55 protein-coding genes, 1 tRNA gene and 1 pseudogene (2 of these 57 cut by a window edge) are annotated in these 57,328 nt (G+C 55.0%); 24 read left to right on the forward strand and 33 right to left on the reverse strand.

Annotation, left to right across the window (positions count from 1 at the left end; all coding sequences use genetic code 11):
• The 4 genes from E8D52_15635 to accC form a co-directional block, all read right to left on the reverse strand.
• On the reverse strand, positions 1-143 hold the start of the coding sequence (locus tag E8D52_15635) for a thiol peroxidase (protein TKB65827.1). Its footprint begins 523 nt before the window's first position; only the first 143 of its 666 coding nucleotides appear in the window; the start codon lies at positions 141-143; the stop codon falls past the left edge of the window.
• 52 nt (positions 144-195) lie between these two features.
• Positions 196-1,170 (reverse strand): alpha/beta fold hydrolase, encoded by a 975-nt coding sequence (locus E8D52_15640; GenBank protein ID TKB65828.1) that lies wholly within the window; start codon positions 1,168-1,170, stop codon positions 196-198.
• Positions 1,171-1,384: 214 nt separating this feature from the next.
• A complete protein-coding gene (oadA, locus tag E8D52_15645; GenBank protein TKB65829.1) occupies positions 1,385-3,340 on the reverse strand; it encodes an oxaloacetate decarboxylase subunit alpha in 1,956 nt (651 codons plus the stop codon).
• 43 nt (positions 3,341-3,383) lie between these two features.
• Entirely contained in the window at positions 3,384-4,802 is a 1,419-nt protein-coding gene (gene accC / locus E8D52_15650; protein ID TKB65830.1) for an acetyl-CoA carboxylase biotin carboxylase subunit, read from the reverse strand.
• Positions 4,803-5,162: 360 nt separating this feature from the next.
• Here accC and E8D52_15655 point away from each other — a divergent pair, with 360 nt between their 5' ends.
• Positions 5,163-6,131 carry a hypothetical protein gene (locus E8D52_15655; protein TKB65831.1) on the forward strand — a complete coding sequence of 323 codons (969 nt, stop codon included), beginning with the start codon at positions 5,163-5,165 and terminating at the stop codon, positions 6,129-6,131.
• Between the two features lie 26 nt (positions 6,132-6,157).
• Here E8D52_15655 and E8D52_15660 read toward each other — a convergent pair whose 3' ends face one another.
• The 4 genes from E8D52_15660 to E8D52_15675 all read right to left on the reverse strand — a co-directional run bounded on the left by E8D52_15660 (position 6,158) and on the right by E8D52_15675 (position 7,717).
• Positions 6,158-6,475, reverse strand: a complete 318-nt coding sequence (locus tag E8D52_15660) for a hypothetical protein (GenBank protein ID TKB65832.1) — start codon at positions 6,473-6,475, stop codon at positions 6,158-6,160.
• Entirely contained in the window at positions 6,441-6,860 is a 420-nt protein-coding gene (locus E8D52_15665) for a hypothetical protein (protein ID TKB65833.1), read from the reverse strand. Before E8D52_15665 ends, E8D52_15660 begins: the two co-directional genes overlap by 35 nt.
• Positions 6,861-7,126: 266 nt before the next feature.
• Positions 7,127-7,426: an addiction module antidote protein, HigA family gene (gene higA / locus E8D52_15670; protein TKB65834.1), complete on the reverse strand. Its 300-nt coding sequence runs from the start codon at positions 7,424-7,426 to the stop codon at positions 7,127-7,129.
• A gap of 12 nt (positions 7,427-7,438) precedes the next feature.
• Positions 7,439-7,717 carry a plasmid maintenance system killer protein gene (locus E8D52_15675; protein ID TKB65835.1) on the reverse strand — a complete coding sequence of 93 codons (279 nt, stop codon included), beginning with the start codon at positions 7,715-7,717 and terminating at the stop codon, positions 7,439-7,441.
• A 140-nt stretch (positions 7,718-7,857) separates the two neighbouring features.
• Here E8D52_15675 and E8D52_15680 point away from each other — a divergent pair, with 140 nt between their 5' ends.
• Positions 7,858-8,289, forward strand: coding sequence for a hypothetical protein (locus tag E8D52_15680; protein ID TKB65836.1), 432 nt, complete (start codon positions 7,858-7,860; stop codon positions 8,287-8,289).
• Between the two features lie 214 nt (positions 8,290-8,503).
• On the opposite strand, the pseudogene E8D52_15685 reads toward E8D52_15680, so the two are convergent.
• Positions 8,504-9,630 (reverse strand): annotated as a pseudogene (locus E8D52_15685) (IS3 family transposase).
• Positions 9,631-9,954: 324 nt separating this feature from the next.
• Between E8D52_15685 and E8D52_15690 the strand changes: the two are divergent.
• Complete coding sequence (locus tag E8D52_15690) at positions 9,955-10,338, forward strand: hypothetical protein (protein TKB65837.1); 384 nt, start codon at positions 9,955-9,957, stop codon at positions 10,336-10,338.
• Here the strand turns inward: E8D52_15690 and E8D52_15695 are convergent.
• Positions 10,335-11,318: an IS30 family transposase gene (locus tag E8D52_15695; protein TKB65838.1), complete on the reverse strand. Its 984-nt coding sequence runs from the start codon at positions 11,316-11,318 to the stop codon at positions 10,335-10,337. The two genes, E8D52_15690 and E8D52_15695, sit on opposite strands and share 4 nt — an antisense overlap.
• A gap of 796 nt (positions 11,319-12,114) precedes the next feature.
• On the opposite strand from E8D52_15695, the gene E8D52_15700 reads away from it, so the two are divergent.
• From E8D52_15700 to E8D52_15725, 6 genes are all read left to right on the forward strand, one after another.
• The gene (locus E8D52_15700) at positions 12,115-14,262 is read left to right on the forward strand and encodes a type I secretion system permease/ATPase (GenBank protein ID TKB66360.1); all 2,148 of its coding nucleotides are present in this window, start codon (positions 12,115-12,117) and stop codon (positions 14,260-14,262) included.
• A 9-nt stretch (positions 14,263-14,271) separates the two neighbouring features.
• A complete protein-coding gene (locus tag E8D52_15705; GenBank protein ID TKB65839.1) occupies positions 14,272-15,666 on the forward strand; it encodes an HlyD family type I secretion periplasmic adaptor subunit in 1,395 nt (464 codons plus the stop codon).
• Between the two features lie 4 nt (positions 15,667-15,670).
• A complete protein-coding gene (locus E8D52_15710) occupies positions 15,671-17,026 on the forward strand; it encodes a TolC family protein (GenBank protein ID TKB65840.1) in 1,356 nt (451 codons plus the stop codon).
• A 162-nt stretch (positions 17,027-17,188) separates the two neighbouring features.
• On the forward strand, positions 17,189-19,441 hold the full coding sequence (malQ, locus tag E8D52_15715; protein ID TKB65841.1) for a 4-alpha-glucanotransferase: 2,253 nt from the start codon (positions 17,189-17,191) through the stop codon (positions 19,439-19,441).
• A 70-nt stretch (positions 19,442-19,511) separates the two neighbouring features.
• Positions 19,512-20,684 carry a hypothetical protein gene (locus E8D52_15720; protein TKB65842.1) on the forward strand — a complete coding sequence of 391 codons (1,173 nt, stop codon included), beginning with the start codon at positions 19,512-19,514 and terminating at the stop codon, positions 20,682-20,684.
• A complete protein-coding gene (locus E8D52_15725; protein ID TKB65843.1) occupies positions 20,684-22,096 on the forward strand; it encodes a sigma-54-dependent Fis family transcriptional regulator in 1,413 nt (470 codons plus the stop codon). The genes E8D52_15720 and E8D52_15725 overlap by 1 nt, the downstream gene beginning before the upstream one ends.
• On the opposite strand, the gene E8D52_15730 is transcribed toward E8D52_15725, so the two are convergent.
• The 7 genes from E8D52_15730 to E8D52_15760 all read right to left on the reverse strand — a co-directional run bounded on the left by E8D52_15730 (position 22,093) and on the right by E8D52_15760 (position 26,641).
• Positions 22,093-22,584: a hypothetical protein gene (locus E8D52_15730; protein ID TKB65844.1), complete on the reverse strand. Its 492-nt coding sequence runs from the start codon at positions 22,582-22,584 to the stop codon at positions 22,093-22,095. The two genes, E8D52_15725 and E8D52_15730, sit on opposite strands and share 4 nt — an antisense overlap.
• Positions 22,581-22,835 carry an Lrp/AsnC family transcriptional regulator gene (locus tag E8D52_15735; protein TKB65845.1) on the reverse strand — a complete coding sequence of 85 codons (255 nt, stop codon included), beginning with the start codon at positions 22,833-22,835 and terminating at the stop codon, positions 22,581-22,583. The genes E8D52_15730 and E8D52_15735 overlap by 4 nt, the downstream gene beginning before the upstream one ends.
• A 166-nt stretch (positions 22,836-23,001) precedes the next feature.
• Positions 23,002-24,411: a hypothetical protein gene (locus tag E8D52_15740; protein TKB65846.1), complete on the reverse strand. Its 1,410-nt coding sequence runs from the start codon at positions 24,409-24,411 to the stop codon at positions 23,002-23,004.
• A gap of 192 nt (positions 24,412-24,603) precedes the next feature.
• On the reverse strand, positions 24,604-24,963 hold the full coding sequence (locus E8D52_15745) for a four-helix bundle copper-binding protein (GenBank protein TKB66361.1): 360 nt from the start codon (positions 24,961-24,963) through the stop codon (positions 24,604-24,606).
• Between the two features lie 294 nt (positions 24,964-25,257).
• Positions 25,258-25,590, reverse strand: coding sequence for a hypothetical protein (locus E8D52_15750; GenBank protein TKB65847.1), 333 nt, complete (start codon positions 25,588-25,590; stop codon positions 25,258-25,260).
• Positions 25,591-25,807: 217 nt separating this feature from the next.
• The gene (locus E8D52_15755) at positions 25,808-26,152 is read right to left on the reverse strand and encodes a hypothetical protein (protein ID TKB65848.1); all 345 of its coding nucleotides are present in this window, start codon (positions 26,150-26,152) and stop codon (positions 25,808-25,810) included.
• 225 nt (positions 26,153-26,377) lie between these two features.
• A complete protein-coding gene (locus tag E8D52_15760) occupies positions 26,378-26,641 on the reverse strand; it encodes a hypothetical protein (GenBank protein ID TKB65849.1) in 264 nt (87 codons plus the stop codon).
• Between the two features lie 946 nt (positions 26,642-27,587).
• Between E8D52_15760 and E8D52_15765 the strand changes: the two genes are divergently transcribed.
• Both E8D52_15765 and E8D52_15770 read left to right on the forward strand, forming a co-directional pair.
• Entirely contained in the window at positions 27,588-27,788 is a 201-nt protein-coding gene (locus E8D52_15765) for a hypothetical protein (GenBank protein TKB65850.1), read from the forward strand.
• A 45-nt stretch (positions 27,789-27,833) separates the two neighbouring features.
• Positions 27,834-28,259 carry a hypothetical protein gene (locus E8D52_15770; protein ID TKB65851.1) on the forward strand — a complete coding sequence of 142 codons (426 nt, stop codon included), beginning with the start codon at positions 27,834-27,836 and terminating at the stop codon, positions 28,257-28,259.
• A 570-nt stretch (positions 28,260-28,829) separates the two neighbouring features.
• On the opposite strand, the gene E8D52_15775 is transcribed toward E8D52_15770, so the two are convergent.
• The 9 genes from E8D52_15775 to E8D52_15815 form a co-directional block, all read right to left on the reverse strand.
• Complete coding sequence (locus tag E8D52_15775) at positions 28,830-29,054, reverse strand: DUF2934 domain-containing protein (protein ID TKB65852.1); 225 nt, start codon at positions 29,052-29,054, stop codon at positions 28,830-28,832.
• 268 nt (positions 29,055-29,322) lie between these two features.
• Positions 29,323-29,610, reverse strand: coding sequence for an N-acetyltransferase (locus tag E8D52_15780; GenBank protein ID TKB65853.1), 288 nt, complete (start codon positions 29,608-29,610; stop codon positions 29,323-29,325).
• Positions 29,611-29,926: 316 nt separating this feature from the next.
• Positions 29,927-30,003 (reverse strand) — tRNA-Arg (locus E8D52_15785).
• Positions 30,004-32,967: 2,964 nt separating this feature from the next.
• Entirely contained in the window at positions 32,968-33,516 is a 549-nt protein-coding gene (gene lexA / locus E8D52_15790; GenBank protein ID TKB66362.1) for a repressor LexA, read from the reverse strand.
• A 503-nt stretch (positions 33,517-34,019) separates the two neighbouring features.
• The gene (modC, locus tag E8D52_15795; GenBank protein TKB65854.1) at positions 34,020-35,111 is read right to left on the reverse strand and encodes a molybdenum ABC transporter ATP-binding protein; all 1,092 of its coding nucleotides are present in this window, start codon (positions 35,109-35,111) and stop codon (positions 34,020-34,022) included.
• Entirely contained in the window at positions 35,108-35,782 is a 675-nt protein-coding gene (modB, locus tag E8D52_15800) for a molybdate ABC transporter permease subunit (protein ID TKB65855.1), read from the reverse strand. Before modB ends, modC begins: the two co-directional genes overlap by 4 nt.
• A gap of 24 nt (positions 35,783-35,806) precedes the next feature.
• Entirely contained in the window at positions 35,807-36,568 is a 762-nt protein-coding gene (gene modA / locus E8D52_15805; protein TKB65856.1) for a molybdate ABC transporter substrate-binding protein, read from the reverse strand.
• A 5-nt stretch (positions 36,569-36,573) separates the two neighbouring features.
• A complete protein-coding gene (locus E8D52_15810; protein ID TKB65857.1) occupies positions 36,574-38,118 on the reverse strand; it encodes a hypothetical protein in 1,545 nt (514 codons plus the stop codon).
• Between the two features lie 62 nt (positions 38,119-38,180).
• Positions 38,181-39,359, reverse strand: coding sequence for a helix-turn-helix domain-containing protein (locus tag E8D52_15815; GenBank protein ID TKB65858.1), 1,179 nt, complete (start codon positions 39,357-39,359; stop codon positions 38,181-38,183).
• Between the two features lie 237 nt (positions 39,360-39,596).
• Here E8D52_15815 and E8D52_15820 point away from each other — a divergent pair, with 237 nt between their 5' ends.
• From E8D52_15820 to E8D52_15840, 5 genes are all read left to right on the forward strand, one after another.
• The gene (locus tag E8D52_15820; protein ID TKB65859.1) at positions 39,597-39,767 is read left to right on the forward strand and encodes a DUF2292 domain-containing protein; all 171 of its coding nucleotides are present in this window, start codon (positions 39,597-39,599) and stop codon (positions 39,765-39,767) included.
• 164 nt (positions 39,768-39,931) lie between these two features.
• Positions 39,932-41,506 (forward strand): porin, encoded by a 1,575-nt coding sequence (locus E8D52_15825; protein ID TKB65860.1) that lies wholly within the window; start codon positions 39,932-39,934, stop codon positions 41,504-41,506.
• Between the two features lie 85 nt (positions 41,507-41,591).
• Positions 41,592-42,560: an ABC transporter substrate-binding protein gene (locus tag E8D52_15830; protein TKB65861.1), complete on the forward strand. Its 969-nt coding sequence runs from the start codon at positions 41,592-41,594 to the stop codon at positions 42,558-42,560.
• A gap of 1 nt (position 42,561) precedes the next feature.
• Positions 42,562-43,365, forward strand: a complete 804-nt coding sequence (locus tag E8D52_15835; GenBank protein TKB65862.1) for an ABC transporter ATP-binding protein — start codon at positions 42,562-42,564, stop codon at positions 43,363-43,365.
• A complete protein-coding gene (locus E8D52_15840) occupies positions 43,362-44,132 on the forward strand; it encodes an ABC transporter permease (protein ID TKB65863.1) in 771 nt (256 codons plus the stop codon). The genes E8D52_15835 and E8D52_15840 overlap by 4 nt, the downstream gene beginning before the upstream one ends.
• Before the next feature lie 132 nt (positions 44,133-44,264).
• Here E8D52_15840 and E8D52_15845 read toward each other — a convergent pair whose 3' ends face one another.
• The 4 genes from E8D52_15845 to E8D52_15860 form a co-directional block, all read right to left on the reverse strand.
• Positions 44,265-44,642, reverse strand: a complete 378-nt coding sequence (locus E8D52_15845) for a hypothetical protein (protein TKB65864.1) — start codon at positions 44,640-44,642, stop codon at positions 44,265-44,267.
• A 73-nt stretch (positions 44,643-44,715) separates the two neighbouring features.
• Complete coding sequence (locus E8D52_15850) at positions 44,716-45,282, reverse strand: hypothetical protein (protein TKB65865.1); 567 nt, start codon at positions 45,280-45,282, stop codon at positions 44,716-44,718.
• A complete protein-coding gene (locus E8D52_15855) occupies positions 45,191-46,144 on the reverse strand; it encodes a hypothetical protein (protein TKB65866.1) in 954 nt (317 codons plus the stop codon). Before E8D52_15855 ends, E8D52_15850 begins: the two co-directional genes overlap by 92 nt.
• Entirely contained in the window at positions 46,068-46,469 is a 402-nt protein-coding gene (locus E8D52_15860; protein ID TKB66363.1) for a zinc ribbon domain-containing protein, read from the reverse strand. The genes E8D52_15855 and E8D52_15860 overlap by 77 nt, the downstream gene beginning before the upstream one ends.
• A 333-nt stretch (positions 46,470-46,802) precedes the next feature.
• On the opposite strand from E8D52_15860, the gene E8D52_15865 reads away from it, so the two are divergent.
• From E8D52_15865 to E8D52_15875, 3 genes are read left to right on the forward strand one after another with little or no spacing between them, the layout of a single operon-like run.
• The gene (locus tag E8D52_15865) at positions 46,803-47,006 is read left to right on the forward strand and encodes a hypothetical protein (protein TKB65867.1); all 204 of its coding nucleotides are present in this window, start codon (positions 46,803-46,805) and stop codon (positions 47,004-47,006) included.
• Between the two features lie 29 nt (positions 47,007-47,035).
• Positions 47,036-47,914, forward strand: coding sequence for a DMT family transporter (locus E8D52_15870; protein ID TKB65868.1), 879 nt, complete (start codon positions 47,036-47,038; stop codon positions 47,912-47,914).
• A 23-nt stretch (positions 47,915-47,937) separates the two neighbouring features.
• On the forward strand, positions 47,938-48,408 hold the full coding sequence (locus E8D52_15875; GenBank protein TKB65869.1) for a hypothetical protein: 471 nt from the start codon (positions 47,938-47,940) through the stop codon (positions 48,406-48,408).
• On the opposite strand, the gene E8D52_15880 is transcribed toward E8D52_15875, so the two are convergent.
• On the reverse strand, positions 48,405-49,460 hold the full coding sequence (locus tag E8D52_15880) for an acyl-CoA desaturase (protein ID TKB65870.1): 1,056 nt from the start codon (positions 49,458-49,460) through the stop codon (positions 48,405-48,407). The genes E8D52_15875 and E8D52_15880 overlap by 4 nt on opposite strands.
• Positions 49,461-49,739: 279 nt before the next feature.
• Between E8D52_15880 and hemE the strand changes: the two genes are divergently transcribed.
• The 3 genes from hemE (at position 49,740) to hemG (ending at position 53,270) form a co-directional block, all read left to right on the forward strand.
• Entirely contained in the window at positions 49,740-50,765 is a 1,026-nt protein-coding gene (gene hemE, locus E8D52_15885) for a uroporphyrinogen decarboxylase (GenBank protein TKB65871.1), read from the forward strand.
• A gap of 79 nt (positions 50,766-50,844) precedes the next feature.
• Entirely contained in the window at positions 50,845-51,795 is a 951-nt protein-coding gene (locus E8D52_15890) for a ferrochelatase (GenBank protein ID TKB65872.1), read from the forward strand.
• On the forward strand, positions 51,771-53,270 hold the full coding sequence (hemG, locus tag E8D52_15895; protein ID TKB65873.1) for a protoporphyrinogen oxidase: 1,500 nt from the start codon (positions 51,771-51,773) through the stop codon (positions 53,268-53,270). Before E8D52_15890 ends, hemG begins: the two co-directional genes overlap by 25 nt.
• A 51-nt stretch (positions 53,271-53,321) precedes the next feature.
• Here the strand turns inward: hemG and E8D52_15900 are convergent, their stop codons facing one another.
• On the reverse strand, positions 53,322-54,140 hold the full coding sequence (locus E8D52_15900; GenBank protein TKB65874.1) for a hypothetical protein: 819 nt from the start codon (positions 54,138-54,140) through the stop codon (positions 53,322-53,324).
• A 400-nt stretch (positions 54,141-54,540) separates the two neighbouring features.
• Here E8D52_15900 and E8D52_15905 point away from each other — a divergent pair, with 400 nt between their 5' ends.
• Complete coding sequence (locus E8D52_15905) at positions 54,541-55,611, forward strand: hypothetical protein (protein ID TKB65875.1); 1,071 nt, start codon at positions 54,541-54,543, stop codon at positions 55,609-55,611.
• Between the two features lie 240 nt (positions 55,612-55,851).
• On the opposite strand, the gene E8D52_15910 is transcribed toward E8D52_15905, so the two are convergent.
• The gene (locus tag E8D52_15910; GenBank protein TKB65876.1) at positions 55,852-56,871 is read right to left on the reverse strand and encodes a sel1 repeat family protein; all 1,020 of its coding nucleotides are present in this window, start codon (positions 56,869-56,871) and stop codon (positions 55,852-55,854) included.
• Between the two features lie 313 nt (positions 56,872-57,184).
• On the opposite strand from E8D52_15910, the gene E8D52_15915 reads away from it, so the two are divergent.
• A protein-coding gene (locus E8D52_15915; GenBank protein TKB65877.1) for a hypothetical protein crosses the window boundary here: on the forward strand, positions 57,185-57,328 show its 5' portion. Its footprint extends 273 nt past the window's final position; 144 of the gene's 417 nt are visible here — the first part of the coding sequence; its start codon is at positions 57,185-57,187; the stop codon falls past the right edge of the window.

Raw genomic sequence — 57,328 nt, forward strand, 5'->3', positions numbered from 1 at the left:
CCGGCAACAGCAGTTCCATTTGCCACCGGCATATTCTTGTAGGAAAAGCCAGCGCCACTTGACCCTCCTATCGTTTGACATCCAACAAGGCCAAGCGAAAGGCACAGCGTGGTGCCAATGAAACCAGCATATCTCGTCTGCATCGTAGGCTCCTTTTTGAAGATAACGAGTGGGGATCCCACTCGACCCCTCTGTTCAGGGTGACGGTTGAATATACGCGATCATCGATCGGTTGACCAGGTCCGGCCGTTCCCATTGCGGCATGTGACCGGCCTTGGGAATTCTGACGAACGTGGATCTGCGAATGCGGTCGTGGAGCTCTTCACCCACAGCCAGAGGGAACACCCGATCGTGTTCACCCCAGATGATCATGGTTGGGTGCGTAATGCTGCTGAGGTGTGGGGCGAAATCGGTTTCCCAGGAAGGGAGGGCATTCCTGACGGCCATGATGGGCTTGATGATACCGGGGCGTCGGCGGTTCTGGTTGGTCCGTTCGATGACGGCCGGGGTGAGGAGGGTGTGGTCGTGGACGATTTCTTTCAGGACGGAATCGGTGACCAGCCCACCGAACAGCCAGTTGCCGAAGGAGACGAGCCAGGAAGGGGCTCGAGATTCCAGAGCTTGCTTGAACGACCGGCTGGTGAGCTTGGCCATGACCTGAGACGGGAGTCCGCTGATGAGCACGAGCTTATCGACACGGGTGGGGTGGGTCAAGGTCATGCCAATGGCCAACCCTGCGCCCATGGAATTGCCGACTAGCGTGGCGTGAGGAATCTGCAGGGCGTCCATGAATCCGATACAGAAGTCCAACATCTGATCCGGCAGGTACTCAATGTCCGGTTTATCGGACAACCCAGAGCCGGGAAGGTCGAGCGTCAGAGTGCGAAAATGTTGAGACAAGGCATGTTGCTGATGTTCCCATTGCCACATGGATCCGCCAAAGCCGTGGATGAGGATGACTGGCGGGCCAGTACCGACATCGAGATAGGCTATTCGTTGACCATGGACGAGAACGGTGTTGATGGGGATGCGTTCTATCGGGGTGCGTTCCAACGTTTCAAAATAGGGCGGGATCTGTGAGGGTGGAGCACAGGCGGTCATGAGCGACGATACAAGACAGAGGACAAGGATGTTGCAAAAGCCTGCCAGCGTCGTTCTCGCATCACTCAAGGCCTCAACGTACCAAACGCGTACGCTTCGGCCTTTCGCTCGCTGCGGCCTTGCTGGACGAGCTTGTTCATCATGCTCTAAGAGTCTGCGATGAGCCTTTAGCTTCGTGCAATGGATGTGCAATGCTCTCCATTGATAGTTTTGTCATAGCCTCTCGATATGCAGCACAAGCCCCCCAGGCTTGCGGTGGCATGAGGTCGAGCCGGTGGTGGGATTACTCCAGTTGGATGACGGTTTCATCCGTCTTCACATTGTCGCCCTCGGCAGTCAGGATCGCAACGACTTTCCCATCGATTGGCGCCGGCACCCGGCTTTCCATCTTCATCGCTTCAATGATCAACAGAGGATCGCCAGTCTTGACGTGATCATCAACGGCTACCAACACCTTGACGACCCGACCGGGCATCGGTGGAGCCACATCGCCTGGCTTCGACGGCCTCGGCCGTTTTGGCTTTCCTCCTGATCCTGTTTCCTGGGACTCAGGGACACCGGCGAGCACTTCCTGGATGGGTTCGAGCGACACTTCTTCGAGCTTATCGTTGACACGGATATAGTAGGGCTTGCGTCCATCGATCTTTCGACCGGAACCTGAGACCTTGACGTGATAGGTTTCGCCATGCACCGTGACGTTGAATTCGACGGGAGCCAAGTGCAGTTCGTGAGCGGTCGTTGGGCCTTTGGCTGATCCCAATTCGAGCGGCTCGGGTGTGAGCTCGCCTTTCTCGCGGGCTTCGAAAAAGTCTTGAGCGATTGCAGGAAACAGCACGAACGACAGCTGGTCCTCGATGGTCTGAGCCGAGTCTGGAAGCTCTTTTTTCGCCTCATCTAATTCCGGCTCCAGGCGATCAGCCGGCCTGGTTTTGATTGGCGTTTCATCGCCGGTGGCGCGTGCCATCACGTCGAGATCGACCTGTCCAGGAGCACGGCCATATAATCCCAAGAAATAGTTTTTCGTTTCGGTGGTGATGACTTTATATCGATCACCGGTCAACACATTGAGTGTCGCCTGCGTGCCGACGATTTGGCTGGTTGGGGTGACGAGTGGGGGATAGCCCATTTCCTTTCGCACACGCGGGACTTCGTCGAGGACTTCTTTCATCCGGTCCAGTGCGTTCTGCGCAGTGAGCTGTGCCGCCAGATTCGACAGCATCCCTCCTGGAATTTGTGACGTGAGAATCTCCGCATCGACACCAGTGAAGTCGCTTTCAAACTGGCGGTACTTGCGGCGAACCGTTCTGAAGTGTTCGGTGATCGGCTGGAACGATGCGAGCTCCAGTCCCGTGTCGTAGGGGGTATTCTGGAGCGATGCGACGACGGTTTCCGTTGCTGGGTGGGAGGTTCCCCCTGCCAGCGGAGAGATCGAGGTATCGAGCATGTCGAGGCCTCCGAGGATCGCCATCAACGAGGTCATGGACGCCATACCGGAGGTGTAATGCGAGTGAAGATGAAGGGGGACCTTGACGGCAGCCTTCAGCCGACGCACCAGATGGTAGGCGTCGAGAGGGGCCAAGAGTCCGGCCATGTCCTTGATACAAATCGTATCCGTCCCCAGATCTTCCAACTTCCTGGCCAGATCCACAAACCGGTTGATGCTATGGACCGGGCTGACCGTGTAACAGATGGTGGCTTCCGCATGTTTGCCGCAGGCTTTCACTTCGCTGACGGCCCGATCGAGATTCCGCACGTCGTTCAGGGCGTCGAAGATGCGGAAGACATCGATACCGTTCGTGGCCGACCGTTCGATGAACCGCTCCACCACGTCGTCGGCGTAATGGCGATAGCCGACCAGGTTTTGCCCGCGCAACAGCATTTGGAGCTTGGTGTTGGGCATCGCGGCCCGCAGGGCCCGGAGCCGTTCCCAGGGATCTTCTTTGAGGAAACGCAAGCAGGTGTCGAACGTGGCGCCGCCCCAGACTTCCAGCGACCAATAGCCGACCCCATCAAGTTTTTGTGCGATGGGCAGCATGTCTTCCGTGCGCATGCGCGTCGCTAGCAACGACTGATGGCCGTCCCGCAGCGCGACATCCGTGATCAGGACCGGTTTGCCGGCGGCCGGTGTGATCGTGAACTCGCTGGGGTGGGACGCGACGCTTTTTGAGGTCTTGATCGCCGGAGCGGACGATCTGGTCTTTTTCTTCGGTTTCTTCGTTGGTGGTCGTCTTTTCGCCATGATGGTTAATGCATCTCTTTGGGAAGCAGAGGGTTTGTTCGAATTAGAGTCCTTCGTAGGCGGCGATCGCGGCAGACAGCGCCAGTACCAGATCCTCCGGCTGCTCAAACTCGTGATACGAGTACAACTCAGGATGGGTGTCCAGATACGACGTGTCGAAACGACCCGCAATAAAGTCCGGTTCCTGCATAATCGCTTCCATGAAGGGAATCGTAGTTTTCACTCCACGGAGCACGTACTCTTCAAGGGACCGGCGCATACGGCTGACGGTTTCTTCCCAGGTGCGGCCCCGAACCGTCAACTTGGCCAGCAGCGCATCATAGTAGGGCGGGATCGTGTAATCCTTGTACACGGCGCCGTCGATGCGCACACCGATTCCACCGGGAGAGAGGTAGGCCGTGACCGTGCCCGTGCAGGGCAGGAAATTGTTTTTCGGGTCTTCCGCATTGATCCGGCACTGGATTGCGTGGCCCTGGAGGATCACGTCCTTTTGCTGGATGCTGAGCGGCAGGCCTGCCGCGCTCTTAATCTGATTCCGCACGATATCGATGGCTGTGATTTGCTCGGTCACCGTGTGCTCGACTTGAAGGCGCGGATTCATCTCAATAAAGTAGAATTTGCCCTCTTGATCGAGCAGAAACTCTACGGTGCCTGCGTTGTCGTAGTTCACCGCGCGCGCAATGGCGATGGCGGCGTTGCCCATCTCTTCCCTGAGTTCCTGGGTCAGAATCAACGAGGGGGCGATCTCAATCAGCTTTTGGTGTCGTCGCTGGATCGAACAGTCTCGTTCTCCAAGATGGATGATGTTTCCGTGCTTATCGCCCAGTATTTGGAACTCGATATGGTGCGGCCGCTCGATATACTTTTCGATGAAGACGCTGCCGTCGCCGAAGGAGGCCTGGGCCTCGCGTGCTGCAACCTCCATGTTCTCTCGCAGCTCATCGTCGGACCGGACCACGCGAAGCCCGCGACCGCCGCCGCCGGCGCTCGCCTTGATCATGACCGGATAGCCCGCCTTTTTTGTGAAGGCCAGGGCTTCTTTGACGGTGGTAATCGCCCCATCTGTACCTGGCACGATCGGCACGCCGGTGGATTCGGCCAGCTCGCGCGCCTTGACCTTGCTGCCCATTAGAGTAATGGCATGGGTAGAGGGGCCGATGAATGTGATGCCGGAGGCCTGGCAGAGTTCAGCGAACTCCGCATTTTCAGACAGAAACCCGTACCCAGGATGGACGGCATCGGCGCCGATCCGTCGGGCCAGGTCGACGATCTGCTTACTATCCAGAAATCCCTTCACCGGACCTGGGCCGACCAGGTAGGATTCGTCCGCCTTCTTGACGTAAATCCCGGTCGAATCTGCTTCGGAATAGATGGCAGCGGTGGCGATATTCAATTCGCGGCACGCGCGGATGATCCGCATGGCAATTTCACCGCGATTGGCGATTAAGATTTTCTTGAACATGTCTGAGCCTGTCAGCTCTCGCGTGGAAAGGAATGAGTTATAGAAAAACGAGTTCGTAAGCTAGCATAGGATTGAGAAGCCTGTCGAGAGACGCAGTGACAAATCAGTGAGTCTGAGTCATTCAGGCGAAGGGTTGATCGTTGTCGTCGTCGATAATTTACCGTAACTAATTTAGTCGCCAGCTTCGTCTGTGTCGTGTAGAATTCGCCCGTTTCCGGCATTCCAATATGCTGGGTGTGATCCTTCATATGACTGGTCGGAACCAGGCTAGATATCTGTAATGAAAGGTGGTCTCTGCCAATGAAGCGAGAGTTGTTATTAAGGTTGACAGCATGGTCTTGGCGACGAAGCGCGACGCAGATGAGTGGTGTGCTGCTGCTTATCGGAATCATCTCCACTCCGGCCTGGAGTGAAAACCCTGCCCCTTCAGTGCATTGGGGAAGTGCGGCATTCCCGGATCAGTATTCGACGTTGACGGGAGGACTGACCCTCAATCGGTTTACTCCGGTCGATGGGTTAGGCAACAAGTACGATTCTACGGTAGGCAACACACTCGGCTTCAACTTGATTACACTTAGCTGGACGCAACACTGGGGCGGGATCTTCCAAGGGTGGAGTACGAACCTCACGGCCGGGATCAGCCCGACTGCCGATGAGCCGAGCCAATACTTCCAGAATAAAGTCGTGCATCAACTTCGCCAACTCCCGTCGGTTCCGACCGTGGACGCTCGGAAAGAGACCGATGTGATGATCGATGGGTCGGTGACGCGGTGGTTCCCCCTCTTTCGTCCTAAAGTGATTTTTGCGGGTGCCGGGTTTTCAGTCGGCACGATTTATCAGCAAGGGTTTCTTCGCGCCGGGATTAGGCGGATGCCGATTACGCCAACCCTGTATCATAGTGACACGTGGGGCGATGTGAGCTTGCGGGCTTCCGTGCTGGGACGAATCAGCTATCAGGACAACGGGGCCGTGCTTCATGCCGTGAGAAGCACCGCAGGGTTGGTGCAGCCGGCCATCGCATTCGGTCAGTACCGGACAACCGAGTCGGGTGAAACCATTCCTACGTGGGAAATTGAGCTGGCGCTCATGTGGGACTCCGGGATTTTCGTGAATACCACGGGGCAAAGCCAGAAGCAGTTCGCCTGGTCGTTAGCCGCGTCCGCCGGGCCCGTGCGCTTCGAAACCTGGAATGACAGCATGGGCCATCTCTCAGAGCGAGACTATGGCCCCTCCTATGGCGTAGCCCTGACCCTTGATGTCCTGCGAGTCTGGAACATTATGCAAAACTTTCGAGCAAAGCCCGTTACGGACCCGCCAGTGGTGTCATAAACGAGTTCCTTAACGAAAAGATGGGGTCAGTTCTTGACGTTGCACGTGGCGAAGAGTTGAGTCTGCTGCGGGGAACGTGGTGCGGTTTCGATCGCCTTCTGAATGTTGGAGATGCGCGAAGGGGAGATGCGAAAGCGCCGCGCGACTGTCTGCCGTGGTTCATTCGCCGCGCGCCTCATCCAGTAGACGGCAGTCTGGTACGCGTTGCGGTGCGCACGAGTGAGAATGGCGTCCACGGGGGGAAGTCGATAGGTGGCGGCGACGTCGAGCCAGCCTGGCGCTTCTTGGATACCCGCAGTCGCTCGATCACTACGCCACGCCCACCCTCCGGCTTCTGCCACCATGTCCGGCTCGCACCGGATTCAACACGACATCGCGGCAGCGTTCCTGGAGGGAACACGCCTTTCCCACGAGTAGACGTTTGAACCGGCCTTGCCACTGGTGTCCCACGCGCTGATGGCAACGATTGAACCATTGGGTGTAGGTGCCATGGAGTCGGCGTAAGCCGCGACGAAGATTCGGCTCGGGCGTTTCAATCACCAGGTGATAGTGATTGCCCATCAAACAGTACACGGAGCAGCGCCAGTGCTGTTGCTGCCCCTCGCGACCGAGTACACGGATGAACTGGTGCCGATCGCCGTCCTCTAGGAAGATGAGTTGTTGGGCATTGCCGCAGGCGGTGATGCGGTAGAGAGCGCCAGGAAATTCGAGACGGAGTGGGCGAGCCATGAGACGAGACACTACGGCGCAGGCAGTGCAAAGTCAAAAACTGACCCCGCTTCTCCTCTAATCGCCTTGACCAGAGACAGATTTAGTAGTAGATCTAAAAAAGAAAGCAGAAAAAATTCACTTGCGAATATAGAGTTAGGCCCATCCGCCTGCGTAAGCAGGTGATACTGGACGATGACACCCACCCTGCAGTGAATGGAAATATATGTACAGGTCTGTCAACGACCGAGGCCTACGCTGTTAGCATCTGAAAAGCGCCACGCTTATTACACTAGACTCGATTCCATCTCCGGGAACCGCTTCACCTTAATGGCTCTGGCCGTCTTTTCCACAGCGGCCAGATCATAGGCCAGCTGCATACGCATCCAATGCTCCACCGTCGAGCCAAAGGCTTTCGAGACGCGAACTGCCATCTCCGGCGAGAGCGAGGTCCTGCCATTGATTACCCGTGAGAGGGTCTGGCGCGTGACGCCGAGGCGCTTGGCCGCATCGGTCAGGCTGAGGCCCGAGGCCTCAATGGAATGTTTAATCAGTTTTCCCGGATGAGCGGGTTGTTTCATCGGCATGTTACGTCTCCTTTAATGATAGTCCACCAAATTCACATCGAAGGCCTTTCCGTCTTCAAACCGGAAGATGATCCGGTGATTGCGTGAGACGAAGACGCTAAACCACCCCTTGCGGTCGCCGGTCAGCCGGTGCAAGCCAAAGCCGGTGATATCGAGCTCCCGGACAGTTTGTGCGGTATCCAGCACCGATAAGTAGAGTTCTGCTTTTCCGGCAATGTCCGAGCGTAGACCACTCCGGTCGCCGTGCTCATAGAGCCTTCTTAGGCCACGATGTTTGATCTTTTCGATCATTGCTTTATAGTAACACGTAACATGACATGTTACAAGTATCATGTGAACACGCTTTCGGCATGATGGTTGATTTTGTTCGAAAAAGGATGTCCTTCATGGGATCTTTACATGGGCGAACACATCGTGACAGGAGGAAAACCATGAAGACCTACAATCTTAAGACTGAGTACAATTGGCGTGGTGATGTGGCCGAACTTCTGGCAAAACACAGATATGGGGCAAAGAGAACGGAAGGTTATGATTTTCGTAAAGAGCCTGACCTTTCTCCGAAGGAGAATGCCTTACTAAAACGACTTTGGAAGAGTATTGACCTTTATAAGTGCGATGAATCAGGACAATTAGAAATCTATGAAGTTAAAGCGAAAACCTTCGGAGTCTCCAGAAGATCGGATATCACCAGTTCTTCTCTAGCCGCCTATCAACAAGCGCTTGCACAAAACATCAAAGTGCACTCTGTAACTGTAACATTCTACGACAACTGGGAGGTCTCCTTTGTCATCGAAGATTTCGATGCAACAAAATTCAGAGTAAATGATGGAGGACACTATAGGAGAGTCCTCTTATCAGCTTAGGAGTGCATTGGCACCAATGGGCACTGTCTGACATGTTTCAACAGACACAAAAGGTTCTGTGAAGATCTAAGCCAATCCATGAAGGCTTCCTGAAATCCCTCACATAGGCATCTCGTCCATCATTCTCACAATCGGGCAGTCCTGGCCGACAGAGGTGGCTCCGCTTGTTTGGACAGTCTCTGCCAATTCATAAGTGGCGCCTGGCGGTTTAGGCCTACACAGCGGAAGGCTGTGCAGGCTGGTTTTCCCAGTACAGGCGATCGGGCGTGCGTCCGTCAAGCGCGCGATGCGGCCTGAGTTGATTATAGAATTGGATGTAGCGTTCGAGCCCCTGTTGCGCGTGATGAACCGTCTCGTACGCGTGAAGATAGACCTCCTCGTACTTGAGGCTCCGCCAGAGGCGCTCCACAAACACATTATCCCGCCAACAGCCGCGACCATCCATGCTGATCTGGATACCCTGGTCTTTCAGTAAGTTCGTGAACTCCAGGCTGGTAAATTGGCAGCCCTGATCGGTGTTGAAAATCTCCGGGTGTCCATACTGCGTGATCGCCTCCCGCACCGCCTCGAGGCAGAAGTCCGTGGTCAGCGTATTGGAGAGTCGCCAGGCCAACACCCGGCGACTGGCCCAGTCCAGAATGGCAAACAGATACACGTTGCCCCGGCGCATCGGAATGTACGTGATATCGGCAGCCCAGACCTGATTGGGGCGTGTGATTGCCACGTCGCGCAGGAGATAAGGATAGATCCGGTGAGCCGGATGCCGCTGCGTGGTGCAGGGCTTGCGAGACAACGCCGTGATCCCCATGCGCCGCATGAGGCTGGCCACATGCCGCCGCCCGATGGTCTGGCCCTCTTGCCGCAAGAGATCACGGAGCATTCGGGCGCCCGCAAACGGATACTGCAGATGGAGTTCGTCAATCCGACGCATCAGGGCTAGCACCGTGTCGGAGACTGGCCTCGGTTGGTAGTAGGCCGTTGACCGAGACAGCCTGAGGAGCTGACACTGCCGGACGACGGGCAAGATATGCGTGGGATCAATCATCGCTTTGCGCTCAGCAAGTCCGCCTTGGTGAGCGCCCCTTCTAAAAAATCATTCTCCAGGGCCAATTGCCCGATCTTCGCGTGCAGGGTCTTGAGATCTGGTGTCTCTGATGGAGCCTTCGCCCCACCAAACACGTCTGCGGCTCGCGCCAGCAGTTGCTGCTTCCATTCGGTGATCTGCGTGGGGTGGACGCTGAATTGCTCGGCCAATTCGGCGAGCGTCTTGTCGCCTTTGACCGCAGCCAAGGCCACCTGCCCCTTGAAGGTCGCTCCATGATTCCGTCTCGTTCGTTTCACTGCCTCGCGCCTTTGGTTCACCACCACCTGGTGGCTTGCGTGAAGCCAGGCTCCCACTTAGCACACTGTCCGAATTTGCGGAGCCCCCTCTGACGACATCCACCGTGCCGTAGATGCCAAGGTAGCGGCAGGTACGGTAGCTGGGATGTTCGTAGGAGCCGGTGTAGATGTAACTGACGCGAAGATGCGGCGTTTGCTGCGGCAGGAAAAATAGCGAGGCCAGCGCGATAAACGGTGACAGCGGAAAAAGCTCAATCAATAAACGCAACCCCACCCGACCAGGGCCCTGGCTGTTCTCCATCCCAAATAAACGGAGACCATACTATGCGGCAACTCAGACGCAGCTTGATCTACATCATAGCTTTGTTTCTCTTTGTGCCGACGATTGCCTTTGCGGAGTCGTACGGTCTGGTGATGGGCAAGGCTGCAGCCGTGTGTCAGCACATGCTGAATCTCTTTAATGAGGATATGAAGAACTTTGGTGAATTGAAATACGATCAGCACGAAGAATTCACTTCCATCGATTGGACGCTCGCGCTCGACGACTTTTGTTGGCGTATCCACACGGCGCAGTTCGATATCGATAATGACGGGCATGAGGACGTCGTGCTGAAGCACGCAGCCTGTATCCGAGGCATTCTGAATGACAGTCTCTATATTTATGCCGAGGCCAGAAAAAAGGGGGACAGGGTGCATTCAAGATCCTAACGCAACAGGTGGTGAAATGCATGCGCGGGGCTGTGCCAGTTCAGAATTTTCCGTGGCCGATCGTTGAGCAGTGCCTGCACTCGCTTGATCTCGCCCCGTGACACCTTGTTAAAGTGGGTCCCGGCGGGAAAGAACTGCCGTAGGAGCCCGTTGGTGTTTTCGTTGGTGCCCCGTTCCCAGGGAGAGTGGGGATGCGCAAAGTAGACCGGCATCTGTGTCTGGGTGGTAAAGCGCCGATGGTCGCGCATCTCCTGTCCCTGGTCATACGTGAGAGACCGGCGGAGCGGCGGCGGCAGTGTCCGGATAGCCCGGACAAAGGCCTGTCGTACTGCGGTCGCATGCTTGGCCTTCAGCGGGACCAGTAGGGTAAACCGTGTCGTGCGTTTGACGAGCGTCCCGAGCGCCGAGGCATTGGCATGGCCGACGAGCAAGTCGCCTTCCCAATGGCCCGGCACGACACGCGCAGCTACTTCGGCTGGTCGGTCATCAATGCTGACCATCTCCTGGACGGCACGCGAGGAGAGCCGGACCTTGTGGGGCCGCCAAAAACGATGCCGCCGCCGGAGGTGCCGAGTGAGGGCGCGCTTGACGGTGTCGGGGGGTACCCCATAGAGATAGCCATAGATGGCTTCATGCGAAATCTGCATCGTGGGGTCTCTAGGATACTGCTGGCGCAAACTGTGGGCAATCTGTTCTGGCGACCAGCGTTGTGCCAGCCGGGCCAAGACCGCTCGGCGGAGTCGGAGGTCCGCCGCAAGCTTCGGGGGTTTCCGTGGCTGATGGGCCCACCGAGTCGCCCGTTGATGGGCTGGCACCGCGCGATAGGTCACCGGGCTGGTGCGGTGCCGAGTGAGTTCACGTGACCGCGTGCTGGGCGCGCGCTGCAGGACGTGAGCCGTTGCACGTACACTATACCCGGCGGCGAACATGCGACTGAGTTCTTCACGTTCCATAAAAGTCAATCGGTGATCGTGTCCCATGTACAACTCCTTCGTTCCTGGAATCTCCAGGATACAGGTGTTGCACTAAGACCTTGAACCCAAGCAGGCTACTTTTCTAGAGTTTTGCGGGGCCGTCTGTGTGGTCGATGAGGCGAATCCAAACCGGCGGTCTCTGCGAATCGGGCATGCCAGTTGGATGAGCTAAAGGGGGCCTGGCGATTCAGGCAGGTGCGGAGGGTTGTGAGTTCATGCTCAAAGAAAGGTTAATCGATCCAGTGAAGCGGATTGTCGGGGAGTGGAACAGGGGACGGATCGGTCAATGTGGGATCGTGAAGATTCGACCACGGACATTGTGTGACCGACTCCACGAGCTGGGCACGGATGGGGTTCCGCAGTACATAGGCAGGACGGTGAGCAAGTGGACGTCTTGCTGGATTCGCAAGCTTTTGAAGCATCCTTGCCAACCATGACTGGTGCCCCGGTAATGCCGATGGCACCGGCGGACATGAGCGGTGGGTAACCAATCGACTGACCGCTTCTCGCGAGTCTTCCAACTTCTGGCTCTCCACCATATGATCGAGGCCTGAGCCTGCAATGTGAAATTAGCTGGTGTTTCTCGCTTTCAGTTGCAACAGGTGCACGACCACCTTTCCTTCTTTGCCCGGCCACGCTCCTGCACCACCTCCACCACTTCCGTTGGACAGTCCCCCCTCTAAGAGAAGCCGGAACCGTTCCGATCCGTTGATACAATCGGCGCGCAGACCATGACGTAGCGACTTCATCTGGCAGAGGCGGAACAAGAGTGGCTCCTATGAACAATTCAGGGCCGCAACGGATGCATCACAGTTCCACTGCTTCCTTGAATGGATCGCCGGCAGATAGCGGCCTAATCTGTCTCCTCATCCTCGCCCGCTTTCATGATCTTCCCGCCGATGGGGCGCAGCTGCGGCATCAGTTTGCACAGTCCGGGCAAGCCCTCTCAGATACCGAGCTCCTCCGTGCGGCTAAACATCTCGGATTGAAGGCCGGTCTAGTCAGAACCATGTGGAGCAAACTCCAGGGGACACCGCTGCCTGCCATGGCAAAACGGACTGATGGTCGCTATGTCGTGCTGGCGAAGGTCGAAGCGGACAAGGTGTTGATCCAGGACCCAATCGAAGCCCGCCCGCTTGTGCTCTCCCGCGAACAGTTCGAAATGATGTGGACCGGAGAACTCTTGCTCTTTACCAAACGGGCCCAGGTCCGCCTGCAAGACCTGAAGTTCGATTTTACGTGGTTTATTCCTGCGATCGTCAAGTACAGGAAGTTCTTCGGCGAGGTGCTGGTGGCGTCGTTCTTCCTTCAGCTCTTTGCGCTATTAACCCCGCTCTTCACGCAAGTGGTTATCGATAAGGTGCTCGTCCATAAGGGTTTTACCACGCTTCATGTCTTGGCTGTCGGGATGATTACGCTGGCGGTCTTTGAAGCGATGTTAGGCGGGATCCGCACCTATCTCTTTGCCCATACGACGAACCGGATCGATGTGAGTCTTGGCGCGCAACTCTTCCGACACGTTCTGGCGCTTCCCTTGTCCTATTTTGAAGCGAGACGGATCGGTGATACGGTCGCACGTGTGCGCGAGTTGGAGCAGATCCGCCAATTCTTGACCAGCCATGCGGTCACTGTGGTGTTGGACGTGGTCTTCACCATGGTCTTCCTGGCGGTGATGTGGTTCTACAGTCCCACGCTCACGCTTGTGGTCATGGCCTCGCTTCCAATGTATGTGCTGCTGTCGATCGCCATTACTCCGGCGATCCGAGCGCGTTTGCATGAAAAGTTCAACCGAGGCGCCGAAAACCAGGCCTTTTTAGTCGAAGCGATCAGCGGGATCCAAACCGTGAAAGCCATGGCTGTCGAACCTCCGCTTGTGCGGAAGTGGGAGGAACAACTGGCCGGTTATGTCCGATCGAGTTTTCGAGCCACGAGCTTGATCATGGTGGCCGGCCAATCGGCTGCTTGTGTCCAAAAGGTGACCACTGTCGCCGTCTTGTGGGTCGGCGCCTATCGTGTGATTGAAGGCGATCTCAGTATCGGGCAGTTGATCGCGTTCAATATGCTGTCAGCGCAGGTAACAGGGCCCCTCTTAAGACTGGTCAATCTCTGGCAGGAATTTCAGCAAGTCGGGATTTCCGTCCAGCGGTTGGGCGATGTGCTCAATACGCAGCCTGAGCCTTCGTACAATCCGAATCGGACGACGCTTCCCCACGTGACTGGTCATGTGCGGTTTGATGAAGTCACCTTTCGCTATCGGCCTGACGGTCCGGAGATCCTTCGCAAGGTGTCGTTTGCCGTCACGCCCGGGCAAGTGATCGGCATCGTCGGGCGATCTGGATCTGGGAAAAGCACGATCGCGAAATTGTTGCAACGTCTCTATGTGCCGGAACGGGGGCGTCTGTTGGTCGACGGCGTTGATCTCGCCCAGGTCGATCCTGCCTGGCTGCGCAGGCAAGTGGGAGTCGTGCTGCAGGAAAATTTTCTATTCAACGGCTCGGTGCGGAGCAATATTGCCTTGACGGATCCAGGGTTGGGGATGGAACAGGTGATCCAGGCCGCGAAATTAGCTGGCGCCCATGAGTTCATCTTGGAATTGGGGGATGGGTATGACACCGTGATCGGAGAGCACGGATGTACGTTGTCGGGAGGGCAGCGTCAGCGAATCGCCATCGCACGGGCCTTGGTCGCGAGTCCCCGCATTCTGATCTTTGATGAGGCGACCAGCGCGCTGGACTACGAGTCCGAAGCGGTGATTCAGCAGAACATGGCGCAGATCAGCCAGGGGCGTACGGTCTTCATCATTGCGCATCGGCTGAGTACGGTACGGCCTGCCCATCGCATCTATGTCGTCGACAAGGGAGAGATTGTCGAGCAGGGGTCGCATGACGAGCTGCTTCGTATCGAAGGGTTTTATGCGCGGCTGCATGCGCATCAAGTCTGTACGGGGTAGAGGGGTACGATGATCTTCGGAGCATTCTCACGGCACTGGATAGTTTGGAAGGCGGCGTGGCAGGCCGAATCAAGCCAGCCGACCGGCGCTTCTGCTCATGGCGGGTGTGCCACAGAATTTCTGCCAGCGGTGTTGGAAATCCAGCAGGCACCGCCCTCGCCGATCGGCCGAGCGCTCCTCTGGACCATCTTGGCGGCTTTCACTACTGGAACGCTGTGGACCATGTTCGGTTGGATCGATATCGTGGCGACGGCACAGGGCAAGATCATCCCCAGCGGGTACTCGAAGATCATCCAGCCCTACGAAACAGGGGTCATTGCTTCTATTCAGGTCCAGGATGGACAAGCCGTGAAACAGGGCGATGTGCTGATCGAACTCGACTCGACGCTCAATCGCGCCGATCGTGACCGGGCATCCAATGAATATCGAGCGGCAAAAGTGGAAGCGGCGAGATTGCGGGCTCTGATCAAGGGGCAGTCTACGTTTGAGGCCTCTCCCGATGCAGAGAGAGCCTCTGTCTTGTTGCAACAACAGTTGTTGCGTGACCAGTTTGCCGAATACCAGGCCAAGATGGCGGCAGCGCAACATCTGATTGCTCAACGGCAGGCTGCCGTCGAGCAGACGCAAGAGAATATTCTCCGTTTGGAGGCCACGGTGCCGATGGAGACGGAACGCGCCGAGGCCTATAAGAAGCTGCTGGAGCATGAAGCCGTCACGAAGATGGACTTTCTCCAGGCCGAAGGGCAGCGCATCGATAAGGCGCAAGAGTTAGCCGGGCAAAAGAAGAAGGTCCAACAAGATCAGGCGGCGCTCGCCGAGGCTGAGAAGCATTATCGGGCCATGCAGTTGGAATTTCAGCAGAGCAAACAGGCGGAGCTGTCGGCTCTTGAAACGAAGGCGCTCTCGCTCGCGCAAGAAGTCACGAAGGCGGGCCAAAAGGCTGGTTTGCAGCGGCTTGTCGCGCCGATCAACGGCGTGGTGCAACAGCTAGCGGTGCATACCGTTGGCGGTGTGGTGACCCCAGCCCAGCAGCTGCTCCTCGTCGTGTCGCAAGACCATCCGGTTGAGGTCGAGGCGCAGGTCGAAAACAAGGATGTGGGATTTGTGAAGGAAGGGCAGCCAGTCGAGATGAAGGTTGAAACGTTTCCATTCACGTTGTATGGCACGATTCCCGGCTCTGTGCTAACCGTCTCCGACGATGCCGTTCCCATCGAAAAAGTCGGGCTGGTGTATCCAACGAGAGTCCGTATAGATCGGTCGACGATGCAGGTCGAAGGTAAACAGGTGAATCTTTCGCCTGGGATGGCTGTGACCGTCGAGATCAAGACTGGGCAGCGCCGCATTATCGAGTATTTGCTAAGTCCCTTGCTCAAGTCGATGAAGGAAAGTCTGAGGGAGCGGTGATCGGATGGTGAAATTATCTGCCCCTCTTAGGCTTTGTCTGCTGGCTGTCGGAGTTCTTGCTGCGAACTTTGTATGGGCTGATGCCTCAACCGGTGAATCGAGTGATGGCCTGTCTCAACCTTTTCCGCAACAGCCACTTCAGCTCACGTTGAAAGGGGCGTTGGCCGCAGCCGTTGATAACAATCTTGATGTGCTGTTGTACAAAGAACGAATTCAGGAGGCCAAGGGTCAGGTGCGAACCCAGTTGGGCGCCATGTTGCCCAATGTATCCGCCAATACGCGACAGACCAGGCAGACACAATTTCTCGGTACTATCGGGCTCTCGCCGGTGCGTACCGATCCCTTCAGCATTTTTGATACGCGGGTCACCGCCACGCAGAATCTGTTCAGCCTCAGCCTACTTCAGCGGTGGCGGGCCTCACGGGAATCACTCCAGATGACTGAGCAGGAAGCGGAAGCCAAGAAATTGGACACGATGGCCAGTGTGGCGCTTACCTATATGGAAGGGTTGAAGGCCACCGCCATGATCAAGATGCACGAGGCGAACCAAGAAATCATGAATGAGTTACTTGGCACTGTGAGACAGCGGCAACGGGGAGGGCTGGCCACAGGATTGGATATCGCACGGCTGGAAGCGCAGCTGGCTGCGGAGCGGCAACAGGGATCATCGGCGCGATATGACTTTGAGCATGCCAAACTGAGTCTCGTCAACCTGCTCGCACTGCCCACAGAAACTGCTCTCGTTCTGACCGATGAATGGCTGACAGAGATGTCAGATGTCTCGACGCCGCAGGGGGCGGTGGAAGCTGCATTGAGCCAACGGCCGGAGGTTCAGGCACAGCACACCCGTGTGAAAGCGTTGGAGCTGACCTATGCTTCCATCACGGGGGAGCGGTTGCCGTCGCTGGTGGCTCAGGGAGAGTATGGGCTCATTGGCAATCGTTGGAGCAACACGCTCGACACCTACAATATGGCCTTGATTCTCCAGATCCCGATCTTTGACGGAGCCCAGCGTGAGGGCCGTATCGCCCAAGCCAGAAGCCAGTGGCAGCAAGAATCGTTACGCATGAGATCGGTGCTCAACCACATCAAGATGGAAGTGCACGATGCGCTCGCCTCACTGGCAGCGGCCAAGGAACAAGTTGGCATTGCGCAGGCTGGGTTACAGATGGCGACGAAAGAACTGGATCTTGCGCGAGAACGGTACGCCGTTCTGAGTACCACCAGTCACTTTGAACTCACCAATGGGCTTTCGTCAGTAGCCCGTGCCAGAGGAAACCTCGTCACCGCACTCTTTCAGCTCAACGCCGCTCGGGTCAATCTCGCCCGCGCAACCGGCAGTCTCCATACACTGAGTTAGAAGCTGTTTGAGGCGTGAGTCAGCGTTGACCTGCCGTTGCCAGTTCGTGTGGTCTCGCCAGTTTAGCGACACCAGTATCGTTGATTTCCCCGCCGATCCCATCAACGGGTCCAGAGTCTGCATTGCCTTGACTTGATCCAGCCCTTCACTCACACTCCCGGTATGTACGATCAATCTGAAAGTGACCTCTTGCGGATGTTGGCCGATCGGGCAGGGATTGGTGCCGACTATTACGACATCGCGGGAACGCACCATGTGACGACGGATGAGACGCGCCGGGCCATTCTCGGTGCCATGAATCTGCGAGTTTCGAATCGCGCGGAACTCATTGCGGAGTTAGAGGCATGGGAGAACCGGTGGTGGCTCAGAGGCTGTGAACCCGTTCATGTGCTTCGGTTAGGACGAGATGCAGGGGCCTGGTCGTTGTATGTGCCGTGCGAGAGTTTAGACGATTCTGCGCTTTCCGTTAAGTGGGCACTCTGCGCGGAGAACGGAGCCACGCACTGTGAGCGAGCGGAGGGGCCTGGTCTCAAAGTTGAAGAGACCCGCATGATTCAGGGACGCCGATTTGTTCGTATCGCGTTGGCCTGTCCGCAAGACCTGCCGCTTGGCTATTACTCAGTCACCGCTTATGCAACAGGACGCGGTACGAATACGGAAGCCATGTTCCGTCTCATCGTCGCACCGGATCGTTGTTACATTCCCGATGAACTCCAGCAGGGTGTGCGGTGGTGGGGCGTTGCGTTGCAGCTCTACTCATTGCGGAGTCATCACAATTGGGGGGTCGGCGATTTTCGAGATCTGGGTGCCGTCATCGAATGGGCAGGAAAACGTCTGGGCGCTGCGGTGATTGGGTTGAACCCGCTCCATGCGCTTAAGAATGCCAAGCCCTATCACATGAGTCCCTATTCGCCCACCAGCCGGCTATTTTTAAACGACTTGTACATTGATGTAACCCAGGTTCCAGAGTGCTGGACGGGCCCGGATGTGCAACGCCGGCTTGCCGATCCCTCAGTCCGCTCGAGGATTGACGCGGCTCGTCGATGCGAGTTCGTGGATTATGACGCGGTGAGGTTGGTGAAACGCGAGGTGCTCGAACTGTGCTATCAGGTATTTGTGCGGGACAATTTTGAAGGGGTCGAACCGGAGTTGAGGCCCATGACGGATCGGGGGAGACACTTCCAGCACTTCACGGAGCGGGAAGGTAAATCCCTGGCGTACTATGCAGTGTTTCAAGCGCTGGAGGAAGAACGGCAGTCTGCCCAACAGGCTTCAGCTGTCTGGGAGGATTGGCCAGAATCCTATCGAACGCCAACGTCGGAGGCCGTGGAGGAGTTTCGGCGTCAGCGGATGTCGCGGGTGCGATTTTTCCAATATCTGCAATGGCTGGCCGCGGACCAGTTGCTTGCGGTGGTGAAGAAGACGCACGAGGCCGGTATGCCGATCGGCTTGTACCATGACTTTGCCCTGGGAAGCGATCGCTATGGCGCCGATGGGTGGTTGAATCAAGAGGTGCTGGCGTTCCAGGCCGACTGTGGTGCGCCTCCTGATGCATTTGCCCCTGAGGGACAGAATTGGGGATTTTCTCCACTTGATCCATTACGTCTGCGCGCGAGCGGCTACCAGTACTTTATCCAATTGCTCCGTAATAACCTCCGCTATGGGGGAGCGATACGGATCGATCATGTCATGGCGCTCTTTCGACTATTTTGGATTCCCCGTGGTCTTCCACCGGCGATGGGGACCTACGTGCATTACCGGGATGACGAACTCCTGGCGATCTTGGCGCTGGAGAGTGTGCGGGCGAAGGCGCTGGTGATTGGTGAAGATCTGGGCACCGTTCCCGATTGGGTGCGTGACCGACTTGGACCAGCCGGCGTCTTATCGTACCGTGTCTTCTATTTTGAGCGAGAACACTGGGGAGGGTGGAAACCCCCGACTCAGTATCCTGCGCAAGCACTCGCCGTTGTCACAACCCACGATCTTCCAACGTTGGTGGGGTATTGGGAAGGCGTGGATATCGACACTCGATCCACACTAGGACTCTTTCCTTCGGAGGACGCGCGGAACGCAATGTGGGCGGAACGGCATCGAGAAAAGGCAGGGATTCTCACGGCTTTGAAGTCTCAAGGACTCCTACCGGCTGGTGTATCGGAGGATCCTGCCCAAGTGCCGATCATGACGACTGAGTTGATGGAAGGTATTCATCAGTATCTGGCCCGTACCCCTGCGTGGATGGTCTTGGCCAACATCGATGATGTCATCGGCACCCGTGTGCAGGCCAATCTTCCAGGGACGGTAGACCAGCACCCAAATTGGTGTCGGAAGTTGAGTGTACCGGTGGAGGAGTTGGCCCAAGATTCACGATTTGAACGACTTGCGGCTCTGTTGCGTTTGACCCGCCCTCTTGTGTAAGTACTTCCGTGGAGAATTCCATACGTTCTCGATTCAGCGGCGATGATTCTCGGCCAGACGGAGCGAATCGATGATTGCCATGACGCATCGTGACCGCCTCGTGCTGGCCATCGCGGCTGCCTGCTTTCTTATCATCTTCATCATTGAAGAATTCGCCCCGGCCAACGTTGTCGGTGCGTATGGGTATGTGTTGCCGATCTTGTTGGTGACCACTCTTCGGAATCGAATGATCATGTTGGTGACGGTGCTGGCCTGTGTCATGGCGACCTATTCAGGGCTCCTCCAACCGACGAAGCCTGGCCGGTTTCAAGCCGCGGTCATCAATCGGAGTGTCGTTGTTGGCATTCTGCTGTCGGTGGCGTACTTGGGTGTGAGCTGGGAAGAGCGGAAGGGACGAGAGGAGGCGGCGAGGGCGGCGCTGGCCCGAGAAACCGAGAATTTGCTCAAAGCCAACACGCAACTGGTCCAGGCGAAAGATCAGCTGAATCGGTCGGAACGGTTGGCTGCGGTGGGACAGCTTGTGGCCTCCGTGGCGCACGAGGTGGGCACGCCGCTTCACTCAATCGCATGGCATGTCCAGGCTCTGGCCGAGGAGCCTGGTGTGACGCCGGAGATGAGGAAGCGGGTGACCATCATCGATGATCAGCTCACGCGGGTCGTTCGAATCATTCAGGATTTATTGTCTTCTACCAGGCCGCGCCAGCCTGAGTCGCACTGGCTTCCTGTGGAGGACGTGGTTGGCCCCTCGGCGGTCCTGATGGAACCGGCCTTCCATGAGAAAGGGATCACGTTGACAGTAGACATTCCAAAGGCCCTTCCGCTGGTGTGGGCGGACAAGGGGAAAATCCATCAAGTCTTGGTGAATGTCTTGGCCAATGCGCTTGCCGCAACCCCCGCCCAGGGAAAAGTCACCGTCATGGCAGGAAGTCGCGAGGCATCGTCAGCTGAACTGGACCGCGGTCGGCTGGTCGCAGAGGGTATGTCGTCGGTAGTGATTTCGATCGAGGTGCAGGACACAGGGTGTGGTATGCCGGAGGAAGACGCACAAAAAGCCTTTGAACCGTTTTTTACAACGAAGGCGGTTGGTAGGGGGACCGGCTTGGGGCTATTCTTGAGCCGCGAATCGGTCGTGGCTCATGGTGGTAGCTTGACGCTGTCGAGTGAGATTGGGCGTGGCACGACTGTGACAATGACCTTGCCAGCGATGCGAAGAGAACCTATTCATAGGAAAGAGGAGGCGTGATGCAACCAGCGACGATTTTGGTGGCCGACGACGATGCGGTTGCACGTGAGCTGTTGGCGGAAGCCCTCAGAAAGGAAGGGTATCACGTCGAGGCGTTCGCGAGTGGAGAAGCGGTCATTGCGCGTGGACGCCAGGGACGGGTCGATTTGGTGCTGACGGACATCCGCATGGGTGCGGTGGATGGGCTCACGGTCTTGCGGGAGTTCAAACGAGTGAGTCCGAACACGGCCGTGGTGGTGCTGACCGCATTCGGCTCTCTGGAGGGCGCGATCGAAGCGATCAAGCAAGGGGCGTACGATTATTTGGCGAAGCCGTTCAAGAAAGAGGACATCAAACTGGTAGTCAAACGGGGGTTGGATCACTGTCGATTGCTCCAAGAGAATGCGCGGTTCCGAGAGGAGTTGAAGAGCAAGGACGCGTGGTCTCCGTTAGTCGGGAGTAGCACGGCCATGTTGGAAGTGTATAAGTTGGTCGCGCGCGTGGCGGAGAGTAAAAGCACGGTCCTGCTCCAGGGGGAAAGCGGAACCGGCAAAGAGCTCATTGCTCGGGCTATTCATACGAACGGCCCCCGCCGGGATAAGCCATTCATCCCAGTCAATTGCGGTGCGTTGCCCGATACCTTGCTGGAGTCGGAAATGTTTGGACATGAAAAAGGGTCCTTCACGGGGGCAATCGGGACCAAGATCGGGCTCTTTGAATCAGCCACTGGAGGGACGCTATTTCTCGACGAGATCGGTGAGCTCGGACAGGCGTTACAAGTGAAGTTGTTACGGGTCATGCAGGATCAGGAGGTCCGCCGAGTCGGGAGCACCACATCCACCAGAGTGGATGTCCGGATCATCGCGGCAACGAATCGAGATCTTGAGCAGCTGGTGAAGGAGGGAAAGTTTCGGGACGACCTTTTCTACCGGTTGAAAGTCGTTCCGATCACGTTGCCGTCATTGGTCGACCGGCGGGAAGACATTCCGATGCTGGTGCATCACTTTTTACAAAAGTGCGCGGCAGGGACGCAGCACGCGGTGCGAGGAGTCCTGCCGGAAACGATGGCGCTCTTGACTCAATATCGATGGCCAGGCAACGTTCGAGAACTTGAAAATGCGATTGAACGCGCCGTATCGTTAAGCCACGGGCCTCTCCTGACGCCTGAAGACTTACCTGAGGTGATTCGCCAGCATGCAACCAATGACGCTGATGCACGACTCTCACAAGTCGATCAGCTTGATGAGGTGTCTCTGACCTTAGAAGAAGTGGAAAAGCGGCATTTGATTCGTGTGCTCAAGGAAACGAAGGGAAATAAGGTGAAAGCGGCAAAGATCCTTGGCATCGATAGGCGAACGCTCTACCGTATGGCAGAGCGTTTCGGCCTGGATCTTGGAGAAGAGACTGAAGGCGCGGAAAAAGAGCCTGTCTAAGGCTTCGATCCGTAAAAGGTCTCGGTCGTGTACGTGGTCTGTACGATCTTCAACTCGTTCTTAATCAAACGGACCTTATTTTCAGCACTTTGAGGACCTTGAGGTTGGGTGGGAACCCATCCATCGAACATCGTTTGCTTGCCTTCCGACGAGACTTGTAGCCGGAGACGAGAGCTCTGGTCAGTTTCCGCCGTCACAGCCGCTTGGGCACGGCTTCTGACCACACCAAACCGTCCTCTCACGAGCCAATCCCAGATACTGGGCTGCTCGTCTCTGTAGCCTGTCTGAAGCTGCGTTCCATCCTTCCAATCCACATTGTAGTTGTCGTCTGCCAACACTTTAGTCACAGCCGCTTTCACTCGGTCTGCCGATGCCGGCAATGTGACTTCAACGACTTCTGATGGTAATGGGGGTTGTGGAGGAACGCTGGAACAACCAAAGGCAAAAACGGTAAGAGCGACGATGGCGAGACTGTCCTTTCGGATCATTTTGTTCTGGCCTCCTTCAGCCGGTATACGAGGTGAGTATCGGTCTGTGTCACTCCTTCGATACGATGTATGCGACTCAAGACCAGTTGGGTCAACGCATCTTGGTCCACTATGTCAGCTATTGCGATGATGTCCGGCTTGCCCCAACAGGGATCAATCGTTTTGATCTCTTTAATTTCCCCCAGCGCGTTAACGACAGCAGCTGTTTGTCCAGGGAGAACATTGATGAGCACGTACGCCCGATCAGACATCCCTTGATCTCCCGGAGCTGGACCATGAATGGTATACGGAATGTCCCCGGAAGTGGGTTGCCTTATAGCAAAGTCATTCTGCCCTGTCAACCCGGGCTTGACTTTCATGGCCTTGGATGATGGTGCGATAGAAGGAATCCTCTTTAAGTTTGATTTCATCATGGTCTCACTTTGGCGCAACCAGCACTTCGATCCGGCAGTGCTCGCTCACGCTTGTTAGGGTGGTTTCCAGCCGTTTCGGACTCCCGATGCGGCCTTCCGGATCGTACATAAAGCAAAATACGGTTGTGCATCGCCCTTGCGCTCGATAATAGGCGGAGTCCGCTGCGACCTGATCGGCAAGTTCCTTCGTGGTCACTCCTGGTCCGGTCTTTTTTGCCACGATTGCGATCTGATCTCGATTGACCAGGAGCGTCGTTCTTGGCGCGCCTCCTGTGTAGGGTGGCGTCCATTCATCGGTCGCGACTTCGTCAAATTCCACCTTCAATAATGCGCACAAGAGGTCCTGTAGGTCATGATCGTCATCGACCTCAAGTGTCGGACGATAGTCTTTCCGAAGTCGGAGCTGGCGGGCTACGGAGTGGAAGCGAAGGCAGACTTTTCTGATGAGATTGAGTGGATCTTGGTCCAGTGTGGACTCGATCACATGAGCGATACTCAAGCCGATTGCCTGTTTGCCTGCCGGAGTATCTTGCGGAGCATGGATCAGACTTAGCGACAACTCTGGGGGCATCGATGGATTATTCGACATAGGGGGTGGGGGAGGAATGTGTGGTTGTGTTGGCGTTGAGGAAACGATCGGAGCGGCTATGGGCGATGGCACGACTTCTATTGGTCTCTCAATCGCTGATGGCGTGGACTGAGCTGCGGGTGCAGGAGGAGGGGAAGGGATGGGGGTGGCGACGGCGACGGAGAGAGGAGGTGGCTGGGGTATGACAGGCATGGGTGTCAGCGACGGTGTTGGAGATGGCGTAGGAGTCGGAGTCACGGTCGATGTTGGAATCGGGGTCGGTGCCGGCACGATGATCAGAGGCTCAGGTATGGGCGGCTGTGATTGAGGTGTGGGGAGCAGAGGAGCAATCGACGGTTCCACATGTGTTGTCATGGCCACAGCGACAGTCATCGGCGAGGGTGTCGGTTCCGTCACAGTGGGCTGGGGTGTAGCTGGGACCAGCACCATACGAGCTGTATTGCTGACGCTTGCCTCGGGTGATGGCTCTGGTTTTGGTGGAGGCTTGAGTCCCTGAAGGTCCAGCTTCCGGTCCTCCAAGGTGTGTATGAGGCCCTTAATGACAGCAAGGCTCTGGGCCACCTCGGCCTTATTCGCCGTACGAAGTTTGAAGTTGAGATAGGTTTGAAACTCCTGGGATCGCTCGCCGAACGCGTGACGCAAGCACTCGCGAAACTGCAGCTCGGCTTTGCTTTGCGCAGCATCACGATACGGAAAGCCTTCTTGACTGAGGTCATTGATCGCTGCCAATACTTCCTGAAGCTTGGCGATTCCGAGTGTGGCCTCTTCGATCGGATCGGTTTTTGATCGAGGCCGCTGATGTTCTACTGCGCGTGCTCGTGCCATGGTTGTGTGAAAAAAGTCTAACTGAGGGGGGAGAACCTGACAAGAAAACAGCACATTTTGACGGGGGATATGCCGTAATGGCCAGGGCTGCGTCCAGGGAAGATCGAATTGAACCACTCTGCATGGACCGGCCGCCAAGAATGGCGGCCGGGTGTGTACTTTCCGTATCAAGTTATTCCGTGATTCGACGTGCTACGCTGCCCCTTTCGATGCCATATGTTCACAAGATCCGGCGCAGCGACGGCACAACTCGGCGCATTGCTTGACCATCTGATCGTCTCCTCCTACCTGTTCGCAGCTCTTCGCGCAGAGCCGACAGATCTCAGAACAGAGGCTGCACGTGCGGTCGTGCAGCAAAGACTCCCGCGCCATGAAATCGGCGGTCGTCGTGCAGAGCTGTGCACAGTCCATCAATAACCGGATATGGTCAGGGGCTGCATGCCGACCTCCAAGTTTTAAACAATGATCGATCATGTGGATGCAGGTTACATGGCAGTCTTGGCAGAGCTGAATACAGCGTCGCATCTCCTCGCTCATGCGGTGGCCGTCCATGGTGGTCGCTTCGCCTGACCTGTGGAGAAGCGAAGAGTCCGGGAGTGCCTGAGGCTCTCGCATCGGACCATGGCCCGCATCGTGTGCGGCAGCCTCTACCCCTCGCGACATCATCAACGACACACCCGTAGTGAGTAGCGATGCACCGGTGGCCACAAATATTCTTCTGCTGATATCTGACATACGTCCCCCTTGTGTGCTCTCTGGTCCAGGTTGATCGCGTGGATCTAGAGAAAAGAAACTGTCAAGCGTTGCTTGCTAGCCTAGAGACAAATGCAAAACGGAGAGGGGGTATCAAATCCTCAGGATTGTTGTGTGGATCGAAAGATGGATGGGTGTATTGGCGTTACGTGGTGGGTTAGTGATTCGAACAAGCGGAACGAACGTATCAGGAAGAAGATGAACGGGCAACGCGCATTCCAGATGGAACGTATTGGCGGCGGAGTGAGATACAAACTGTGATTGCGGGCCTATGTCGAGAAACGCATCGCATGTTCCGCGTACGGGCTCCTCTGTCCCTGAGGAGCAGTCCATCGCACCTGTTTGTGGCAACGGCAGGACACAGGCATAGGCGTTGAAGGTGAGGACGACGAGCAGGACTGCCAAAAAGACAGAAATCCGTGCCATTCCTAGGATGCTACGCCTTGCTTGGGGTGCTGTCAATGCAGGTTTCTAATAGTTTGGCTATGGGGAAGTTCCCGGACACACGCCAGCCGGTCAGCGAAAGGTTCCACAGGATAGGGACGCCGTTGAGCATTCCAGAGGAAATAGGAGGCAGGGTATTGAACCGAGAAGGGACTCGAGAAGCGAATGGAGTAAGGGTATGCGGGGCCATGATCTTCCACTACTTGCCACCAGCTAGCCCGGGCTTGTCCCTGATTCCTGCCACGATGAGTTTTTGAAAGTAGACAGATTCAGCGGTTGTGGGTAATTGGGGCTCTGTAGAAGCTAGTGCGGAAGCTGGTGTTTCGATACCCAAGGTGCGAACTGAGTCTGTGTGTTTGCCGATGGTCAAGGAAAGGAGGAGCCCACCGAGCATTCCCCATGTGAGGACTCCGAATACGATAAGAATACACAAGGCCGGAATTGCAGCGATGGCCCACTTCACCATGAAAATGACCATCGAGAAGAATGGCATACGGATGTCTGTCACTACTACGGCTTGCTTATTCGTGTCATCTACCATCATCGCACCTCCATTGTGTCGCCAAGCTAGGCCGACCATGGGGAGGTGTCAAGGCTCTGGCGAGTAGCAAAGAGGCGTGTGGCTTTGCTCCAGCGTTGAATTTTCGAAGAAGGCTACGCCTATTCGGTTTGCGATATCAGGAAAAGGGGGAGAGGCTTGCGCGTAGTTCAACGGGGCGAGAGTCTAGCGGACCCAGTTGTGCTATGTGATGGAAATGTTGAAACACACTTACGCCGCCTTGCGGCTGTTGGCTAGGGCGAAGAGTTTGTCAGTGACTTCGATGTTTTCTTTGATCTTCTGAGCGAGGGCTGTGCCTTTTTCACTGAGCTGTAGCTTGACGATCTTCCTATTCGCATTGACCTGTGGTTTGCGTATCCATCCATTTCTCTGGAACGTTTGAACGGTCTTGACCGCTGAGAGGTTCTGAATGCAGAGCGCCGAAGCGATTTCAACCACCAGGCACTGAGGATGCCGGTCAAGATAGAGCAACATTCCTGCCTGGATAGGAGAGACGCCAAGAGGTTGCAAACGGTGACCGAAAAAGCCCTGAAGACGGAGAACAGTTTCTAGTGTTGAAGGTCTGCTTGTCTTGCCTTGAAACGGAGCCATAGGGAGAAGTATAGCTCAAGATGGTAGAAGCGAAAGGAATAAACACGAACATCGTAAAGTCTGTAGGCATTTTCTGTCCATATAAAACGCCATCCTTGTTCGTGAAGAATACGCCATGCTCGTTGTCGGTTCAATGAGTTGCGACGGTGGAACTATTTATCACGGGTTCTTATGCGGATCGGCGTAAGCCCCTCTTCTGGTAGCGGTCAGTCGGGTACGACTGCTTTGGGTCGGGATTCGCCTGTCAGGCATCGGGCAAGTACCAGCCAGAAGCGGACGTTCGGCGCCGAGATTGCGCCGCCGCAAAGTGGTTCTCAGCCCTGTCGCATGAACGTTCGCTATAACTGGGCCAATAGAACGGAAGTTGTCATATCCCGCCACACGCCTTCCTCCTATTGAGCAGACCTGGAACCGTGCCTCTCAGATGTCAGCCTCAGCGCTGAATCGCATCGGCGTCGTGCCTGCCACATCAACCTGTGATCCTGCCGCGCTCATGTTCACCTCAGCATACAGGAGTCCTTCCTACGAGGGGCCATGGAACGGACGGTGCGATACACCGCCATATGCTCAATGGTGATCAGGAACGAACGGCGCGGGACATGCTGAACCCACCCAACAGTCATGAAGCATGCCAACGTGCCCACGGGCTGTCAGTCAGTCACTGAGCATGCTCCCGCTACGCAACGTACGTGTTGTCTCCAGGGATCGTCAGCGCAGTACTTTAAAACGGTTAGAATCGCTGTGGCGCAATAGAACCGCTTCCGTTCCATTGCCCCTGGGACGACAGCTTGCCGATACGGTTGCAGAGCAGCTATGCTGACTCACTGGCATGACACGATCCGGCGTCCTATTTTATCCGTTCCATCTGTGCCACGAGCGCACCTTGCAGCGGCTGCTGGAGCGGTATCAGCAGGTGCATTTCCGGGACTATATGGCCATACAAATCAGTCTTTTCTGCGGGACAATGGCCTTTCCCGACCGTATGGGAGATGCCTTCCCCGACCTCCTGGCAAGCAAGCGACTGGTGTAGGGGTACAACGTCAGCGGACCGCTCAAGCCGGACACCTGTATCGCCGTGGATCGTGATCTCACAGATTCAACGTGGCGTGGGCTCTTTCATTGCGCACTGGTGGAGAATCGCCGATTCCAACGCGGCCTGTTCGAGGACACAGACATCACTGGGCGTCACAACGATGGCCCTGCCGAGCAGCCCTTGGTGGTTCGTCTGAAGGATGTTTCGTTCGAGACGACTCCCTTTTCGGTGGCCGGTATCCGTCAACTCAGCCGGCGACGGCTCATCGGCAGAGACGCGGATCTCTTCGACTATGGCCTTGCCCTCCTGAAAACCTCCGCCTCACTGGTGTATACCATACAACTGGCGACGGCTGAACAGCTGGCCGTTGCGACTGACTCACGTGCCCATTTCACCTTACTCACTCGGCTGATAGAACGAATGGGCGTCACGATCGAGAATGGGTTGATCGAACAAGGCCTATCGTAACCCGTACACTCAGGTCTGCGAGAATCTCCGCCCATGCCTGCCCCATCAACGCCCCACACAATTCCGGATGTCACTGAAGACATTGAGACCGGCAGCGGCAGCGGATTGGGGAGAAGCCGGGATAACGGACTATTCGATCAGATGAGGGCAACTGACGCCGTGTACTTCTGCTTTGGGTCGAGGCCGTGTGAAAACTCTTATGCAGTTCGATTTTGCATGATTTCAGGGGTCATCAGACCATTACCAGGCTCGAAATAATCGAATACAGGTCATTCTGAGAGGTCAATTTTCTTTGACGCCAATTCCTTTCCCGTTTTCACACGGCCTTGGTCGAAAGCGGTCGTTTGACGCCTGTGCCGGCGTTGTTCGTCACAGCGTATTACAGAGGGAACCCATGATAAGAACGAAACGAGAAGGACATGGGGATCTCGCAGGGTGGTCCAGTGTAGAAGGGCTGGACTGAATGGTGATATTAATCAGCGGGACGTTGTCAGAAGGCCTGGCAATGATGTGTCGGTCTTGCTCCTCACTGGCGGACCCACCACAATCTGGCAGGGCAGCATTGCGTGTTTACTGTGGTCCGAGGATTTCCTGCTCCGCCTGAAGCCAGTCATCAAGTGGACCTTGACGGATGCGCCGTTCGTAGTTCTCGAAGGCACGTTTGGCGATGCGTTCATAGAGTGTTGCTGACACAGAAGGAGGGGGAGCCTCTAGTGTCGTTCGACGGGCAGGTCTTTGGCGCGTTGTCTTTGGTTTGGTCGGGGTCTTCAGATTGATGGGCTTCTTCGATTTCACGAGTCCCTTCTCATATCATCCATCATGAATCAGATTGATGATGGCAAAGCTAGGCCATACCCGGGGAGATGTCAAGGCCAGACCGTTGCAGCCTGCGATGGATTCACTTCACGCAATGGTTGAAACGGCCTGTCAGGATTGCAGTATGTGATTGGATTCGCCTGATTGCCGAGGACGATGCGGTTGATGGGGTTGAAGGGATTGTTGGTAAGGCCCATTTAGATCGCGCCCTGCCGATCGGCCCGTTCAAGAAGGACGATGACTGGTACTAATCAGAGGAAACCAGATCGTGATAGTCGCTATGCCGCTGAAGCCAACTGGCAGCATAGCCGCAGATGGGAACCACCTTCAGTTGTTCTGTGCGCACAACATCCATGAGTTTCATCATAAACTGCCCGGCCGCACCCTTACCACGCAACTCCGGCGGCGCGAACACGTAGTCGATATACAGAGTGTTCGTATCCTTGCGGACATTGGCGTACACTATCTGGTGGTCGAACGGCATTTCATAGCGCTTTTCGGCCACATTATATGTGACGGGATTGTTGGCAGTCATGGCGTTCCAACTCCTGGTGAGGAATGATTTATAACATTGTTTGACGGGCCAGCCGGCATCATCGGTTGTGGGTCCCCTTCAATTGAGTAGCCCAAAAACTTCTTCCAAATTCCACACACAAGCGGATACGTCAGCTTCCATGGCTGGCGTTACTCGCAAGGGCTGATGAACCTTCGAAAAGTTATAGTACATAACGTCGATCGTCACGGTATGCGCTTGATTCTCCAGCTTCTTGCTGAAGGCATCAGCTAACCGAGTCGTGCGCCGTAGGCTCAGGGGAGGTTTAAGGATGGAACGAGCTAACTTATTGAAAAATTGGTGCCCCCGATACGAATTGAACGTACGACCCACGGTTTAGGAAACCGTTGCTCTATCCAACTGAGCTACGGGGGCATAACAGAACTGTAGCGTACTGACGGAAAGATTGGAAGGGGTGTGACAACCTTTTGGGGAACGATTCCCTAGGAGGCCTCTTTCAGCCGTGTGGGTAATAACCCCGTCCGGTCATTATCTGCGAGAACCTAAGAGCCTATGAGATCCTGTCAAATATGTGTGTCCATAGAATCAGACCTCGGACTGATCGGGTTTGTCGTGGGTTACACTTCCTGATCGCCTCATTCTCCCACCCTCATAGTATGGTGGCATCTGAGATGCCGTGCTTGCGATAGCGCTCTTAGAGGACCCATGCCCGCCTGGGTATCCTTAAAAACTTGTTCCTCTCTGTGCCGTTTCTTCGTCATGGCCCCTTTTCTATGGGGCCAATCTCAACAAAGGTGAATTTCCAAGCCAATGCTCTAGCAGAATGCTGAAAAAGTCCTCCAGTGGTGTTCCCTGCCTCACCCCTTCGCTCGCTACAGCCTTGCTGGCGGCCTTTTTGAGCATTCTGAGATGTCGCAGACCACAGTTTATTCTGTCACCGTGCAACGGTGCGCGAAGCAGAAGCTGAGTTTTTCAGCAGTCTGCTAGGTTGCAGAGGGAAGGTCACATGACCCTTCCCTGTAGATTTTTCAAATAAAATTTCTCAAGCTATTGATTACATGGATATCTTTATTCTTTTTTCAAGGGAAGGTTCATGCTAGTATCCGTGTGCTGCTTTCTTTCCGCTATGGAGTCTCTCCCGGCGCTAAGGAAAAAAGGGAGGTGATGTGGCCATCACCTCCCTTTTTTTTTGCTGCGCTGCGTCTTCCTTATCGTGATTTCAGCCTGCCGATCGTTTCATCCTCTGTTGCCGTATCCTTCATCTCATGAGGTGTCCTGCGTCGGCGTAATTGGTCGCATCTGGACATCTTCGCTGATTTCATCCCGATGGAGGGCCAATTAGTGAGGGGAGCTCTCCTCAATAACGTGGGTGCTCTCGGGTGGTCGAGTCAGTTGGAAGCGTTGCCGGGGAAGTGTTCGACGGATAACTACTTGTGTGATGTGGTGTAGGGCAGAGGAAAATCAAGGACGCGGGCATGGTGAGGAGGCGACGTGGCCGACGCCTCCTCACGGTGCGGCTACTTCTTCTTCTTGGCCGCTGCCTTCTTTACAGGCTTCTTCGCTGCTGCTTTCTTCGTTGCCATGAGTACTCCACCCCCCTTCGATTTCAAAAATTGTGATTGTGTATGTCTGGTATAGCAGAGTTTGAGCAATCAGTAAAATCCTCTCTACCCAAATTTGGTCCGGTCGGTGGAAAGAGGGGGCAACCCTTGCTCTGTGCATCCCTACTTTCTAGAGATTCAGGATGTGAATTCTTATCAGGGTGGCCTCTGTATGCTGCTCGATGGATCTTGAACAAGCTGTATGTGTGTTCTCAGTGACCGCACATGGGGACAAGTAGGGGAGACCTGCTGATGTTCTGACGTGACTCGTGGTCGTTGGAGTGAATCGAGGTGGTCAGCAGCCGTATAAAGTAGCAGTCGACTTTTCCAGCATCAAAGGGAAAAATCTGAAGGGCTCGGTGCAACCGCAATGGGAGCACTGACCTACTCCCTCCAATTCATACTTGTCAGGCGAGGGCCATGGGTTCGAGTCCCAGTCGGCTCACCCGTTCGGACTAGAGATAGAAATTTGAAAACGACCTTCATTCTCGTCAACTCTTCATCAGCCGACAGCAAGATTAGTGACGATTCACGACAATGCTGTTGCGATTGTGATTCGCAAGACCATCGCATGTCTGTTTTGAGTTGGAGCGACGAACTTCGATGTGTTATCAGTGTACAACTACCCGTGTAGCGGACGCGGACTACGTCCTGCAATAATCGCCACATCGTGGACTGACATCCCAAGAACTCATACGACGTATCATGGAGACAAAGTAATGCCCAAAGCCCGCAGCGCTGGCCAGTGTGATCGATGCGAAGCCCAAGATCGAGTCAGGATGACCTTTATGACGTGTAGCCGGTGCCGCCGGTATTTCTGCAGCTCGCATGGCACCGTGGAATTGGACCAATGTGAAGTGTGCCTTGAAGGTGGCGAAGAGATGGACTAGCCAATGCTCCCTCCATCGGATCGAACCGATGAACAGGTACTAAGAGGCTTTTCTGGCGATGTCTCCCTGTCCGGCATCCCACTGTGTCCGCAGGTATCTGGTCGCCACTGGCTGTAACCGACCGGCTAGTCATTACGAGACGCACTGCTCGCGCCAGTAAGACTGGCACTCCTGCTGCGTGAATTTCTCCAGCATGCCGGTTTCGGCCTCTGTCTCGCATTTTCTCCTTGAACTGTGCGGTGCCTCTTCTCCTGGCATGAGAGAGTCACCTTCATTTCGCACAAGGAGGAAATGTTCCCTGCGAAAGCGCTGTTTGATAAGGACGTATGTGCGAGTATCTGAGAGGCTTAGGAAACCGCTGGTTTATCTAACTGCGCTTACGGGGGCGTACCACAATTGTAACGCACTGGTGGGCAGATCGGAAGCGGAGGGACGACCCTTTTGGGAGCGATTTCCTACCCGCAGCATCCGCCGGCGAAGACTTGTCGTTGGCGGTGGGCATTCCAGCAAGCTGGGCAGCGTTGAACTGTGGAGCGCGTAAAGCCGTCGATCGATTTCATCAGCCGTTCGACGACTATGCCGCAATCAGAACAGGGACCTGTCCGCACTGATGGTGCGCTAGACTCTTGGACTGTCATGGCTCGCCAGCTTTGTATTCGAACGTATATGTCGATTGCAGACTGCTGACATGAACTGGCTTCCCTGTTTGGAGGGCAGTAAGCTTCGAAAACGCTCCACAAGCGAGCCTGCAGTGCTTCGGTGCAAGCCCCGCTGGATGCTCTGCAACCGGTTATCCAGTGCTGCCACCGTTCTTTCCAAATCCATCAACTGATCTTTTGTGAGAGCGTGTGACTCTGTCGCGAGCATCGTTTCCTCCCTTCAATTGGCTAGACGGTACAATGTCGGATGACACCAATGACAATTCCTTCGATCTGAAATTCATCCGATGGCCTGACCATGATCGGCTGCATCATCTCGTTGGCCGGGCGAAGTTCAATGTGGGCATCCTTCTTGATATACGTCTTGATCGTAGCCTCGCCATTGACCAAGGCGACGACGGTCTGTCCGTTTTTGGCCGTGCCTTGTTTGTGTACCACCACAAGGTCGCCGGGTAAAATGCCGTCGTCTTTCATCGATTCTCCCTTGACCTTTAAGGCGAACGTCTCTCCACTCCACAACATACTCGGAGGGATGTCCACGAGTTCCGATTGCGGCACTGGCTCGATTGGGGAGCCGGCTGCAACCAAACCGGCCATTGGAACGGTTGTCTTACGTCGTAACTGATTCAGTACGACTGAGACGACACCGGGAATCCGTCGCATGCCGGCCTCATAACGCGCTACAGACACCCGAGTCGTGTGTAGGGCCTCGGCTAGTTGTTGCTGCGTAAGGCCTAGTTCTTCTCGAATATGTTTGAGATCTTGTGATTTCATGATGTAGCCATTGGTAACATTCCTATACTCGCCTGTCAAGTGGATACTCAGGATATGTGTGAAACTCCTGTGTATAACTTTTTTACTGGAAAAGGATTGATCAGCTGGGAGAGGACAAACACGGTTGGAGCATTGAATCAGCGAGTTCCTTCATATTTTTTCTTGCAAATGGATCAAAGTCTACAAGATATAGGGCCATAGCTATCGCCAGCATACAATGCTTAAAAAATAGGCAAAGATGTTTTGCAAGGCGTATTTCTCAGGTTCACACATCGCGAGGAGAGTCGCGCACAGGTTTATCCACAGAAACTGGGGAGACCTGATCAGCTTGAAGTGGAAGATGGTTTATCGGCGTGGAATGAGATGCACCGAGCCCGTTTCGAAGGCAAGTCTGCACGTCACTGTCAATGAACAGCGCCATTCACTCAATGCAGATGATCATTATGACGAGAGCTGCGAATGTCCTAACAGAGGGACCCAGAGGTTTCTTGTCCGTGTCCAAGTCACTATTCCACCAACTCTTCGTTCATTGCCACCGCTTTGACATGGGCGAATACCCGTTGCCCTGGCTTCAGTCCCAAGGTCGCGAGCGATTTTCTGGTGATGTTCGCGATGAGTGGTGATCCAATGTCCAACAAGACGTCCACCGACGTCTGATTCAACTCTCGGACTTCAACGATCGTTGCTTCGAGAATATTCAACACACTGGTTGGGGAATCGGTTCGACCGACGACGAGGCTGACATCACTAGAGAGGATATGGACGCGCACAGCCTGCCCGATGGTAGCGGATTGTAGAGGAACAAACAGAGATTGTCCTATGAATGCCAACTGAGTGAGGCCGTACTCCGGGTCATGACCGGACACGCGGGCATCCAGAACCGCCCCCACGCGGTGTGTTCCGAAGCTCCCCCGAAAGTTCAGAGAGGTGAGTACCTCATTGAGCGCGCCGGTGCCTATGAGGTCGCCATCCTTTAACAGGACGACCCGGTCCGCAAGTTGGAGGATTTCACTGATCGCATGGCTGACATAGATCACCGGGATGGCCAACTCCTCATGAAGGTGACGGATGAACGGAAGGAGTTCTTGCTTGCGCTGAAGATCGAGGGAGGCGAGTGGTTCATCCAGCAATAGCAATTTTGGACTGGTCAGCAGCGCACGACCGATCGCGACCCGCTGTTGCTCACCGCCGGATAGTTTGTGAATGCGGCGTTCAAGAAGATGGCTGATTCCCAAAATATCAATGACCTGCTCGATTGCGATGCGACGTGCTGCAACCGGGATTCGCTTGTAGCCGTACAGAAGATTCGCGCGTACGTCGTAATGAGGAAACAAGCGTGGCTCTTGGAAGACATACCCGATCGGACGTTTGTAGAGCGGCAGGTAGCGCCCGAGGCATTCGTCCTGCCACACCTCTTCGCCGAACTGCATGAAGCCATGGGGTGCCCGTTCGAGTCCGGCGAGGCATCTCAAGAGGGTGGTCTTTCCCGACCCCGACGGTCCGAAGATGGCGGTGATACCCGACATGGGAACATCCAATTCGACATCCAGGTGAAAGGCCGGAAATCGCAGATCTAATCGTACGAGTAAACGACTCATGACACATGAATAGGAAATCGGCGATTTGTGATATACACGGCCAACAACACAAGAAACGAAAACGCCAACATGAAGGCAGAAATGGCATGGGCTTGGGCGTATTCCATAACTTCCACATGCTCGAAGATCGTCGTGGAGAGGACGCGCGTCTGCCCCGGGATCGATCCTCCAACCATGAGGACGACCCCGAACTCTCCCATCGTATGGGCAAAGCCGAGCACGATGGCGCTGATATATCCCCGTAGAGCGATCGGAGAGACCACCGTCAGAAAAGCATCCAACTTCGAAGCGCGAAGCGACCAGGCCGCTTCCAACGGAGCCTTGCCCACCGCTTCAAAGGCACTTTGCAATGGCTGTATCACAAACGGCATCGAATAAAAGACCGAGGCGATCACCAACCCGGTGAATGTGAACGCGAGTGAAAAATTGGCAAAACGGCCTAATGGTCCATGAGGACCCAGCGCGACGAGAATGTAGAATCCCAGGACGGTAGGAGGCAGGACAATGGGGAGCGCGACTGCGGCTTCGATGATCGGTCTCAATCGGGATCGGGTGTGGGCCAGCCACCACGCCAACGGCGTGCCCACGATCAGCAGGACGATCACGGTCGTCGTGGCTAGCCGCATGCTGACCCACAGTGCGCTCAGATCCAGGTCCGTCAAGGCTCCCATGTGCGCGTTCTCCGGGTTATCCCGCTACTTCAGTTCATACCCATAGCGTTCAATGATTCTCTTGGCTTGCGGACCACCAATGAACTCTATGAGAGCTTTTGCTGCGGGATTGTCCTTACCTTTCGTCAATAAAATCATATCCTGTTTGATCGGTTCGTGTAGATTGGTGGGAACATCCCAGCGACTGCCTTTTCCCTTAATCTTCGGGTTCAGCACCTGTGACAACGCGACAAACCCCAACTGCGCATTGCCGGATTCGATGAACCCCATCGTCTGACCGAGACTCTCCCCCATGACAATGTGAGGCTGTACGCTGTCCCAGAGTTCTAGCCTTTGCAGAGCTTGCATTGCCGCCACGCCGTATGGTGCGGTTTTGGGATTGGCCATGGCCAGCAGCTTGTATTGTTTCGACCGTAGCGGCTCCTCACCTTTGATCAGGCTCTCGTTCGGACTCCACAGCACCAGACGGCCGATGGCATAGGTGAAGCGGGAATCCTTGACGCCCAATCCCTCATCTTCCAAGAGCTTGGGGCGTTCCATATCGGCAGAGAAAAACACGTCAAAGGGTGCGCCGTTCTTGATTTGTGAATAGAAATTGCCGGACGACCCTCCCACCACCTGAAGCTGATGGCCAGTTGCGTGTTCAAACTCAATCGCGATTTCGCGGAACGGTGGCACAAAGTTGGCCGCGACGGCTACTAACGCTTGCTCGGCGAAAGCCGGTGTCACCGCCATACTCAAGGAAAGGCACAAGCACCATGTGAGTAGTCTCTGTTTCATGCTCATCCTTTCTAGATCCGGACTCGAATCGCCGCGTAAAAATAATCACTATCCTTGTTTCCACCACTGGGCATTTGAGCAAGGATGGCGGGGTTATTAAAGTACGAGCCTTTAAACCAATGGACATACCCGAAGTCAAAATCGAGGTTGGAGGTGACCGCCCATTGGGCGCGAAGCTCCACATCGTGTCCTAAGGAGGTGCCGGCATTTCCGGTCGTATCCTGTAAGCCGGTATTGCCGAAGAAGTCTTTGCTCTGCGCAAGATAGGAGACGCGATGCTTCACTTGCAGGATCAGGTTGGGGGCGGGTGTGACGATCAATCGCCACCCCGGTGACTGGAGATTCGTTCTGGAAAATGGCCCCCAGATGCCGGTCGGCCCAAACTCAAATCGGCGAGCGCCGAATAAGGTGTCGAATCCTTCATTCTGGCTGTCGCCCGGTTTGTGATCACCGCTGGCATAGTCGTAATGGATAACCAATCGTGGTGTCCAGGGAAGATTGAACGTATAGCCGAGATCGAGGTGCTGAAAATGGGCGAAGTGATCGGTGATGCCACGATGGCCAGTTTGCCAGGAAGTCTCAATCTCATAGTCCGGCTCTCCCGGTTTGGGGTCCTTATACAGGCGTCCTCCCGCAGTCGAGTAGGTACGATGAGTGGTCCCGTTCGGCACTCGCTGATCATTCAGGTTGAAATAATAGGCGTCAACCTGGAACCAGGGGAAATGCCGGCTCTCCAGATAGGTTCCCCAAAACAAGAGGTTGTGATATTGCTGATCCAGCCTCACGTCGTCCCGCACGACCGGTTGTGTTGCAAATGCCCGGATCCTCCACGTCTTGTCCTGCGCAATTTGCCAATGGAATCCGTCGAAGGAATTGGTGGTGTTACGGAAGTCATTCCGCGCAATCAGGCGACGTCGGCCGAAATCCATAGTCATGCGGCCGAAGTGAATATCGGTGCGAAGCCCGGTGCCGAAGACGTTGTTCACGGTTAAAGACCCGACTAATTGTAAGACATCGAATTCATTGACCGTGGTGGTATCACGAAAATCTCCAGGGTCTTTATCCATAAAGGAACGCGAATCTTGCCCCTCGAACAAAAGTCGCAACGGGCCGTCGCCGCCTAGGCCGATCCGAACGCGCGACCGCATGGCCACTTGCGCGTCCGTTCGGCCATTCCCGATGACTTGATTGGTCCGCCAGGGGTGGTCCGTCGACTCAAAACGGGTCCGATTTTCGAACCCGAGATCCAGCCAGTCCGGCAGACGGAGCAGGGACTTTTCATAATGAAGCCAATCGATTTCTTTTCGTTGATTGAGCACGGCATCTGCTGGTTCGATCCAATTTTTCCCGGTGCGATCCGTGCTTTTGAAATAGTCTTCGTCGGTGATCAGATGCTTGTCGTGAATGAGTTTCAGCACGGGGTCTTCCGTCTCTTTGAATTGCCATTTCCCATCTTTCTCAACGAGTTCGCCATATTCGACGGCTTTCGCCGCATCCATTCCCATCAGAATGAGCGGCATACTGAGGAAGACCAGCCATAACAATCTCTTCTGCATACACTTCCCTCTTGTTCCGGTTGTTATGTATGAATGTGTGTTTCAAACCTGGTGAGACGTGATCATGCGACACGCAATGCATGGATCTTTCCGGTTTCGCTGGTGTCGTATCCGCCAAGCGCTTCAATCTCGTTCCTGAATGGACGGCTGACCAGTGTTTCAAACAGATGTGTCAATGTTGGATGGGACTTGAGATACGCTTTCGGCACGACCAGGTCGTAGCGCGCTGCTTGCAGTGGCACAAAATCTAACTCGAAATATTGCGCAGCGGATCGAATCCCGATTCCGACATCTACTTGGCGTTCCGCTATCGCCCGAGCTACTTCGAAATGCGTCGATACAGTACGGTCATAGCCTTGGACTTGCGTCGGCTCTACTCCGGATGCTCGCAACCGTTGATCAAGTAGCAGTCTTGCTCCAGAGCCTTCTTCTCGATTGATCAGTATCACCATTGGTTCCGCAAGATCCGTGGCCGTGCGAATAGATTTTGGATTGCCCGGGCGAACGAGGAATCCTTCCTCCCATGTGGCGAACGTCACCACCTCATAGCCGGATCCCTTTAGTGAGCGTCTGAGAAACGGCACATTCGATTCTCCGCTGACGGGGTCGAGGAGATGTAGTCCCGCCACATGCACATCACCACGCTGTAAGGCGTGGAGTGCTGCCGTGCTTCCCATGGTCCAGCCCACGACGGTCGTCTGGTCTTTTTGTCGCCGTAAATGTTCACCGGCTAAAAAAATCGCCGGATCACATCCGGCCACGGAGATTTCCTGTTGGATCGCTTCTCGATTACGGGAGAGCTTCACACGGATGGTGTCGCCGGACCGCTTGCTGGACGTCTCGTCGACATAACCATCGGCAGGAACGGCAAAGGAGAATTGCTCGCCTAAGTCGGTGACGGGCCGCACGACCGTTCGCTTTCCAACGGTTGAAACCTTGACTCGAATCGGTTGGGTTCTCTCTGTTTGGGGGAGATGACCGATCAGAGTGCCTTCAATAAACTCTTCCGATGGGACAAGGCTGAATAGGTCTTCAACGCGACAATCTAGTACCGAAGCCAACCGGAGGGCAACGGCAGTTGTCGGCAAGTACAGATTCGATTCGATGGCCGACACGGCCTGCCGGGTGACGCCCGCTCGGGTTGCGAGTTCGCTTTGAGAAAAGCCTTTCTCCATTCGGCAGGATTTAAGACGATTGGAGAACTGCGCAGTATATTCAGGTTGACTGCTCCGAGTCCGCATGTCTGATGAATAGCAATAATACTTGTCATGTGTCAATAGTAATGTACTTATTCTTATGCGTTTGGATTGAAAATAAATTATCCGTAAAAGTAGTATGTTATTTGAATTATATATTAGAAATCTTAAAGTTTATATTGTTGACAAATAAACATTAGTTTAGATATAGAATAGTTATTCAATCACGATCGGAATGATAAAGATTAATCAGATTGCTCAAATAGGAAAGAGTTAAAGGTTATGTCCAGAGAAACTCAAGAGGCACCGTTCCCATACTCAGATCAGACAGTCGAGCAGGCGATCCTGCTCGCATTGAAAGGGATTCGGTTTGGGTCTGTCGAAATTATCGTCCACGACTCCAAAGTGGTGCAGATCGAACGGAAAGAGAAGACGCGGTTTAATCATCCTTAATCATGATGATCCAACATGACTAATCGACACTGTTTATAGAAAGAGAGGTCGCGCGGCAGATCGGCCATCCACACAACTGGAAGCCGACGCTGGAGCATTGAATACTCTAATCGGTGGATTGACCGGACAACCGGAGATGCCCCTCATGAAAAGGAGATTCTTAGATGAGGATGTCATGGTTGTTCGGGAGAGTGGCGATATTGGCGGGCATTTCTCTCGGATTCATAGGGTTGGCTACGGCACAAGAGGTGGGATCACCCGAGAAGTCGCTCGAACAGCGCTTTGAGGAGTTGGATCAGGAGGTACGTATTCTGAAGAGGAAGCGGGAACTGGACCAAGAAGTTGCAGAAGCCGCAAAAAAAGCAGTCCCGATTGCGAAGGTCGGCAGTTCCGGACTTTCAGTCGAGTCTGCCGATAGTGCGAACAGTATCAAGTTCCACGGTATTGTCCAAGTTGATCACCGGCTGTTTTTTGAAGGCGCCAACGATATCCGCAATCGTACGGATCAACGTGCCGGAAATCTCAACGAAGAGGGGTTCCATGACGCCAATAACTCATGGAGTCTACGCCGCGCCAGGCCGACGATCGAAGGGACATTGCTAGGGAAATATGACTTTCGCTTCATGACGGATTTCGCCGGCGGCACGGTGTCCATCTTCGATGCGTACCTGGATGCCCGACTTGATCCAGCCTTTAAAATTCGCGTCGGCAAATTCAAAAGCTTTGTTTCGTTGGAGCGTTTGCAGAGCGCGAGTGACATCAAGCTGATGGAAAGGAGCTATGTCTCGAATGCCATTCTGCCAAATCGGGATTTGGGCATCGCCGTGCATGGCGATATTCTTGACAACACAGTCAATTACGCATTCGGTCTGATGAATGGGGTGACGGATGGTGGGAACATCAGTACAGGTCCGCAGTTCAGTGGGCGCAAGGAATTTACCGGCAGGGTATTCCTCACACCATTCCGGAATCGTGAGTCTGTATTGCGAGGGCTCGGTCTAGGTATAGCGGCAACCTACACAAGCGTACGTGGTGAACGGAACCTCAATTTTACCGATACGACTTCAGCTGACGCGACAAGAAACGGCTTGCCTAACTATCTCACGGATGGCCAGAACGTCTTCTTTCGGTATAGCGGAGCGACCGTTGCTGACGGAGACCGCATACGCATTTCTCCACAAGCCTACTACTATATTGGACCGTTTGGCCTTCTGAGCGAATACGCGATCGTCAGGCAAGATGTCAGTCTCTCGACCGGTGGTCCTCCTCCCGGAGGTGGACCTGGTTCCAACACCGTGGTCACGCCTAATACTGGTAAAACGCTGCATCATCAAGCCTGGCACGTGACGGTGTCTTATATCCTCACCGGAGAAGACGCCTCGTTCCAAGGAGTGAAACCTAGGCACAGTTTTGATTTTGGCAATGGTTGGGGAGCTTGGGAGTTCGTGGGGCGATACAGCGAAATGCATCTCGATGACGACACGTTTAAAGACCCTACGGGTGCGTCATTTGTCGGAGGGTATGCCAATTTGTCGGAAAGCCCAAAATCCGCCCGTTCCTGGACGGTCGGTCTGAACTGGTATCTGAATCAAAATGTCAGAGCCGCAGTCAACTACTCGGAAACGAAATTTGACGGTGGCGCCGGTATCGGGACCGCTCCGATCAATGAAGCCGGAACCAATGTGCAAGACCGCCCTGATGAACGGGTTTTCCTCAGTCGGATACAGCTTGCGTTTTGAGGGAGACCGTAGTCTACGAATTAGAAGCCAAAATGGAGAAGTCCTGAGTGTTCTAACTCGAGAACTTTCGATTGTGAGGAGAATCATGAAACGATCGTATCTTGTTATTCTTGGAGTGTTTGCAATCTTCGCCACCGCGCAACTTGCTGTTGCCGGTGAAACAATTCGCATTGGCCATTTCCCAAACGTGACGCACGTGCAAGGTCTGGTCGCTCATCATCTCACACGTACAGGACATGGATGGTTCGAGGAGCGGCTGGGAAAAGATGTGAAGATTGAATGGTATGTCTATAATGCCGGTCCGAGTGCGATCGAGGCCATCTTAGCCGGTTCGATTGACCTGACGTATGTGGGGCCGAATCCAGCATTGAATGCGTACACGAAATCGAATGGAGAGGAGATTCGAATCATGGCTGGCGCTGCTGCGGGAGGCGCTGCATTAGTGGTGCAGCCGGATGCTGGCCTCAAACAACCTACAGATTTCCGTGGGAAAACCATCGCGACTCCGCAACTCGGCAACACCCAAGATATTGCCTGCCGAGCCTGGTTAGCCAATGGTGGATTGAAGATCACACAGACTGGTGGAGACGCCTTCATCGTCCCGACGCCGAACCCCGATCAAATCTCACTGTTTCAACAAAAAAAGCTCGATGCGGTCTGGACAGTCGAGCCCTGGGTGTCTCGCCTTGAACGTGAAGCCGGAGGCCAGGTGTTGCTCGAACAGTCGCAGGAAAGCGTCACGGTTCTCGTTTCAGGGGTGAAGTTCGTGAAAGCCAAGTCAGAATTGGTGCGAAAGTTTGTTCAGGCCCACCGGGAGCTCACTGAGTGGATACTTGCACATCCCGAGGAGGCTAAAAAGATGGTTCTGGAAGAGCTGTCGGTGGAAACACAGGCCAAGGTCTCGTCGGAGTTGATGGCCCAGGCGTGGAAACGTATCGCGCTGCGTTCCGACGTTTCTCTTGATGAGTTTCAACAGTTAGTGAGCAACGCGCAACGTGCGGGGTTCATGCGCACGACACCGGACTTGGCCAGGCTCATCGAAAGGCTTCCCTGACATGCCCAGCGTGGTTTCTTCTACGGATGCTGTTTCAACGAAACTCGTACTTGAACATGTCTCGAAGTGGTTTCGGACCAGTTCACTGCATGTTCAGGCGCTTGACGATGTGACCCTTCGCATTGCCGAAGGCGAGTTCGTGTGTTTGGTCGGCCCGAGCGGGTGCGGAAAATCTACACTCCTGAATATGATTGCCGGTCTTGAGCGACCCGATCACGGTGTGGTTCAGGCAAACGGACAGGCCATTACAGGACCGGGGCCACATCGTCTCATGATGTTCCAAGAAGCAGCTCTGTTTCCATGGTTGACGGTCTTGGGGAATGTTTTGTTCGGTCTGAAGCTGACTTCTGGCTTGAGTTCAGCAGCACGGCGCGAGAGGGCTGAGTATTTTTTGGAGCTCGTCGGCCTGAAGCGGTTCATGCATTCCAATGTTCATGAACTGTCCGGCGGCATGAAGCAGCGAGTTGCGCTGGCTCGATCGCTGGCACCGAACCCCAGTGTCCTCTTGATGGATGAGCCCTTTGCCGCACTGGATGCCTTAACCCGCGAACAGCTCTACGGTGACATCCAACGTATTTGGAGTCAGCATCGTAAGACCATTGTCTTCGTAACGCATAACGTGCGAGAAGCCGTGTGTCTCGGCGATCGAGTCATTCTGTTTTCACCGAATCCTGGACGAATCAGAGAAGAATTTTCCATTCCACTCCCTCGAGCCCGCGACATCAATAGCGTGGATCTAGCCCGCTATTCGATGGAGATCACTCGCGTCCTCAAGGGGTATGTGCAGACAGAGGTGACGGGATGATCGCACGATGGCTGGCTGCCTTGCTGTTTTTTGTGGCGCTCGTTGTGGCATGGCATTTGATAGTGGCCGCGAAGATTTGGTCGCCACTCCTGCTCCCATCTCCATGGAGTGTGTTCGAATACCTAGGATCTGCCGTTGAAGATGGAACCCTCTGGGAGGCCGCCCTTGTGACCGTTCGGCGGCTCCTGATCGGCTATGGACTGGGAATTGTTGTGGGGCTTCCGCTTGGTCTTCTCACCGCGTCTTCGCGATGGTGTCAGGACACGATCGGGGTCCTGGCCTTGGGGCTCCAAACACTTCCCAGCGTGTGCTGGGTCCCGCTCGCGCTACTCTGGTTCGGTCAAACGGAAGCAGCCATGCTCTTTGTGGTGGTGATGGGAACGTTGTGGTCCCTGATCATCGCCACGGATACCGGTGTGCGGACGATTCCTCCGATCTATACCCGCGCGGCCCGCAGTATGGGATCATCCGGGTTCCATACTTGGACCCATGTGGTCCTGCCGGCGGCTCTTCCCTTTCTTTTAAGCGGGATGAAACAAGGATGGGCCTTTGCCTGGCGATCGCTGATGGCAGCGGAAATCTATGTGACGATTCTCACCGGTTTCGGTCTCGGGCATCTGTTGCATTATGGACGAGAGCTGAATGCGATGGATCAGGTGATCGGCGTGATGCTGGTCATCGTCGTGATTGGACTGGCGGTCGACAAGACGCTGTTCGCTCCAGTGGAACGGTTTCTCCATCGTCGATGGGGGACAGCGCGCCGCTAGGCAAAGCCGATGATATTTTCAGTTGGAAAGGCCGTTGTTCGAGGTAAGCTCAGTTTTGCAGGTAAGCAGCAGGAAGGTCTATGGCCTTGTGGAACTGATTGTGTAGAGCATTTTCCGAGGGCATCGGTGCCATTACTCACTGTGGTGCGGGGCGGCTGATGCTGTGGTGGGCATGGCGGCCGAAATACATCCCTCTATAAACTCAACCTTGCATTGCCATGAGATAGTTGCCGCGTTGACGCGCGTGATGACATCCGCTGCGTTCGTGGTGCCGGTGGTAATGTCAACGAGGACATGGTTTGGGACACGTTTAAAGTAGATGCCGGTGACACCGGGAATTGCCTGCAAGACAGTCGTCATCTCAGTTTCCTTGCTGTCGCAGCCTGGTCCGCTGAGCGTCAGGGGAAGTCGTTCTTTGATGGGTGGGGTTGCCGCAGCTGGCAGGGACATGGAAAGGCCTGCCATAAGGAGTGCAACCGGGACGGCTCGTTGGCACCAGAAAGTTTGCATGAGATGCGCTCCCAGATGGACAATAGATTCTCTACTTATACGATACATGACGCGAGATAATATTGTCGAGTTGCTATCTGGCCTGTACCAAAAAGGCTTTCGAGCGGGCGTTCCCTCCGCTGGCCACGACGTCGATGAAGGACATGCCGGGCTGGATCTCCGGAACCGTCGCTTCGACGGTCGTGTCGTTCACAAACGTGTAGTCAATCTTGGTGGATCCGGCTGCACTGAATGCCACGCCGCGGAAGCAATCTCTGGTTCCAAAGTGCTCACCCTTAATCGTGATTATTTGTCCCGGCTTGGCTTCGTCCGGTTCCACACGTACGATCTTTGGTTTTCTACTGCTATCGCAGACGGGGTCCTTCGCGACTTTCTGTTCGTCGTGTCCCTTGATCGATTCTGTGTCGTGCAGCGTGTAGCCCGCTCCGTCGACGATCACTCCCTCTTCGGCAAGGGAGGGTAGGGGGAGGTAGGCGAGCCCACACAACGAGACCATCAGGAAGGGTATCAGGAAGTGGGGAGCCATCGTGACCTCCTTCGATGAAGAATTATTTCTTCGGCATCGGAACATACATGTCTCCGATAATCGTTTGTCCGAGAGGGGTGAGCGCAAATGTTGAAAAGGCCTCCACCAAGGCATTCGGTTCTTTTTTGGAAAGCAGCAGCAGCGGGCGACGAAGGCTGTAGCGGCCGTCTTTCACGGTTGGCACTTCCGGTTCAACCTTATCCATCGGCAGTAAGCGGACGGCGACGCCGTCTGAGACGGCCGAGAGGCCGGTACTCAACGAAATATAGGCAACTGCAGAGAGGGGTGGCAGGGTGCCAACGACGGTCTTCACGACAACCTCATCTCCGTCGAGGACTTTGGCGGACTCAGCGATTTTACCCGTAATTCCGAGTTGGGTTTCGAAGGTGTCCCGAACGTTCTGGTTGCGTGGCCTGTCGATCAGCAGAATCTTCGTCTCCGGTCCACCCAGTTCCGACCACTCCGTAATTTTTCCCGAAAAAATGTTGGCCACTTGCTGCTTCGTCACCTCTTTGGTGAAGTTCGATAAATGGACTAAAATGCCGATTCCATCCCACCCTATCTGAGTCGCCGCGAAAGCGGGATCTTCGGCCCCTGTGACGGCAATCTGGGCCTGGCCTGTTGTGACTAATTGCAACGGTTTCGAAGTTTCGTCCCACAGGATGTCGACATAGGCACGGGGATTGGCTTTTTCAAAGGCTCGAGCCAAGGCCTCGATGGTCCTTTGCTCCGGTCCGTTTCCGGCAATCACCAGGCTTCCAGCTGTTTGAGCGAAGATCTCGGCATGGGATACACAGAAGATCAGTCCGACGAGCAGCCCGGTTACGAACCGTCCCACGGTCATCGAGTCGCCTGTTCCCACAGGAGGTGACGACTGACTAGGCACTGGGAGTGGCGACTCAAGAAGTTGATCCTTCTGTCGGTGTGGGATCTGATTCTGAGGTGACGTTCGGCGGTGGCATAGTGCGCATGGCATTCAGCGGCGGCAACTTGGCGAAGCGCTGCATCCGTTCCTCGTTCATCGCCTTAGCTTTCAGCTCAGTAAAGCCTGGCTTGCGATCGCCGACGACATTAGACGTAAATGACGACATGAGTCGGGTTGCCTGGCGAGCCTGACAAAATGGGCATTCCGTGTCTTCGACCCTGGCATACACGGACTGAGTGGCTTCGAATTGTTTCTCGCACTGTCCACAACGGTACTCGTAGAGGGGCACGGAATTAGATCCTTTCTGTGTCTCTATTGTAGTGATCTCATATGGAACTCGGTCTTGGACTTGACAAGGTGACCTCTTCCAAGCGATCTTGACCGGCTCACAACGAGACGTTTATTCTAGCAACATAGGCAACCAAACTGCCAGCTTCATAAGGAGGGCTTCAATGTCAGTGTTGATTCGACGGTATAAAGGCAATAACGGGGTAATGCAAGAAGAGCGAATCGATGACGAGGATCGAATCGAGCGCTACATGAAGCTCTTCGAAAAAGACGATGTCAAGAAGTTGCAGACCGGTGTGAAGTGCTTCATCGAGAAGGATGAGTGGCAACTCCTCGCATGAACTGGTCATGGGTTAGGAGTAAGGCGTGATCCAGTTGTGGAAGTTCCGTACCACTCACCCTGTACCCCTCACCGGTTAACATGATCTACTGGGTTCACATTGCCCGCTCGATCGATCGTGTGACGCTCCATCGAGACCGGTGCTCGGAAGTACCGTCCGTCTCAACGTCCAGCGATTTCTGGGAAGGGGGATGGTTCGACTATCCCGATAAAGAGCGGGCACTCCGTGCCATGGAACAGGCTGGAGTCAACCGAGACCGGCTGTGTCCTCTGTGCAGACCGTAAAGATGTGCAATGGTGAACGGTTACTATGAATGCTGACCTGTTGGGTCCGTTCAACATTCATACGTGATCATTCAACATTGACTATGCCGCGACTTGCCCTTCTCCTGACCACCCTCATTTGGGGCGCCACCTTTCCCGCTACCAAGGCCGCGCTTGAACAGATCTCGCCACTTTCCTTCCTGTTGCTCAGATTCTTCCTGGGCACTCTACTGATCCTGTTATGGTTTGCAGTGAGTCGCCATCGACTGCATCACGATCGTGCTCTGCTGATGGCGAGTGCGCTCACCACGGTCTTCCTCTTTCTTGGCTACGTATTGCAAACGGTAGGACTTCAGCACACGACGGCGTCCAGTTCGGCCTTTCTGACGGCACTCTACGTAATTTTTGTCCCCTTGATCCTGATGCGGATCGACCGACGGGTGGTGTTCGCCACGGCAATTGCGTTGGTTGGACTCTGGTTGTTGGTGAAGCCGAGCACCTCTATGAACCTGGGTGATCTCATGACGATCGGGTGCGCCGCTGCCTTTGCGGGGCACATCATTTGTCTCGAACGGTTCACACGTCAATTCGACGCGCCATCATTGCTGGTGTGGCAGATGGTGGCGATGACGGTGCTGTTTCTCCCGGCTCCCTGGTGGGAGGAGGCCAGCGCAAGCGCTTTTTCACCAACGGCTGTCTTGCTGATTGGTCTTGGAGTGACCGGCGTACTTGCGACACTGGCTTTTGCTGTTCAGATGTGGGCACAGCAGCAGGTGCCGGCGCAGCAGGTGGCGCTATTGTTTGCGTCAGAACCGGCCTATGCGGCCTGGTTATCCTGGTACTTTCTGGGCGAGACGTTGGATACTCACGGGTGGATTGGGAGCGCGCTGATTGTGTTGGCGGTGGTGATCGGCGCGTTCGGTGGTTGATCGTGTGTATAAGGAGGAGTTGTATGGCGCAAAAATTTGGGAATGGACGGTGGGTTCGTGAAGGATTTTTAGATAACCGCGTTGAAGGGACGGTTGTGGGTCAGGTTGTCTTTGCCGTGATTGGGCCGGTGGATTTTTATTTGCGCGGCAATTTTAAGCCGGATATTGCGGGAGAGGTGATTCGATTCCGCAATAATCGGTTTGAAGATGACGATATGGCTGGACAGGTCATCGGCGACATGGCGAATCCGCAGGTTGGAACGGTGAATCTCATTTCGCTGGATCCACACCCCAATCTGGAGCCGCATCCTTATGTCGAGTGGTTTACGCTCAGAAAGGACCACTATCGTTTCGAGCTGAGCGCTGGTGAGGCGTGGGTGTTATCCGATGAGGAGCGAAAGGCAATTGATGGTGAAAGCCAACGAATTCGAAAGACCTTAGCTGATCACAGGTCTGATCAGCCAAGGTCTCATGACAGTGCCGACTTGGTCTAGCGAGGGGTCAGCTCAAGTTCAGGTTGAGGGTCTGGAAGCTCCGTGGCGTTCACGGCTGCGTCGATCTTCTTTTTGAGCACACTACGGTCTGAATCCTGCTTGGTTTTTCCTTCGCGTACATACTCTGGGACACCGCGGACATCCCAGACCAACCCCATCCACTCAAGCGCCTTGAGACAATAGTAGCTCATGTCGATTTCCCACCAGTAAAAGCCTTGTCTGGTGGAAGCCGGATAGTAGTGATGGTTGTTGTGCCAGCCTTCCCCCATCGTAATCATGGCCAGAAAGAAGTTATTTCGGCTGTCGTCGCCGGTGACATAGCGCTGTGACCCATACACATGGGAGAGGGAATTGATTGTGCAGGTCCCGTGAACCAATGCAACGGTCGAGATGAAAAATCCCCAAATCAGCATCTGAGGCCCATTCGTGCCGAGTTCTGGCGCGTAGGCTTCCAGCAATCGACCGAGACCGAACATCCCAAACCCCGCAATGGTCGGCATTAGAACATCAAACCGGTCGAGAAACCGCAGTTCCGGAAACTTCGCGAAATCAGCAATGCTTTTGAGGCGTGGCGCGTAAAACGTCTGCGACATGATCCAGCCCATATGCGACCAGAGAAATCCTCCCTGGCGCGGGGAATGCACATCCTCCGGTGTATCAGACGCGATGTGGTGATGGCGATGATGGCCGGCCCACCACAAGGGACCACGTTGCGCGCAGGTCCCTCCCAATAGGGCGAAGAGAAACTGGACGGTCCGGGAAGTCTTGAACGTGCGATGTGAGAAGTAGCGATGGTACCAGCCGGTGATGGCAAACATGCGAACGTAATAGAAGGCGACTGCAATAGCCACAGCAGTCCAACTCCAGCCTACCCAGATGACGCCCAGACACATCAGGTGTACGGCAAGGAAGGGAATACTGCGAATCCAGTCTACCTTGGGCGGCCCCTCTACTTTCGTGTGCTCAAGGCCCGCCCAGGAATCAAACCAGCGCAGAACGGAATACCAGGCATCTGGGGCTTTGGTTGAGTGAAGCGATTGCGCGTCGGACATACAATTCTCCTCGTAGGTCGGGGGATCGGCAACGTCACTGTGGTGAGAGACAGGGAGCCGGGGTCCCAATTAAGCTGATTGATCGTCTTGAATAGGTTAGAGAGTCATTATACAGAAGAGCGTCATGAAAGTGAAATCTGATTTTGCGTGGTTTCCGCCGGATTGATTGTACCGGACTGGCGATCGCTGTCTACTTATTTGGACAAGTCTTCAGAGAAAAGTGGACGTGCACGTGTCTGTTTGACAGCGCTCCTCGTGCCTCTCTAAAATACCTCCACTATGAATGAACGATTTCTCAAAGCCTGTCGCCGCGAACCTGTCGATTGCACACCTGTGTGGTTTATGCGCCAGGCCGGACGCTACATGTCCGAGTACCGGACGCTGCGTGCAAAACATTCCATTCTCGAGATGTGTAAGACGCCTGAGTTGGCCGCCCAAGTCACTCTTCAGCCTATCGATCGATTCCCGTTGGATGCGGCAATCATTTTCGCCGACATTCTGCTCCCGTTGGAACCGATGGGGCTCAACCTGGAATTTGCGGAGGGCGAAGGACCTGTCATCCACAATCCGGTTCGAGACCGAGCGGCTGTGGATCGACTGAAAGTCATCGACGGCGATGAACTCGACTATGTGGCCGAAGCGATTCGCCAAACGCGACGGGCTCTGAATGGGCGGGTGCCATTGATCGGCTTTGCCGGTGCGCCGTTCACGCTGGCGAGCTACGCTATTGAGGGCGGAGGGTCCCGCAACTATCTGCATACCAAACAGATGATGTATGGCGATCCCACAGCCTGGCATCGCCTCATGGACAAATTTGTGTCTGTGCTCACTGGATATCTCCGGCGACAGATCAAGGCGGGGGCTCAAGCGATTCAGCTTTTCGATAGTTGGGTCGGTTGTCTCTCGGCCGGTGATTATGCCGAATATGTGAAGCCGCACGTCCAGCGGATTTTCGATGGGCTCAAGCGGGAAGGGGTGCCGATGATTCATTTCGGCACCGGCACGACGGCCATTCTTGGGCAGATGCGCGAGGCAGGTGGCGATGTGATCGGGATCGACTGGCGAGTTCATCTGGACGAGGCCTGGTCGATGGTTGGGCATGATCGCGCCGTCCAGGGCAACCTGGACCCGCTCGTCCTGTTTGCGCCGCTCCACGAAATCGAACGCCGCGTAGAAGATATCTTGCGACGAGCCGGAGGACGTCCCGGGCACATTTTCAACCTCGGTCACGGTATCCTGCCTGCGACACCCGTCGACCATGTCGCTGCCACGATCGATATGGTGCACAAACTTAGTCAACGCTAACGCATTCAATCGATGTGCACAGAGGGCGGCAGCGGCCTCTGAATCGCATGGGACGGTTGTTGAATTCATAAGGACTGGCATGGCGACGACGGAGCATCCCACGGCAATTCTCCTCATGGCGATGGGTGGGCCCGATTGTCTGGAGAACGTTGAGCCGTTTTTGCTCGATGTTCGTGGTGGCCGACCGACGCCCCCTGAGTTGGTCGAAGAGATTCGTGAACGGTACCGAGCCACCGGTGGGAAATCGCCTGCTGTCGGTATTACCCACGAAGTGGCAAAGAAACTCGAACAACAGCTGAATAGTTCGAGGACTGGCCGATACCGAGTGTATGTCGGGTTGCGGCATTGGCATCCTTTTATTAAAGAAACGTACGCCGAGCTGCTGAAGTCTTCACCGGAACAGATCATCGGGGTGTGTATGGCCCCGCAACAGTCCTCACTGAGTACCGGTGCCTATCGGAAGAAGGTCGAAGAGGCTCGTGTTGGGTTGGAGGACGGTACCCCCGTCACGTATCTTAGGAGTTGGAACCAACATCCTAAATTGATTGAGGCTCTGGTTGAGAGCATCCAGCAAGAGCTTCAGAAGTTTCCTGCCGATGTGCGAGCAACCGTGCCGGTACTGTTTACCGCGCATAGTCTGCCAGAACGGATCGTGGCCATGAAGGATCCTTATCCTGACGAAGTCAAAGGCACGGTCGAGGCAGTCACGCAACATTTGGGGAATCGACCGACCTACTTTGCCTATCAAAGTCAGGGGCGATCGAGCGAACCATGGCTGGGACCCACCGTGGAATCGATGTTGGACAACATTCAGCTGGCGGGACACCGGTCTGTGCTGGTGGCGCCTATCGGATTTATCTGCGATCATGTGGAAACGCTTTACGATATCGACATCGAACTCAAACAGTTGGCGTTGAGCAGAGGCCTACACCTTGAGCGCATGCCCATGCTGAACGACTCTCTTCCACTCATCGAGACGTTGCGCGACGTCTTGGCTGCACACGAATCCTCGCTCCCTATTCAGTCGTGACTCGACCGCGTACAGTCGTGATCGTCGGTGGGGGCATTTCTGGCCTGGCCACCGCATTTTCACTCCAAGAGCAGGCGGCAAAGGCCGGTCTGACCCTCCGCTGCACGATCCTTGATTCCGGATCGTCCTGGGGAGGAAAGATCGTCACGCATCGAGTTGGCGAGATTGTGACGGAGACCGGACCGGATTCATTCCTGTCCCAAAAACAGGCCGGTCTGGATCTTTGTACGAAGCTTGGCCTTGCCGATCAGCTCATCAATACCAATCAGACGGGCAAGAAGGCCTGTGTCCTGCACAAAGGTCGCCTTCATGACCTACCTGAGGGCCTGTTGTCATTCGTCCCAAAACAATTGGGGTCGTTCCTTCACAGCGGACTATTGAGCTGGTCGGGGCTGGTTCGGATGGGACTTGAATTTGCCGTTCCACCTGGTTCCTCCAGAGAAGATGAGCCGTTAGCTGCGTTTCTTCGCCGCCGGTTCGGTGTTCAGGCATTTGAGCGAGTACTGGAGCCGCTCATGGCCGGGATCTACGCGGGGGACGCCGAGCACATGAGCCTAAGGGCTACGTTTCCACGGTTCTTCGAGCTTGAACAGCAGTACGGCAGCGTCGTTCGCGGCATGATGGCTGCCAAGAAAGCCGCCTCGTTGGTTTCGACTGCCCAACCAGGGCGTACGATGTTTGTTAGTTTAAAGAATGGCCTCAGCGATTTGGTCACGGCTCTGACGAGTCGATTGACTCAGCAGGGTGTGGAACTTCGAGTAGGGTGCCGAGTCGACGCGCTGAGAGTGAGGTCTCATGAATTAGGACGGTGGATGTACGACCTGATCCTGGAGGATGGATCGGCGCTTTCCGCGGATAGCGTGGTTCTTGCCACACCGGCATATGTCTCAGCGGAACTGGTGCGTCCATTGACACCGATCGCCGGTGGACTATTGGACATGATTCCCTATGCGTCGACTGCTACCATTGCGATGGCGTTTCCACGGACGCTGACGAGCGCCATCGAAGGATTTGGATTTATCATTCCGCGAACAGAGCAACGTGATTTGATTGCCGCAACCTGGACGTCGCTGAAGTGGTCCCATCGCGCTCCGGCGGATCAGCTGTTGGCGCGCTGCTATATCGGTGGCGTAGGCCGGGAAGACATTCTTCAGTTGGATGACGAGACGCTGGTAGCCAAAGTCAGAGAAGAACTCGCGGCGGTATGCGGCATCAGCGTGGAACCAACTTTCACGGAGGTGAATCGATGGTGGAAGGCGATGCCGCAGTACACAGTTGGTCACCTGGATCGATTGGCTCAGCTCGATGCAGCAGTGAGTCGCTATTCCGGGTTGATTCTCACAGGGGCCGGCTATCGCGGGGTTGGCATTCCAGACTGTATCCGTGATGGGGCGTTGGCGGCCGAACGCGTTGTGCAGGATCTTGTAGGTGGCAAGAGTCTATCTGGGCGATCCGCTATTAGTGAGGGTTCATGAGGAGGGGGAGAAAGGGAGAAACGGTCTCTCTTTGCAGTCGATCGAGGGCCTTTATGGAAGGATAATGGCCTGCTCAGGATACCCAAGTCCCTTCAGCGTTGTTTCCAGAGCATCGACCATCGGAGGGGGGCCGCAGAGGAAGATACAGGTGGCGGTATCGGCAGCAGGAAGGTGGTGTTGCAGAATTTCTGGTGTAACCCGTCCTATGCTGCCGGACCATTCAGGAGGGGGCTGCTCCAAGACGTGATGGCAATGAAAGTTGGGATGTTCTTGGACGTTTCGTTCCCACTCGTGTCGGAAGATGATGTCCGCTTCTGTTTTATTGGCAACGATCAGAAATAGCTCCGCATCGATGTTCTTGGTCAGAATCCAACGAATGATGGAGATCATCGGCGTAATGCCGGTGCCGCCGGCGACGAATCCTACGCGTGTGGCCATGCCATCCACCCAATGACCGCCAGTGTTCGGCCCGCTCATCAACACCGTCTCGCCGATCTGCTGATCATGAAGGTACTTGGAGACTGAACCAGCCTCATAGCGCTTGACCGTCAGGTCGAAGAATCCCGTCGTACCGGGCAGCGACGATGGTGTATAGGCCCGCTTCACTTGCTTGCCGTTGATCGTCGCATGGACGTACAGAAAGTCACCGGGCAACATGTCCAGCGTAGCGTCGGCTGGCAGCTCGAAACGGAAGGTCTTTGTATCGTGGGTATCGGTCTCGATGTGGGTCAGCTTGTACGGGCTAGGTGTTTTCGATTTGAGGCGTGTGATGGCATTCATAGTGACGCGCATCATATCGAGGTCAGATGGAGCGGTGCAACTGAACTCTTCCCGATACTTCCGCCTGCGCCTCTTGCATTTCTCGCTCATCTCGCCCCATACTTTCAATTCATGACATCTCCTCACTCGGGTCACTCAACACCCCTCAGGACACCGACGGCCAGATACTCGGGCATATGCCGGTGATCGACCGTCGTCCGATTCCAGAAGAACCGCGAGTTCATGCGATCTTTCAGATCTTCGCCGCGCGTGCAGAAGCCGAGAAGTGGAAAGTTTCGGGTGAACATGGTGCGGCGAAGCTGCTGGGCATCAATGCTTCTACCCTTTCCTCCCGTATGAGAGCGCTCAAGATTCTAAAACCTGCGGGGCACTTACCTCGGTGGAGACAGTCCGTTTCAGACAACGATGCAGGCGATTGTGGTGACAGCACGGGCAAAAGAAAGATACGGTGGGTAAATTTGAACGCTCGGAAGCAGAGAAAGGAGGACCCATGTACCTAGGAATATCTCGTCAACAGATAGCTTGCGCCGTGCTGACACTTTTCCTTGTGCCTACAGCGGGGTATGCGATGTCAGGCATGGAGATGCCGCATGGCGGACACGGAACATCAACGTCCTCTCTATCGAAGAGTCTAGGCGAACCCCTCAATACCTCAGAATCCGAAATCGAGATTACGTATAGTGCTGACGGAAATACCGCCATCTTCGTCTCCGGCCGCCAAGGGAGCGTCCCGTCACCCGGTGTTCCCTACAATTTAGACATCTGGATAGCTCATAAGGTAAATGGCACATGGCAAAGCCCGATTCATCTGGGACCAGGCATCGATCCCACGGTGGGGCCGAACATCAATACATCGGCATGGGAGCTGGAACCGAGCTTCTCGGATGACGGCAATGTCATTTATTTTACGCGATACGAGCAGCCGGGCAATCTCTCTACCGGTGACCTGTATGTGACGCAGAAAATCAACGGGGTCTGGCAACCGGCCAAGAATTGGAACGATGTCCCCGAACTGCCGCACCTCAATACGCCGACCGGCGAGGAACACTGCCCGATCATTGCGTCCGACAGTCTGATCTATTTCAACTACCAGCAGCCCGGAGTGACACAAGACAGCGACGTCTGGAAAGTTGAAAAGAAAGACGGTGTGTGGCAGAAGCCTGAGAGTCTAGGGCCACGCCTCAATTCGCCCTATCGGGACCATATGCACTGGACCGGCCTGTCGAAGGACGGGAAGAGTCTCATTATCACCAGTACGCGCCCGGACATGGGCTCGCGGGGCGGACATGATATGTGGATTTCCTACCAGAATCCCAATGGCGAATGGCAAGAGCCATTGAACCTCGGTGATACGATCAATACGGCCGGCGAAGATATGTGTTGGATCTTTACCCCGGATGGTAAGACGTTCACGGGTAGTTGGGGCCCTCGTGATTCCTACAACCACGACTTGATGTGGGTAAAGAAAGATGATGTTCCGCTGTTGAAAAACTTTGAGCCGATCGGACCACCGCCGAATCTGCTCGCCACCAGCAAAAAGAAATTCAACGATATAAAATAATTGGCGGACGCTGGAAGGCACCCATAGTAGGACAGGTCAACGGGTGCGCATTAGTGGATTCGAAGCGTAGCGGATTGGTGATGACGACTTGATCGCCGAATCACTCGGCAGCTTCGACGCTGCTGACCTTGAACGTCAAATCGAGCATGGAGTAGATTGCAAGTGACCCACCGGGCTTGACGTTCTGTTTCCCGGCGAGGTGAATGATGTGGTCTACGACCATAGGGTAGTCAGATTACTTCAGTTTTGCTGTTTGAGGTGTTTTGCCTGTTCTGGTGCTTTCGGATTGGGATTAGTATGAGGGTGCACTGCTAGTTTCGCGAGAACCGGCTGAGCTGCTGTAATCCTGTGTTCGACAGCCCGGGTCAACCACCGGCGAGCCTCATCCGTACTTCTTGTGACTCCGCGCCCGTAGGCGTACATCACCCCGAGAACGTACATCGCTTGTCCATTGCCGGTCTCCGCCAGGTGGTGGAGACCGGGAGAAGCTTTCTTGTACCAACTGACTGATTCTGGGGTCTGTCGCCCGCCATGCTGTGCATAATAACGTCCGAGACGATACTGGGCAAAGGCATCGCCCTGTTCCGCCAGGCGAGCGTCGATGTCTGACTCTTGAACAGGTCTTGAGGTCGATGAGCTTACTGTCGATTGTTTGTTAGCTGATGATGCAATATTGAGGTCAATGGGATGGTTGATTAGCTCGGAGGACTTGGGTGTTGAGTTTTGACTCTGATGGAGTTGTGGCGTGAGTCGATCGGCTACGTGAACATCGCGATTCTGGATATGTGCTGGTGTGGAGGCCGGCATATGTGATGCTATGTTTTCGTTAGTTGGAGATACCGCGCTGTGGTCAGCTGGGCGGTTGGCCGGCTCGGAGGATTGAGGCGTTAAGTCTTGGCTGTGTGTGCTGTGGGGCGTGTGCTGATCAGGATCAAGGGGAGGGGAAGGTGGAGGATTGTTAGATTCAGCCAGGCCTTCAGCCTGTGAGAGGGGCGTCAGGCTGAAGGCGTTCTGATTTGGTAACGGTTCCGTTGCTGATTGCGGTTGGCCACATTTTTCAGCCAGGCCATTCGAGCCTTCCTGTGCGACGCCTGGTTGACAGTTCGCCCTGTCGTCGGAGACCAGAGGCCATACGCCTAGTGTCGACGCACCCCAGACGAGCGCGACGATGAACAACGCACAAAGGAGCAGTCGGCGCCTCAAGATCGTGCGATCGCTGGGTGGCACTAGAACGAGTCCAGGATAGCCTTTCTTGGCCATGCCTTCTCCCGAGGGAATCCTTGGTCGGAGTATATCAGTGTGTCGGAACGCTGTCTCGCGCACTCTGGCAGGATGCTGAAAAAGTCCGCCAGCTTCGTTCTCGCATCGCTCAGAGGCTCAACGTACCGAAGCGTACGCCTCGCCTCTTCATTCGCTGCGGCCTTGCTGGACGTGCCTTTTTGAGCATCCTGCGTGACGCGTTTGTATCGTTTCGCTGTCCCCTCTATAGATAGCCTCTTGTCCTCTCTAACTTCAAGCTCTTATAGTACAGACGAGAGTGGGTGTCATTGCCACCGAGGAAAGCGAGAGAATCATGCCGTCAACTGATAACCCCTTTGCCATCGTAGACATCAACGGTCCGTTTCGTGAGCCGCGAGAGCAGGTCTTTTCCTACGACTATTCGATTCAACGATCCACCTGGGCGACGCCACATGGCGTACGCGTGAAGGTCTCAATA

Source organism: Nitrospira sp. (assembly GCA_005116745.1).
Lineage (GTDB): Bacteria > Nitrospirota > Nitrospiria > Nitrospirales > Nitrospiraceae > Nitrospira_D.

Bases quoted from the DNA above. Each gene is read 5' to 3' on its own strand.
- oadA (TKB65829.1), bottom strand. From the start codon at position 3,340: ATGGCGAAAAGACGACCACCAACGAAGAAACCGAAGAAAAAGACCAGA.
- accC (TKB65830.1), bottom strand. From the start codon at position 4,802: ATGTTCAAGAAAATCTTAATCGCCAATCGCGGTGAAATTGCCATGCGG.
- E8D52_15655 (TKB65831.1), top strand. From the start codon at position 5,163: ATGAGTGGTGTGCTGCTGCTTATCGGAATCATCTCCACTCCGGCCTGG.
- E8D52_15660 (TKB65832.1), bottom strand. From the start codon at position 6,475: ATGGTGGCAGAAGCCGGAGGGTGGGCGTGGCGTAGTGATCGAGCGACT.
- E8D52_15665 (TKB65833.1), bottom strand. From the start codon at position 6,860: ATGGCTCGCCCACTCCGTCTCGAATTTCCTGGCGCTCTCTACCGCATC.
- higA (TKB65834.1), bottom strand. From the start codon at position 7,426: ATGCCGATGAAACAACCCGCTCATCCGGGAAAACTGATTAAACATTCC.
- E8D52_15675 (TKB65835.1), bottom strand. From the start codon at position 7,717: ATGATCGAAAAGATCAAACATCGTGGCCTAAGAAGGCTCTATGAGCAC.
- E8D52_15680 (TKB65836.1), top strand. From the start codon at position 7,858: ATGAAGACCTACAATCTTAAGACTGAGTACAATTGGCGTGGTGATGTG.
- E8D52_15690 (TKB65837.1), top strand. From the start codon at position 9,955: ATGCGGCAACTCAGACGCAGCTTGATCTACATCATAGCTTTGTTTCTC.
- E8D52_15695 (TKB65838.1), bottom strand. From the start codon at position 11,318: ATGGGACACGATCACCGATTGACTTTTATGGAACGTGAAGAACTCAGT.
- E8D52_15700 (TKB66360.1), top strand. From the start codon at position 12,115: ATGCATCACAGTTCCACTGCTTCCTTGAATGGATCGCCGGCAGATAGC.
- E8D52_15705 (TKB65839.1), top strand. From the start codon at position 14,272: ATGATCTTCGGAGCATTCTCACGGCACTGGATAGTTTGGAAGGCGGCG.
- E8D52_15710 (TKB65840.1), top strand. From the start codon at position 15,671: ATGGTGAAATTATCTGCCCCTCTTAGGCTTTGTCTGCTGGCTGTCGGA.
- malQ (TKB65841.1), top strand. From the start codon at position 17,189: ATGTACGATCAATCTGAAAGTGACCTCTTGCGGATGTTGGCCGATCGG.
- E8D52_15720 (TKB65842.1), top strand. From the start codon at position 19,512: ATGATTGCCATGACGCATCGTGACCGCCTCGTGCTGGCCATCGCGGCT.
- E8D52_15725 (TKB65843.1), top strand. From the start codon at position 20,684: ATGCAACCAGCGACGATTTTGGTGGCCGACGACGATGCGGTTGCACGT.
- E8D52_15730 (TKB65844.1), bottom strand. From the start codon at position 22,584: ATGATCCGAAAGGACAGTCTCGCCATCGTCGCTCTTACCGTTTTTGCC.
- E8D52_15735 (TKB65845.1), bottom strand. From the start codon at position 22,835: ATGTCTGATCGGGCGTACGTGCTCATCAATGTTCTCCCTGGACAAACA.
- E8D52_15740 (TKB65846.1), bottom strand. From the start codon at position 24,411: ATGGCACGAGCACGCGCAGTAGAACATCAGCGGCCTCGATCAAAAACC.
- E8D52_15745 (TKB66361.1), bottom strand. From the start codon at position 24,963: ATGGACGGCCACCGCATGAGCGAGGAGATGCGACGCTGTATTCAGCTC.
- E8D52_15750 (TKB65847.1), bottom strand. From the start codon at position 25,590: ATGGCACGGATTTCTGTCTTTTTGGCAGTCCTGCTCGTCGTCCTCACC.
- E8D52_15755 (TKB65848.1), bottom strand. From the start codon at position 26,152: ATGATGGTAGATGACACGAATAAGCAAGCCGTAGTAGTGACAGACATC.
- E8D52_15760 (TKB65849.1), bottom strand. From the start codon at position 26,641: ATGTTGCTCTATCTTGACCGGCATCCTCAGTGCCTGGTGGTTGAAATC.
- E8D52_15765 (TKB65850.1), top strand. From the start codon at position 27,588: ATGACACGATCCGGCGTCCTATTTTATCCGTTCCATCTGTGCCACGAG.
- E8D52_15780 (TKB65853.1), bottom strand. From the start codon at position 29,610: ATGACTGCCAACAATCCCGTCACATATAATGTGGCCGAAAAGCGCTAT.
- modC (TKB65854.1), bottom strand. From the start codon at position 35,111: ATGAGTCGTTTACTCGTACGATTAGATCTGCGATTTCCGGCCTTTCAC.
- modB (TKB65855.1), bottom strand. From the start codon at position 35,782: ATGGGAGCCTTGACGGACCTGGATCTGAGCGCACTGTGGGTCAGCATG.
- modA (TKB65856.1), bottom strand. From the start codon at position 36,568: ATGAGCATGAAACAGAGACTACTCACATGGTGCTTGTGCCTTTCCTTG.
- E8D52_15810 (TKB65857.1), bottom strand. From the start codon at position 38,118: ATGCAGAAGAGATTGTTATGGCTGGTCTTCCTCAGTATGCCGCTCATT.
- E8D52_15815 (TKB65858.1), bottom strand. From the start codon at position 39,359: ATGCGGACTCGGAGCAGTCAACCTGAATATACTGCGCAGTTCTCCAAT.
- E8D52_15820 (TKB65859.1), top strand. From the start codon at position 39,597: ATGTCCAGAGAAACTCAAGAGGCACCGTTCCCATACTCAGATCAGACA.
- E8D52_15825 (TKB65860.1), top strand. From the start codon at position 39,932: ATGAGGATGTCATGGTTGTTCGGGAGAGTGGCGATATTGGCGGGCATT.
- E8D52_15830 (TKB65861.1), top strand. From the start codon at position 41,592: ATGAAACGATCGTATCTTGTTATTCTTGGAGTGTTTGCAATCTTCGCC.
- E8D52_15835 (TKB65862.1), top strand. From the start codon at position 42,562: ATGCCCAGCGTGGTTTCTTCTACGGATGCTGTTTCAACGAAACTCGTA.
- E8D52_15840 (TKB65863.1), top strand. From the start codon at position 43,362: ATGATCGCACGATGGCTGGCTGCCTTGCTGTTTTTTGTGGCGCTCGTT.
- E8D52_15845 (TKB65864.1), bottom strand. From the start codon at position 44,642: ATGCAAACTTTCTGGTGCCAACGAGCCGTCCCGGTTGCACTCCTTATG.
- E8D52_15850 (TKB65865.1), bottom strand. From the start codon at position 45,282: ATGCCTTGGTGGAGGCCTTTTCAACATTTGCGCTCACCCCTCTCGGAC.
- E8D52_15855 (TKB65866.1), bottom strand. From the start codon at position 46,144: ATGCCATGCGCACTATGCCACCGCCGAACGTCACCTCAGAATCAGATC.
- E8D52_15865 (TKB65867.1), top strand. From the start codon at position 46,803: ATGATCTACTGGGTTCACATTGCCCGCTCGATCGATCGTGTGACGCTC.
- E8D52_15870 (TKB65868.1), top strand. From the start codon at position 47,036: ATGCTGACCTGTTGGGTCCGTTCAACATTCATACGTGATCATTCAACA.
- E8D52_15875 (TKB65869.1), top strand. From the start codon at position 47,938: ATGGCGCAAAAATTTGGGAATGGACGGTGGGTTCGTGAAGGATTTTTA.
- E8D52_15880 (TKB65870.1), bottom strand. From the start codon at position 49,460: ATGTCCGACGCGCAATCGCTTCACTCAACCAAAGCCCCAGATGCCTGG.
- hemE (TKB65871.1), top strand. From the start codon at position 49,740: ATGAATGAACGATTTCTCAAAGCCTGTCGCCGCGAACCTGTCGATTGC.
- E8D52_15890 (TKB65872.1), top strand. From the start codon at position 50,845: ATGGCGACGACGGAGCATCCCACGGCAATTCTCCTCATGGCGATGGGT.
- E8D52_15900 (TKB65874.1), bottom strand. From the start codon at position 54,140: ATGAGCGAGAAATGCAAGAGGCGCAGGCGGAAGTATCGGGAAGAGTTC.
- E8D52_15905 (TKB65875.1), top strand. From the start codon at position 54,541: ATGTACCTAGGAATATCTCGTCAACAGATAGCTTGCGCCGTGCTGACA.
- E8D52_15910 (TKB65876.1), bottom strand. From the start codon at position 56,871: ATGGCCAAGAAAGGCTATCCTGGACTCGTTCTAGTGCCACCCAGCGAT.